The 57,671-nt window shown below is 41.0% G+C and carries 52 protein-coding genes (2 of these 52 only partly in view); 30 read left to right on the top strand and 22 right to left on the bottom strand.

Annotation, left to right across the window (positions count from 1 at the left end; translation table 11 throughout):
- Positions 1 to 84: the start of an ABC-F family ATP-binding cassette domain-containing protein gene (locus KTO63_RS03185; protein ID WP_217789671.1), read on the bottom strand. Its footprint begins 1,884 nt before the window's first position; only the first 84 of its 1,968 coding nucleotides appear in the window; it begins with the start codon at positions 82 to 84; the stop codon falls past the left edge of the window.
- A 264-nt stretch (positions 85 to 348) separates the two neighbouring features.
- Here KTO63_RS03185 and KTO63_RS03180 point away from each other — a divergent pair, with 264 nt between their 5' ends.
- Positions 349 to 969 carry a DUF3347 domain-containing protein gene (locus KTO63_RS03180; protein ID WP_217789670.1) on the top strand — a complete coding sequence of 207 codons (621 nt, stop codon included), beginning with the start codon at positions 349 to 351 and terminating at the stop codon, positions 967 to 969.
- A 95-nt stretch (positions 970 to 1,064) separates the two neighbouring features.
- Here the strand turns inward: KTO63_RS03180 and ytxJ are convergent, their stop codons facing one another.
- The gene (gene ytxJ, locus KTO63_RS03175; RefSeq protein ID WP_217789669.1) at positions 1,065 to 1,391 is read right to left on the bottom strand and encodes a bacillithiol system redox-active protein YtxJ; all 327 of its coding nucleotides are present in this window, start codon (positions 1,389 to 1,391) and stop codon (positions 1,065 to 1,067) included.
- Between the two features lie 573 nt (positions 1,392 to 1,964).
- Between ytxJ and KTO63_RS03170 the strand changes: the two genes are divergently transcribed.
- The 9 genes from KTO63_RS03170 (at position 1,965) to KTO63_RS03130 (ending at position 14,549) form a co-directional block, all read left to right on the top strand.
- The gene (locus KTO63_RS03170) at positions 1,965 to 3,317 is read left to right on the top strand and encodes a UDP-N-acetylmuramate--L-alanine ligase (RefSeq protein ID WP_217789668.1); all 1,353 of its coding nucleotides are present in this window, start codon (positions 1,965 to 1,967) and stop codon (positions 3,315 to 3,317) included.
- 35 nt (positions 3,318 to 3,352) lie between these two features.
- A complete protein-coding gene (locus KTO63_RS03165) occupies positions 3,353 to 4,123 on the top strand; it encodes a 3'-5' exonuclease (protein ID WP_217789667.1) in 771 nt (256 codons plus the stop codon).
- A 74-nt stretch (positions 4,124 to 4,197) separates the two neighbouring features.
- A complete protein-coding gene (locus KTO63_RS03160) occupies positions 4,198 to 4,992 on the top strand; it encodes a polyprenol monophosphomannose synthase (protein WP_217789666.1) in 795 nt (264 codons plus the stop codon).
- A gap of 234 nt (positions 4,993 to 5,226) precedes the next feature.
- On the top strand, positions 5,227 to 6,108 hold the full coding sequence (locus tag KTO63_RS03155) for a DMT family transporter (protein WP_217789665.1): 882 nt from the start codon (positions 5,227 to 5,229) through the stop codon (positions 6,106 to 6,108).
- A gap of 303 nt (positions 6,109 to 6,411) precedes the next feature.
- The gene (locus tag KTO63_RS03150) at positions 6,412 to 7,734 is read left to right on the top strand and encodes a TolC family protein (protein WP_217789664.1); all 1,323 of its coding nucleotides are present in this window, start codon (positions 6,412 to 6,414) and stop codon (positions 7,732 to 7,734) included.
- Positions 7,735 to 7,766: 32 nt separating this feature from the next.
- The gene (locus KTO63_RS03145; RefSeq protein ID WP_217789663.1) at positions 7,767 to 8,906 is read left to right on the top strand and encodes an efflux RND transporter periplasmic adaptor subunit; all 1,140 of its coding nucleotides are present in this window, start codon (positions 7,767 to 7,769) and stop codon (positions 8,904 to 8,906) included.
- A 109-nt stretch (positions 8,907 to 9,015) separates the two neighbouring features.
- Complete coding sequence (locus tag KTO63_RS03140; RefSeq protein ID WP_217789662.1) at positions 9,016 to 12,204, top strand: efflux RND transporter permease subunit; 3,189 nt, start codon at positions 9,016 to 9,018, stop codon at positions 12,202 to 12,204.
- Positions 12,205 to 12,441: 237 nt separating this feature from the next.
- Positions 12,442 to 13,650, top strand: a complete 1,209-nt coding sequence (locus KTO63_RS03135) for an MFS transporter (RefSeq protein WP_217789661.1) — start codon at positions 12,442 to 12,444, stop codon at positions 13,648 to 13,650.
- Between the two features lie 209 nt (positions 13,651 to 13,859).
- Positions 13,860 to 14,549, top strand: a complete 690-nt coding sequence (locus KTO63_RS03130; RefSeq protein ID WP_217789660.1) for a DUF2461 domain-containing protein — start codon at positions 13,860 to 13,862, stop codon at positions 14,547 to 14,549.
- A gap of 462 nt (positions 14,550 to 15,011) precedes the next feature.
- Here KTO63_RS03130 and KTO63_RS03125 read toward each other — a convergent pair whose 3' ends face one another.
- Positions 15,012 to 15,635, bottom strand: coding sequence for a metallophosphatase domain-containing protein (locus KTO63_RS03125; RefSeq protein ID WP_217789659.1), 624 nt, complete (start codon positions 15,633 to 15,635; stop codon positions 15,012 to 15,014).
- Positions 15,636 to 15,695: 60 nt separating this feature from the next.
- Here KTO63_RS03125 and KTO63_RS03120 point away from each other — a divergent pair, with 60 nt between their 5' ends.
- Positions 15,696 to 15,923 carry a hypothetical protein gene (locus KTO63_RS03120; RefSeq protein WP_217789658.1) on the top strand — a complete coding sequence of 76 codons (228 nt, stop codon included), beginning with the start codon at positions 15,696 to 15,698 and terminating at the stop codon, positions 15,921 to 15,923.
- A gap of 101 nt (positions 15,924 to 16,024) precedes the next feature.
- Here KTO63_RS03120 and KTO63_RS03115 read toward each other — a convergent pair whose 3' ends face one another.
- A complete protein-coding gene (locus KTO63_RS03115) occupies positions 16,025 to 17,341 on the bottom strand; it encodes a (Fe-S)-binding protein (RefSeq protein ID WP_217789657.1) in 1,317 nt (438 codons plus the stop codon).
- 212 nt (positions 17,342 to 17,553) lie between these two features.
- On the opposite strand from KTO63_RS03115, the gene KTO63_RS03110 reads away from it, so the two are divergent.
- Complete coding sequence (locus KTO63_RS03110; RefSeq protein ID WP_217789656.1) at positions 17,554 to 18,054, top strand: phosphoribosyltransferase family protein; 501 nt, start codon at positions 17,554 to 17,556, stop codon at positions 18,052 to 18,054.
- A 136-nt stretch (positions 18,055 to 18,190) separates the two neighbouring features.
- Here KTO63_RS03110 and ychF read toward each other — a convergent pair whose 3' ends face one another.
- Positions 18,191 to 19,291 (bottom strand): redox-regulated ATPase YchF, encoded by a 1,101-nt coding sequence (ychF, locus tag KTO63_RS03105; protein ID WP_217789655.1) that lies wholly within the window; start codon positions 19,289 to 19,291, stop codon positions 18,191 to 18,193.
- Between the two features lie 249 nt (positions 19,292 to 19,540).
- On the opposite strand from ychF, the gene KTO63_RS03100 reads away from it, so the two are divergent.
- The 4 genes from KTO63_RS03100 (at position 19,541) to KTO63_RS03085 (ending at position 22,618) form a co-directional block, all read left to right on the top strand.
- A complete protein-coding gene (locus KTO63_RS03100) occupies positions 19,541 to 21,034 on the top strand; it encodes a nucleoside recognition domain-containing protein (RefSeq protein ID WP_232373003.1) in 1,494 nt (497 codons plus the stop codon).
- Positions 21,035 to 21,095: 61 nt separating this feature from the next.
- A complete protein-coding gene (locus KTO63_RS03095; protein WP_217789654.1) occupies positions 21,096 to 21,551 on the top strand; it encodes a hypothetical protein in 456 nt (151 codons plus the stop codon).
- 9 nt (positions 21,552 to 21,560) lie between these two features.
- Positions 21,561 to 21,803 (top strand): DUF2188 domain-containing protein, encoded by a 243-nt coding sequence (locus KTO63_RS03090; RefSeq protein WP_217789653.1) that lies wholly within the window; start codon positions 21,561 to 21,563, stop codon positions 21,801 to 21,803.
- Between the two features lie 128 nt (positions 21,804 to 21,931).
- Complete coding sequence (locus KTO63_RS03085; RefSeq protein WP_217789652.1) at positions 21,932 to 22,618, top strand: cell division ATP-binding protein FtsE; 687 nt, start codon at positions 21,932 to 21,934, stop codon at positions 22,616 to 22,618.
- Between the two features lie 45 nt (positions 22,619 to 22,663).
- Here the strand turns inward: KTO63_RS03085 and KTO63_RS03080 are convergent, their stop codons facing one another.
- The 3 genes from KTO63_RS03080 to KTO63_RS03070 form a co-directional block, all read right to left on the bottom strand.
- On the bottom strand, positions 22,664 to 23,785 hold the full coding sequence (locus tag KTO63_RS03080) for a glycosyltransferase (protein WP_217789651.1): 1,122 nt from the start codon (positions 23,783 to 23,785) through the stop codon (positions 22,664 to 22,666).
- A gap of 181 nt (positions 23,786 to 23,966) precedes the next feature.
- On the bottom strand, positions 23,967 to 24,818 hold the full coding sequence (locus tag KTO63_RS03075) for a glycosyltransferase family 2 protein (protein WP_217789650.1): 852 nt from the start codon (positions 24,816 to 24,818) through the stop codon (positions 23,967 to 23,969).
- Positions 24,819 to 24,899: 81 nt separating this feature from the next.
- Positions 24,900 to 25,904: a Gfo/Idh/MocA family protein gene (locus tag KTO63_RS03070; RefSeq protein WP_217789649.1), complete on the bottom strand. Its 1,005-nt coding sequence runs from the start codon at positions 25,902 to 25,904 to the stop codon at positions 24,900 to 24,902.
- Between the two features lie 237 nt (positions 25,905 to 26,141).
- Here KTO63_RS03070 and rpsO point away from each other — a divergent pair, with 237 nt between their 5' ends.
- The 6 genes from rpsO to KTO63_RS03040 all read left to right on the top strand — a co-directional run bounded on the left by rpsO (position 26,142) and on the right by KTO63_RS03040 (position 32,263).
- On the top strand, positions 26,142 to 26,414 hold the full coding sequence (gene rpsO / locus KTO63_RS03065) for a 30S ribosomal protein S15 (protein ID WP_217789648.1): 273 nt from the start codon (positions 26,142 to 26,144) through the stop codon (positions 26,412 to 26,414).
- Positions 26,415 to 26,566: 152 nt separating this feature from the next.
- Complete coding sequence (gene pnp / locus KTO63_RS03060) at positions 26,567 to 28,738, top strand: polyribonucleotide nucleotidyltransferase (RefSeq protein ID WP_217789647.1); 2,172 nt, start codon at positions 26,567 to 26,569, stop codon at positions 28,736 to 28,738.
- 194 nt (positions 28,739 to 28,932) lie between these two features.
- The gene (prmA, locus tag KTO63_RS03055; RefSeq protein WP_217789646.1) at positions 28,933 to 29,745 is read left to right on the top strand and encodes a 50S ribosomal protein L11 methyltransferase; all 813 of its coding nucleotides are present in this window, start codon (positions 28,933 to 28,935) and stop codon (positions 29,743 to 29,745) included.
- 72 nt (positions 29,746 to 29,817) lie between these two features.
- Complete coding sequence (plsY, locus tag KTO63_RS03050; protein ID WP_217789645.1) at positions 29,818 to 30,477, top strand: glycerol-3-phosphate 1-O-acyltransferase PlsY; 660 nt, start codon at positions 29,818 to 29,820, stop codon at positions 30,475 to 30,477.
- 103 nt (positions 30,478 to 30,580) lie between these two features.
- Positions 30,581 to 31,411 carry a M48 family metallopeptidase gene (locus tag KTO63_RS03045; protein WP_217789644.1) on the top strand — a complete coding sequence of 277 codons (831 nt, stop codon included), beginning with the start codon at positions 30,581 to 30,583 and terminating at the stop codon, positions 31,409 to 31,411.
- 168 nt (positions 31,412 to 31,579) lie between these two features.
- The gene (locus KTO63_RS03040) at positions 31,580 to 32,263 is read left to right on the top strand and encodes a YdeI/OmpD-associated family protein (protein ID WP_217789643.1); all 684 of its coding nucleotides are present in this window, start codon (positions 31,580 to 31,582) and stop codon (positions 32,261 to 32,263) included.
- A gap of 266 nt (positions 32,264 to 32,529) precedes the next feature.
- Here KTO63_RS03040 and dnaG read toward each other — a convergent pair whose 3' ends face one another.
- Positions 32,530 to 34,533 (bottom strand): DNA primase, encoded by a 2,004-nt coding sequence (gene dnaG / locus KTO63_RS03035; RefSeq protein WP_217789642.1) that lies wholly within the window; start codon positions 34,531 to 34,533, stop codon positions 32,530 to 32,532.
- Between the two features lie 201 nt (positions 34,534 to 34,734).
- On the opposite strand from dnaG, the gene KTO63_RS03030 reads away from it, so the two are divergent.
- From KTO63_RS03030 to KTO63_RS03015, 4 genes are all read left to right on the top strand, one after another.
- Positions 34,735 to 35,454, top strand: coding sequence for a tRNA threonylcarbamoyladenosine dehydratase (locus tag KTO63_RS03030; protein ID WP_217789641.1), 720 nt, complete (start codon positions 34,735 to 34,737; stop codon positions 35,452 to 35,454).
- A 149-nt stretch (positions 35,455 to 35,603) separates the two neighbouring features.
- Positions 35,604 to 36,113, top strand: a complete 510-nt coding sequence (purE, locus tag KTO63_RS03025; protein ID WP_217789640.1) for a 5-(carboxyamino)imidazole ribonucleotide mutase — start codon at positions 35,604 to 35,606, stop codon at positions 36,111 to 36,113.
- 190 nt (positions 36,114 to 36,303) lie between these two features.
- Positions 36,304 to 36,699, top strand: coding sequence for a response regulator (locus KTO63_RS03020; RefSeq protein ID WP_217789639.1), 396 nt, complete (start codon positions 36,304 to 36,306; stop codon positions 36,697 to 36,699).
- A 13-nt stretch (positions 36,700 to 36,712) separates the two neighbouring features.
- Positions 36,713 to 39,775: an ATP-binding protein gene (locus tag KTO63_RS03015; RefSeq protein WP_217789638.1), complete on the top strand. Its 3,063-nt coding sequence runs from the start codon at positions 36,713 to 36,715 to the stop codon at positions 39,773 to 39,775.
- Between the two features lie 108 nt (positions 39,776 to 39,883).
- On the opposite strand, the gene KTO63_RS03010 is transcribed toward KTO63_RS03015, so the two are convergent.
- From KTO63_RS03010 to KTO63_RS02965, 10 genes are all read right to left on the bottom strand, one after another.
- Entirely contained in the window at positions 39,884 to 40,930 is a 1,047-nt protein-coding gene (locus KTO63_RS03010; protein ID WP_217789637.1) for a glycosyltransferase family 9 protein, read from the bottom strand.
- Between the two features lie 182 nt (positions 40,931 to 41,112).
- Positions 41,113 to 42,129, bottom strand: coding sequence for a glycosyltransferase (locus KTO63_RS03005; protein WP_217789636.1), 1,017 nt, complete (start codon positions 42,127 to 42,129; stop codon positions 41,113 to 41,115).
- A gap of 273 nt (positions 42,130 to 42,402) precedes the next feature.
- Entirely contained in the window at positions 42,403 to 43,521 is a 1,119-nt protein-coding gene (locus KTO63_RS03000) for an ABC transporter permease (protein WP_217789635.1), read from the bottom strand.
- Positions 43,518 to 44,624 (bottom strand): ABC transporter permease, encoded by a 1,107-nt coding sequence (locus tag KTO63_RS02995; RefSeq protein WP_217789634.1) that lies wholly within the window; start codon positions 44,622 to 44,624, stop codon positions 43,518 to 43,520. Before KTO63_RS02995 ends, KTO63_RS03000 begins: the two co-directional genes overlap by 4 nt.
- A gap of 51 nt (positions 44,625 to 44,675) precedes the next feature.
- Complete coding sequence (locus tag KTO63_RS02990; protein WP_232373001.1) at positions 44,676 to 45,056, bottom strand: four helix bundle protein; 381 nt, start codon at positions 45,054 to 45,056, stop codon at positions 44,676 to 44,678.
- Between the two features lie 90 nt (positions 45,057 to 45,146).
- Entirely contained in the window at positions 45,147 to 45,890 is a 744-nt protein-coding gene (locus KTO63_RS02985; protein WP_217789633.1) for an ABC transporter ATP-binding protein, read from the bottom strand.
- 53 nt (positions 45,891 to 45,943) lie between these two features.
- On the bottom strand, positions 45,944 to 46,873 hold the full coding sequence (locus KTO63_RS02980; protein ID WP_217789632.1) for an ABC transporter ATP-binding protein: 930 nt from the start codon (positions 46,871 to 46,873) through the stop codon (positions 45,944 to 45,946).
- Positions 46,874 to 46,915: 42 nt separating this feature from the next.
- Entirely contained in the window at positions 46,916 to 47,851 is a 936-nt protein-coding gene (locus tag KTO63_RS02975) for an HlyD family secretion protein (protein WP_217789631.1), read from the bottom strand.
- Between the two features lie 51 nt (positions 47,852 to 47,902).
- Entirely contained in the window at positions 47,903 to 49,165 is a 1,263-nt protein-coding gene (locus tag KTO63_RS02970; RefSeq protein ID WP_232373000.1) for a TolC family protein, read from the bottom strand.
- Between the two features lie 54 nt (positions 49,166 to 49,219).
- On the bottom strand, positions 49,220 to 49,831 hold the full coding sequence (locus KTO63_RS02965; protein ID WP_217789630.1) for a TetR/AcrR family transcriptional regulator: 612 nt from the start codon (positions 49,829 to 49,831) through the stop codon (positions 49,220 to 49,222).
- Between the two features lie 276 nt (positions 49,832 to 50,107).
- Here KTO63_RS02965 and KTO63_RS02960 point away from each other — a divergent pair, with 276 nt between their 5' ends.
- The gene (locus KTO63_RS02960) at positions 50,108 to 50,419 is read left to right on the top strand and encodes a ferritin family protein (RefSeq protein WP_217789629.1); all 312 of its coding nucleotides are present in this window, start codon (positions 50,108 to 50,110) and stop codon (positions 50,417 to 50,419) included.
- A gap of 213 nt (positions 50,420 to 50,632) precedes the next feature.
- A complete protein-coding gene (locus KTO63_RS02955) occupies positions 50,633 to 51,682 on the top strand; it encodes an ABC transporter permease (protein ID WP_217789628.1) in 1,050 nt (349 codons plus the stop codon).
- A 148-nt stretch (positions 51,683 to 51,830) separates the two neighbouring features.
- On the opposite strand, the gene KTO63_RS02950 is transcribed toward KTO63_RS02955, so the two are convergent.
- The 3 genes from KTO63_RS02950 to recF form a co-directional block, all read right to left on the bottom strand.
- On the bottom strand, positions 51,831 to 53,402 hold the full coding sequence (locus KTO63_RS02950) for a hypothetical protein (protein WP_217789627.1): 1,572 nt from the start codon (positions 53,400 to 53,402) through the stop codon (positions 51,831 to 51,833).
- 391 nt (positions 53,403 to 53,793) lie between these two features.
- Entirely contained in the window at positions 53,794 to 54,075 is a 282-nt protein-coding gene (locus KTO63_RS02945; RefSeq protein ID WP_217789626.1) for a DUF721 domain-containing protein, read from the bottom strand.
- An 817-nt stretch (positions 54,076 to 54,892) separates the two neighbouring features.
- Positions 54,893 to 55,975, bottom strand: coding sequence for a DNA replication/repair protein RecF (gene recF / locus KTO63_RS02940; protein ID WP_217789625.1), 1,083 nt, complete (start codon positions 55,973 to 55,975; stop codon positions 54,893 to 54,895).
- A 237-nt stretch (positions 55,976 to 56,212) separates the two neighbouring features.
- Between recF and pdhA the strand changes: the two genes are divergently transcribed.
- Together pdhA and KTO63_RS02930 are read left to right on the top strand one after the other, a co-directional pair.
- Entirely contained in the window at positions 56,213 to 57,208 is a 996-nt protein-coding gene (gene pdhA / locus KTO63_RS02935) for a pyruvate dehydrogenase (acetyl-transferring) E1 component subunit alpha (RefSeq protein WP_217789624.1), read from the top strand.
- A 46-nt stretch (positions 57,209 to 57,254) separates the two neighbouring features.
- On the top strand, positions 57,255 to 57,671 hold the 5' portion of the coding sequence (locus tag KTO63_RS02930; protein ID WP_232372999.1) for a tetratricopeptide repeat protein. The gene runs 264 nt beyond the window's last position; 417 of the gene's 681 nt are visible here — the first part of the coding sequence; the start codon lies at positions 57,255 to 57,257; its stop codon lies off the right edge, out of view.

Genomic DNA, 57,671 nt, shown 5'->3' with positions numbered 1-57,671 from the left:
ATTCGGCTGAATGTGCCAGGTAGCATCTTCCACTATTGTTCTTGCACCAAATTCAAACGTAACGTTCTGTAAACCTATTAACATAATTTTTGCGACGATTCTTTTTCTAATTGATTATCAATAGTGAAAAAGACGATTGATTTTATTAGTATTTAATAAATTGCCAAAAGAAAAAATTTTCCCGGCAATGGGATGCAAAAATAATTCATTCAGAGGAGTAAATCCTTTAGGTATCTTTGAAAAGTGGAACAATTTGAAAATTTGAAAATTTGGTAATTTGAAAATGGGTTTTTAGAGGCGATTTCCCACTCAAAACTCAAAACTTAAAACTCAAAACTTACAAAAAAGATGAAAAAGTTGTTAATAGCAACAGTAATCGGTTCGGCATTCATTATTTCCTGCGGTGGCGGCGGCAACAAGAAAGCAGAAGAGCAAAAAGAGGAAGTGGCGGCACCAGCGCCAGTAGTCAGTAAAAATTCAAACGAGTTTAACCAGTCTTTTGAGAAATTGCTCGGCAATTATTTCGAATTGAAAGATGCTTTGGTAGCAACGGATTCGGCAAAGGCCAATGCCGCAGCGAAAAAGTTGGCAGTTGACGCGGATAGTTTAAATGTGAAAGCCTTGACAGATTCAACGGGTGCACTGCAGTCAACCGCACAATCGTATACTGGTACCATCAGTGGTTCAGCGAAAGGTTTGGTAGGAGAAAAAGATATTGAAGCAAAAAGAAAAGAGTTCCAGATGATCTCTGACGCTATGTACGACCTTGTAAGAACTGTTCGTTACGACAAACAAAAGATCTATCATCAGTTTTGCCCAATGGCGTTTAACAACGCAGGTGCAGCATGGTTGAGCCAGCTGGAAGAAATTAAAAACCCATACTTCGGAAGTAAAATGTTGAATTGCGGCGAGACGCAGGATGTGCTTGACTTCGGAGCTGCGGGCGAGCCAGCGAAAGCCAGTGAATAACTGAGTAACTCAATAACTGAATAACTGAATGTTCAAATTCATAGTGCATGATAGAATGTAACACTCAGTTATTCAGTTAATCAGTTATTCAGTCATTAAAACTTCTCCTCGATTTCCCCCATATTAATCCCCATGTGGCTTTCGTCGTAAACGCATTCGCCATTTTTAATCAGTAATATCTGTGGGGATTCGTGTCTGATGCTGAACTCTTCAGCAATTTTATTGGAAATATTGCGGTGTGCTATAAGATCAAGATAGTGGAAATCAGCTTTTTCGTTTTCCTGTTCTTTATCAAGCCTGTTCTTAGCCATGCTGCTTACGGAGCAGCGGGTAGAATGTTTGAAAATTACTTGTGGCTTTGTGTTAGAATTCCTCTTTATTTCGTCCAATTGTTGCTCAGAACTCAAAATATTCCATTTCATCTGTCTGGTTTTCATTTTATTTTGGCCATGCTCATGTCATAAGTCCAAATAATTTAAAAAGGTTACCCTTGCGATGTGCAAAAGTAACCTTAAGTCAATTATTTAAAAAGTTAAATAGATTATCTGTAGCCAACCATGCCAGCAGTCATCTTGCAACCACTTCTAGATGAAGCGCATGATGTTAAAGCCAAGGTAGCAACAAGTGCCAACACAATAAATAGTGTAGTTTTCATTTTCTGGTATTTAAAGTTAAAAAAGAAGGTGCTACAGGGTAGCATCATGCAACAATTAAATGGGAATTCAAAGGAAAACGGAGAGAGGTATTGGTGTTGGTACTATAGGACTATTAGGAGTTATTTAAACTATAAGCAAAGATGCGCCATAATATTTAATTACGCAAGAGAAAAAGGAATTTTTTTTAATGCATATTTGCAGCGCAAGTTATGAGTTGTGAGTTTTGAGTTATGAGTAAGCATACGCGAAAAAGCGAGCTATTCAACTTAAAATCAGCCACTCAAAACTCCCGCCTGCAGACTTAGTCGGGCAGGCATTACTCAAAACTCACAAATTCATATGAAAGTTCACTTTATAGCAATAGGAGGTAGTGTAATGCATCAGCTGGCCATTGCACTGAAAAGGAAAGGATATATAGTAACAGGCAGCGATGATGAAATTTTTGAACCTGCAAAATCCAATCTTCAAAGGGAAGGAATTTTGCCTGAAAAAGATGGCTGGTATCCGGAAAAGATCACAGCTGACATTGACGCTGTTATTTTGGGAATGCATGCCCGCGAAGACAATCCTGAGTTGCAAAAGGCTAAATCCCTCAACCTGAGTATTCATTCATTTCCAGAATATATTTACGAAGAAAGCAAGAATAAAAAACGCATTGTTGTAGGAGGAAGCCACGGCAAAACCACTACCACTTCCATGATCATGCACGTGTTAAAAAATTCCGGGAAAGCATTTGATTACCTGGTGGGCGCAAAACTCGAAGGCTTCGATCAGTCTGTTGCCATTACCAATGCCCCGTTGATCGTTTGTGAAGGCGACGAATACCCGGCAAGTGTGATAGAAAAAAGACCAAAGTTTCACTTTTTATTTCCCCATGTGGCCATTATCACGGGCATTGCCTGGGATCACATCAATGTGTTTCCGACCTTCGATTTTTATTTGGAACAATTCAACATATTTATCGACAAAATTGAACCGGGAGGCGTGCTGATTTACAACGAAACCGATGAAGTGTTGAAGAAATTGGTTGCTGAACATCCTTCTACCGTTCGCAAAATTGCCTACGCAATTCCGGCCCACACGATCGAGAACGGACAAACAAAAGTGACCATTGATAATCAAACGGCTACTTTAAATGTCTTCGGAAATCACAACCTCCTTAACATGCATGCAGCTTACTATGCATGCAAAGAAGCCGGTATTGACACTGCTAGTTTCCTCAATGCAATAGCGAGTTTTACAGGCGCTTCCAAAAGATTGGAATTGCTTGCAAAGAACGAAGGGACAAATGTTTACCGTGATTTTGCCCATGCTCCTTCAAAAGCAAAAGCAACGATAGATGCGGTAAAGCAACAGTTTCCCAACAGAAAACTAATTGCCGTTTTTGAACTGCATACATTTAGCAGCCTGAATGAAAAATTCATGAGCGAATACAAAGGCGCGATGGACAAAGCAGACGAAGCGGTAGTCTTCTACAGCAACCATGCACTTGAATTGAAAAGGATGCCACCGCTTGATCCGTCGGTGGTTGAGAAGGGTTTTGATAAGAAGGGCCTGGTGGTGATCAACGACAAAAACAAACTGCAGGAGTGGCTGCAAAAGCAAGATTATAAAGACGCCAACCTTCTTTTAATGAGCTCCGGTAATTATGATGGGTTGGATATTCTTACTTTTGCGAAAGAGATCGTTTGAAAATACTAATTTCTAATACCTAATTTCTAATATTCATGTTATCATTAGCACGTCCTTTAGCATTTATTGATCTGGAAACGACAGGCGTTAATTTAAGTACGGACCGTATTGTGGAGATTGCCATTGTAAAAATGCTTACGGATGGTACGAAAACGGTGAAGCGCAAGCTCATCAATCCCGGCATGCCTATTCCAGCGGTAACAACTGCTGTTCATGGCATTACGGATGAAATGGTGAAGGATGCACCGACCTTTAAGTCCGTTGCAAACGAAATCAAACAGTTTCTGGACAATACGGATCTTGCCGGTTACAATTCCAACCGTTTCGACATTCCCATGTTGATGGAGGAATTTCTGCGTTCCGGAATTGAGCTGGACATGAAAAACCGCAAACTGGTGGATGTTCAAAAGGTATTTCACCTCATGGAGCAGCGTACTTTGAGTGCAGCTTACAAGTTTTACTGTGAAAAAGACTTGACAGACGCCCACAGCGCCGAGGCCGACGCAACTGCTACACTGGAAATCCTGGTGGCGCAGGTACAACGTTATCCAAATCTTGGTAGCACAATTGACGAAATCCTTAAATTTACGGGAGATGACATGATCGTCGACTTTGCCCGCCGCTTTATCATGGATGGTAAAGGCGTGGAAATCTTCAACTTCGGTAAATACAAAGGACGTTCCGTAGCAGAAGTTTTAAAAATGGAGCCTCAGTACTATGATTGGATGATGAAAGGCGATTTTCCACTCCATACCAAGCAAAAACTCACTGAAATATTGAATCGTACATTGTTAAAGAAGGGATAAAATGCACATATGTGCGAAATTTGGGAAATGGTTAGCAGCTAAAAGTTCTACATTTGTATTAATATATTTTTGCCTTGGAAAAAATAGTAATTATACCTACCTACAACGAGAAGGAAAACATCTCCAATATCTTACATGCGGTCTTCGGATTGCAGGAAAACTTTCATGTTTTGGTAATCGATGATGGTTCTCCTGATGGGACTGCGGAGATTGTAAAAGAATTACAGTCGAAGTTTCCCGGTCAGCTTTTTCTTGAAGAAAGAAAGGGCAAGCTTGGTTTAGGTACTGCCTACATTCATGGGTTCAAATGGGCCCTGAACAGAAATTATCAGTTCATTTTTGAAATGGACGCCGATTTTTCTCACAATCCCAAAGACCTCGGCCGTTTGTATGACGCCTGCAAATACCAGGGCGCAGATGTGGCAGTTGGTTCCCGCTATGTAAAAGGTGGTGGAAATGTCAACTGGCCATGGGATAGAGTGGTCCTCTCAAAAGGAGGTTCCCTGTATACCCGCATGATCACCTGGATTCCTGTAAAGGACTCTACAGCAGGTTTTGTATGCTACACAAACGATGTGTTGAGAACCATTAATCTCGACAAGATCCTGTTTGTTGGTTACGCATTCCAGATAGAAATGAAATTCGCCGCATGGAAACTTGGTTTTAAAATAAAAGAAGTGCCTATTATTTTCCAGGACAGGAAATATGGTGCCTCTAAAATGAACAAAGGCATTGTAAAAGAAGGCATTTTGGGTGTATTGAACCTTCGCTGGCAAAGCTTATTTAAAAATTATAGCAACAGAGTAAAAAATAACGATGTGGTTGTGATGCCGCGCTTCCAGAAAGAAGTCTTTGCAAAAACCAAATAATCTTTTTTATCAGAATTTATTAAAAGGAAAGGACCTGTAACTATTACGGGTCCTTTTTTTATGCAAAACGCCGATAAGAACTGTACGATGTATTACACCCGAACGACTTTCGTACATCGTACCTCATACTTGTTACATCTTTGATTCCCGCGGGTACTTTTCAAAGAAATCATATCAAATCATGACAATCATGATGATCTGCGTTCTTTTTCCCTGATCTTTGCAAATTCAATTATGAAGGGTGCATTTATAAAACTACACATAGCCGTTTTCCTGGCGGGAATTACTGGTATATTAGGAAAACTCATTACTCTCAATGAATCATTGCTGGTTTGGTACCGAATGCTGATCACTGCGGTTACGTTGTGGGTCATCTATGCTTTCAGGAAAAAGATCGTTCCGGTATCTTTTAAAGATTTATTGGAAATGGTGGGAGTGGGTGCAATTGTAGCCACTCACTGGGTCGCTTTTTATGGGAGCATTAAGTATGCAAACGTTTCGGTATCGTTGGTTTGCCTTTCACTCATGGGATTCTTTTCGGCATTGATGGAACCAATTTTGCTGCGGAAAAGAATAGCTTTCCAGGAAGTGCTGCTTGGTATGGTTTCCGTGGTAGGTATTGCATTGATCTTCCATTTCGATATTCAGTATAAGATCGGGATCATTTTTGGAGTAGTGGCGGCTTTCTTGGCATCGCTGTTCACCATTCTTAATAAAAAATTGCTTTCCAAACATGAATCCGGAACGGTTACCTTGTATGAGTTGAGTGGAGGGTTCATTGTATTATCCTGCATAATGCCCTTTTATTTATCGGCTTCACATATTGGGTTTTCGCTGCCCGCAGGGCTTGATTGGGTGTGGTTGCTCATATTGAGCTGGTTATGTACGGTATTGGCTTTTTACATATCTTTAGATGCTCTAAAAGATATATCACCTTTTACTGTTAACCTTACTTATAACCTCGAACCGGTTTACGGTATATTACTGGCTTTCGTTCTGTTCCATGAAAACAAATACCTGAGCAACGGATTTTATGTAGGTGTCTTCCTGATTTTTGTTGCAGTGATATTACAGATGGTGCGTGTCAGGAACAAAGTACATTCAATTGCTGTTTAAGATATTTCCGGGCTTCCCTTTTTAAATTTTCGCTTGTCATATAAGTTGTTTGTTGGTGGTTGTTAGTTGTTAGGCTTCAGGTTACTTTCCTGCTAACAACTAACAACCAATAACGAACAACTGTGGCCTTTTCCGTATTTTTTAAAGTTTGTACAGTAAAGTTTCTAAAAATCAATAAGTTAATATAAAAGTGATGTATCGATGTTGGTTCTTTGCACACTTATTCCCACAAATCGATATTCGGCAATAACCAGAATTGGTACAGGATTTCATTATTAAAACTTTAATCATTCGATGAGATATATGAAAAAAGAAACAGGGCTTTTATGGGTTTTCCTATTTATCTCAGTTCTTAGAATAAACGCACAAACAGCAGACAGTACACGCTTTGATCTTGATGAATGTATTCAATATGCATTGAAGCATCAACCAGCTTACAAACAGGCAAATATGGATATTGATATTGCCAATGAGCAGGTGAAAGTGGCGTTGGCGGATTGGCTGCCGCAGGTAAATATGAATTACAACCTGCAGCACTATACACAACTTCCTGTGTCTTTGGTCCCAGATGCCAACGGCGTTAAACAGCCGGTTAAATTTGGAGCGCCAAATACCAGCACGCTCGGGTTTTCACTGAACCAAAGCATTTTCAATAGGGACGTTTTACTGGCGTCTCGTACCAAAAATGATATTCGCACGCAGGCAAGACAAAGTGCTACGAGCTACAAGATCGACCTGGTTGCTAATGTGAGCAGGGCTTATTATGATGTATTGCTCTCGCAGAAAAGAATAGAAGTGTTGGTGGCGGATACGGAAAGGCTCGCCAAAAGTTTGAAAGATGCATACAGTCAGTTCAACGCCGGTCTTACGGACAAAACCGACTACAAGCGCGCCATTATTTCCCTTAATAATTCTAAGGCAGAATTGTTCTCCAGCCGGCAGGGCATAAAGGCAAAGTATGAATATCTCAAACAACAAATGGGGTATGACAGCACCGCCGCCATTGCGATTCAAGCCGATAAATCAAGGCTTGAAGAAAAAATACAGGTTGATACCAGTGCCGGGATCAATTATGAAAATAGGATAGAATATCAATTTCTGAAGACGCGACAGCGACTTCAAACCGCCAACCTCAAGTATTACAAATGGGGTTTCCTTCCAAGTGTAGGGGCATTTGGCAATTATAATCTTGTATATCAAAACGATCAGTTTGCAAAACTCTATAGTGCTGATTATCCAAATTCTCTTTTCGGCTTAACGCTTTCGCTGCCTTTGTTCCAGGGAACAAAACGCATTCACCAGGTGCGACAGGCCGAGCTTGAACTGAAGCGAATGGATTGGGATTTTCTAGCGTTGAAAACATCTATCAATACAGAATATTCAACGGCACTTGCAGTATACAGAGCAAACATGAATAATTACCTGGTGCTGAAGGAAAACATGGATCTGGCAAATGATGTGTACAACATTATTGATCTGCAATACAAAGAAGGTATTAAAACATACCTTGAAGTAATTGTGGCGCAGTCAGATTTGCGTACAGCACAACTTAATTATTTCAACGCATTGTTTGAGGTGCTTTCAAGTAAAATAGATGTAGACAAGGCATTGGGTCTTATACAATAATCAAAGTTTTTAAAAGATAAACATTCGGATATATGATAAAGCAAACCATTCACTGTTTGTATGTTTTGGTATTTGGAATAATAATGTTCACCGCTTGTAAACCCAAGCAACAACAGGCTGCGCCGCCACAGGCTGTTCCTGTTGTAGTTGACAATGTAAAAGAAGGCAACGCAACATACTTTGATGAATATCCTGGTGTGGTTAGTTCACTTAATGAAGTGGAAGTAAGGGCACAGGTAACGGGTTACATTACCGGCATCTTTTTTCAGGATGGACAAAAAGTAAAGAAAGGGCAGAAACTTTATACCATTGATCAGCAGCAGTACCAGGCAGGTTACGACCAGGCGGTTGCAAACCTGAACTCAGCAAAAGCGGCTTTAGATAAAGCGCAAAAAGATGCTGACAGGTATAACCAATTGTTGAAGCAAGACGCGATCGCAAAACAAAAAGTAGATTATGCAGAAGCTGATCTGCAGGCTGCGAAAATGCAAGTAGCAGCGGCCCAGGCGAATGTCACCAGCTTGAGCGCGAACCTTCGTTATTCAGTGATCACATCTCCAATGGATGGAACGATCGGTTTTTCACAAGTAAAAAAAGGTGCGTTGGTTTCTCCGGGTAGCACAATACTGAATACGATTTCCACCAGCAATCCGATCGCTGTGGACTTTAACATAGACGAAAAACAGGTTCCTTTCTTTGTTGGATTGATCGGTAAAAATCCAGCTGATTCAACCTTCACTATCGCCAGCGCCAACGGCTTGCGTTATAAATATCCAGGTAAGATCAGTGTGCTGGACAGAGCCGTTAATCCTCAAACCGCTACATTGAAAGTAAGGTTGGAATTTGAGAATCCACTGGACGTTCTTAAAGTTGGTATGAGTTGCATTGTGCGTGTTAAAAACGGCAGCGAAGGCCAGCGCATTGTTATCCCTTACAAATCGGTGGTTGAGCAAATGGGTGAATATTTTGTGTATGTAGTGGGAGATAGCAGCAAAGTGGAACAACGCAAAGTATCGCTTGGCAAAAATATTGGCGATAAAGTGATTATCAACAAAGGTCTTAACCTGGATGAAAAGATAGTAGTGGAAGGTGTGCAGAAGCTGAGACCGGGCGCAGCAGTTAAGCCTGCAAACGTTGGCGATTCCACTGCAGCTAAATCTCAGGCTCATTAATGTTTCAAGTAAAAAGTAAAAAATCAAAATTCAAAAGTGGTGGGATGTCGGTTCGTTTTTTTGCCTTTTAACTTTTGAATTTTGACTTTCAAGAATCAACAGACATAATATGATTGCAGATACTTTTATAAAAAGACCGGTAACAGCGATTGTAATTTCCATTGTAATCGTGTTGGTGGGAGTGATTGCGTTAATCACTTTACCGATAGGGCAGTACCCGAATATCACGCCGCCTGTGGTACAGGTGACGGGTAGCTATACAGGTGCTGACGCTCAAACGGTGGAGCAGACAACGACAACACCTGTAGAGGTACAGATCAACGGTACGCCGGGTATGTCATACCTGCAAAGCAACAGTACCAGTGACGGCCGTACTACGATCAACGTAAACTTTGAACTGGGTACCAATATTGACATTGCTGCATTGGACGTGCAAAACCGCGTAGGTATCGCTACACCACAATTGCCGGACGATGTAAAACGTTTGGGCCTTACTGTTAGAAAACGTAACCCAAGCATTTTGATGCTGGTAGCGATGTACTCACCGAAAGGAACACACAACGTTTCTTTTATTGATAACTATACCAACATCTTCATTAAAGATGCCTTGCTACGTTCAAAAGGCGTGGGTGATATCTTTACCCGTGCCGATGACTTCAGTATGCGTGTTTGGCTGGCGCCGGATAAAATGGCGAATCTTGGACTTACAGCAAATGAAGTCATTGCAGCTTTGCAAGAGCAAAACCTGCAGGTGGCTGCAGGTTCAATCGGTGGTGCTCCACAACATTCTGTTCAGGCATTTGAATACACTGTGTTCAGCAACAGCCGCATCAGCAAGACATCGGAGTTTGAAAATATTATCATCCGCACAAATCCTACTGACGGATCGATCGTTTACCTAAGAGACGTTGCACGTGTTGAGTTGGGTAAATTCAGCTATACAAGCAACTCCTTCGTTGATGGTAAAAGAGCATCATATTTGCTTGTGTACCAGGCTCCGGGAAGTAACGCTCTTGAGACTGCAGACGGCGTTGTGAAGACAATGGATAACCTTAAGAAATCATTTCCTGCAGATGTTGACTATGTAGTTCCCTTCGAATCAGTAACTGTTGTAAAAGTATCAATTGATGAGGTAATAGAAACGTTGCTGATTGCTCTTGCACTAGTAATATTGGTAGTGTATTTGTTCCTGCAGAACTGGAGAGCCACACTGATTCCGATATTGGCAATTCCTGTAGCGATCATAGGTACGTTTATATTTTTCATACCGCTGGGCTTTACCATTAATACGTTAACGCTTTTCGGATTTGTGTTGGCAATCGGTATCGTGGTGGATGACGCCATTGTGGTGGTGGAAGCGGTGCAACACTATATCGACGAGCAGGGTCTCGACGCAAAAGAAGCAACGCATCGTGCCATGAAGGATATCTCAGGCCCGGTAATTGCCATCGCATTGATCCTTGCAGCGGTATTCGTTCCGGTAGGATTTATTCCGGGAATCGTAGGTCGTTTGTATCAGCAATTTGCGATCACAATTGCAATTTCTGTTGTGATCTCAGCATTCGTGGCGCTTACACTTACACCGGCATTGTGTTCAATCATGTTGAAACCACAGCACCTTGATAAGAACTCAAAAGGCCTGGATAAATTCTTCTTCAAATTCAACGAATGGTTCAGAAGAACAAGTTTGAACTATACATTAGGCGTAAGAAAAGCAATCAAGGGTGCTAGATACGTGGTGATGCTGTTGTTGTGTCTTTTCGTAGGCGCTTTCTTATTGTTCAAAAACAAACCGACAGGTTTCATTCCAACAGAGGATGAGGGGCGTTTGTACATAACTTTCGAATTGGCAGAATCCGCTTCAACAACGCGAAGCCTTGCAGTGCTTGATAGTGTGATGAATATTTTGAAAGATGTTCCAGAAGTAAAACACTATGCGGCATTGGGTGGTTTGAATGCTATTACGTTTGCTTCCAAATCCAACAGTGGTACGGTGTTTACACAGTTAAAAGAGTGGGACCAGCGGAAGGATAAATCACAGCAATTGTATGCACTCGTTGCAAAGCTTCAGCAAAAATTTGCATCGATACAAGGTGCAAACATCATTGTGATTCCGCCACCAGCCATTCCGGGCTTAGGTAATACCGGCGGTTTCAGTTTCATCTTACAACAACGAGAAAGTAATGACGATATCAAGGCATTTGAAAAAGTGCTTCAGAACTTTTTGATGGAAGCAAATAAGCGCCCAGAGATTGCAAGAGCGTTTTCTTTCTTTACAGCACGTACACCGGGTTACCAGGTGGATGTGGATAGAGAGAAAGCGAAGCGCATGGGTGTTTCTATTAGTGATGTTTACTCAACCATGCAAACATTCCTCGGAAGCCGTTATGTAAATGACTTTACCGCATATGGTCGTAGTTTCCGTGTATTGGCGCAAGCTGATACCGTGTATCGTGGCGATATTCAAAACCTGCAACAATATTATGTTCGCAATCAGGTGGGTGCAATGGTGCCGCTAAGCGCCGTTACTACTTACAGGGTTGTTGAAAGTGCGCCGATGATCAGCCACTATAATCTTTTCCGTTCAGCAGAGATTAACGGTGATTCAAAAGCCGGTTATAGTAGCGGAGATGCCCTGCAAGCGCTGCGTGAAGTGGCAGCAAAAGTATTGCCGAATGGTTACGGTTACGAGTTCTCCGGTTTGAGCCGTGAGGAAATCAATGCAGGATCGAGTACTGTGATCATTTTTTCGATGTCTGTAATCTTCGTGTTCCTGTTCCTTGCTGCATTGTACGAAAGCTGGTCAGTGCCGTTCTCTGTATTGTTAGCGGTTCCATTGGGCGCGTTTGGTGCGATCCTTACTTTGACCTTTACAAAATCTTTAAGCAATAACGTATATGCGCAAATTGGTTTGATCACGCTGATTGGTCTCGCCGCTAAAAACGCCATCCTGATCGTTGAGTTTGCCAAGGAAAGGGTAGATGCGGGCATACCTATTGTGTCAGCCACATTGGATGCGGTGCGGATTCGTCTGCGTCCGATCCTGATGACGTCATTGGCCTTCATCCTTGGTGTATTGCCACTTGTGTTCTCCAACGGAGCCGGTGCGGTTGCAAGGCAAACAATTGGTTACACAGTACTCGGCGGTATGTTGGCAGCCACCTTATTTGCCATCTTCACCGTTCCTGTTCTGTTCGTATTGATCAGTCGCATTGCTTATCCTGAAAAACGTTTGCAGGATATTAAGAGTGGCAGAGAGAAACGGCAGAGCAATGATGGCTACAAGGAAGAAATGTGATTTTAATTTGAAAATGGGAGAAGAGGAACGCAGATTTTCACGATTATCATGATTTTTTAAGATTAATAATAAAGCCTCCGGAGAGTTTTCTTCGGAGGCTTTTATTTTGGGGAATTCACTAGGAAAGAATAAAAAAGTAATAGAAAAATCATAACAGATCATGACAATCATGAAAATCTGCGTTCTTGCTCATTCTCAAATTCTCAAATTAGCAAATTTTCAAATTAACTTGCAGCTATGCTAGCAACCGCTGTTCAGACTTATCGTGATGCTTATAAGGGCCTTTCCAGATCTACATGGTGTCTTTCGCTTGTAATGCTGATAAACAGGAGTGGAACAATGGTTGTTCCCTTCATGACGATTTATGCTACACAAAAATTACACTTTACACTAACGCAGGCCGGGATTATAATGGGGCTGTTTGGACTGGGTGCGATTGCAGGTGCATTTATTGGCGGCAAGCTAACTGACAAGCTGGGCTTTTATCCGGTGCAGATCACAGCCTTATTTAGCGGCGGTTTATTGTTTATGGTGATTGGATTTCTGACAACATTTCTCTCGTTATGTATAGGTGTTTTCATTCTTAGTTTTTGCAATGAATCTTTCCGGCCAGCAAATTCTACAGCCATTGTATTTTATAGTTCTCCGGAAAATAGAACACGTTCTTATTCCTTGAATCGTTTTGCCATCAATCTTGGTTGGTCAGTTGGCGGCGCATTGGGAGGATTTCTTGCTGGGCACAATTATCATTTACTGTTTTGGGTAGATGGCTGCACCAATATTTTCGCGGCTTTGCTGATGTTAAAGATATTGCCGAGAGTGGATTACAAAAAACATGAAACATCTCACGAACAGCAATCTGCAACGTCATCCCCTTATCGTGATAAGATCTACATTACATTTATTATTTTGACAATAGTTTTTGCCACTTGCTTTTTGCAGTTGTTCGGTATGCAGCCTGTTTATTTGAAATCAGAATGGAAAATTACAGAGCAACAGATCGGTTTATTAATGGCAGAAAACGGATTGATCATTGCGTTTATCGAAATGATATTGGTGCACAAAATAGAAGGGAAGCGACACAACCTGTTTTACATTACCAGTGGTATTCTTTGCATTGGCCTTGCGTATGTTTTGCTGAATGTGTTGCCCTCGCTTTTCATAGTCGCGGTTTTTACTACAGCTTTGATAACGTTAGGGGAGATACAGTGTCTTCCTTTTATGAACAGCTACTGGATAGGAAGAACACAGGCATACAACCGCGGCAGTTACGCTGCACTTTACACCATCGCCTGGTCAAGTGCACAGATTGCTGCACCCGCGTTGGGCTCCCAGGTGGCGCAATATGCGGGCTTTCACACACTTTGGTGGGTTATCAGCATTATTTGTGGCGCAGTTGCGTTGGGGATGTTTTTGTTGAAGAGGTTTGAGGGGAAGATGGCGTAAATATTGCTCTGCAAGGCTTGTAGCCTTGCAGCAGGATTCTGTTGCCTCTGGCAACAAATAATCGACACAGGCGATAGAATATTCATCCGAAGCTGGAAGCTTCGCAGAGCATTCGTAGAGTGAGGATGTATAACAGGCCTTAAAACCTGACAATTTTTAGAAAACAGCCAGCGATTATTTACCACCTTTGTAGCATTTCAAGAATGAGTATGAAAACTGTTATTATACAACCATCAACCTTAGAATTTTTACAGCAACTTTCAAAGCACAACAACCGTGAATGGTTTGCGAACCACAAAACACTCTATACCGCAGCATACGATAATATGACTTTGTTTGCAGATGCGTTACTTATGAAAATGATCATGCATGATAACATAGAAACATTGTCGGGCAAGAAAAGTCTGTTTCGCATTTATAAAGATGTTCGCTTTTCAAAGGAAAAAACGCCGTATAATATACATTGGACCGGCAGTTTTAAAAGGGCCACCAAATTACTTCGCGGTGGGTATTACTATAACATTGAACCCGGCAATAGCTTCCTCGCGGGTGGTTTCTGGGGACCTGTACCAAGTGATATGAAACGTATCCGCGATGATATTGCATATAACACAGAAGGATGGGACGAGTTGTTGGCCGATAAAACATTTAAAAAAACATTCGGTAAAATGCACGGAGAACAGTTGGCTACGGCTCCGCGTGGTTACGATAAAAATCATCCTGCAATAGAATTACTGCGTTACAAACAATTTCTGCTCAAGCATCCTTTTACTGATTCAGAAGTTACCGGCAACGATTTTGTACAAAAGGCAAACGATGTTTTCAAAAAGATGCGTCCTTTCCTGAATTTGATGAGCGAAATTTTAACGACAGATGCAAACGGAGAAGTGAACGTTTAAACCCGGTTCATATGCCGGGGATAATTTTACAGCTCCAAAAAATGGCAGGCGTATCTTCTCTGAAAATTGCTTTAACCGAAGTCCATTTTGATATTCCGAGCAGATAGGTTGAATCCGGAATTATCCTTCGTTCGGGCAAGTCAATATTTCTAACCATAATAGCAATTACTTCATTCTTATGAAGAGTTGTTTTTAGTGAATCGATTATTCTGAAACGGATTTTTTCCGCACATACACAATCGCATTCAAATTCAAAACGGTCGCAATAACTACCGAAGGAGTCTATGGCTGTTACTTTAATAAAAATTGTATCAATCGGAGGCTTGCTGATTGTGTCGTGATTTACATTCCCGCAATTTGGCACCCTCTTGGAAATATAAAATGTACTAAATGCTCCGATGAGGAGCAACGGTAGAATTAGAAGACGCATGGTCTAATCAAAATAATAATTTTTTAGACATTTTAAAATTCAAATACAATCGGGTCGTTTACCAACTCGTATTTTTCATTTACAAGACTCGCGTTGATAAACTGGATATTGCCTTTATGAAAAGTGCCATAGGCTTCATGGATGTGCCCGCAAACGTGAACACGCGGCTTAACCTCCTGAACACGTTGAAATAATTCTTTGCATCCGGCATGAATACCCATTCTTGTTTTGTCAAGGGTTCTGAAAAGTGGCCCGTGTGTTATTAATACATCGGTGCTTACAGGAATTAATTCCCAGTGTTTTTTGATTGCATCTCTATGCCGGTTAAATGCCCAGTTATTGAACCATGGTGTAATAGGCGAGCCCCAGATGTTGACTCCATTTAAGGAAAAACCACTGTCATTCAGATATACAACCTCTTTGGGAATCATCTCCCTGACCCTTTTAGCAGATTCTCTTTCAAAATAAAAATCGTGATTGCCCGCGATGAGAATCCTGTATTCGAAATCTTGTCTTTTGAACCAATCGAAGAACTCTGCTATTTCAGCTTCATTGCCACGCGTTGAAATATCGCCAGCATGAATTAGCGCATCGCCTTTTGGTAGGGTTACTCGTTCATGTTGACCATGTGTATCGGAGATTGCAACGAATTTCAAAATGATAGGTTTGATTCAAATGTAAGAATAAGATAGCGCTCAAAACTTACTTTTGCAGGTATGAGAGATAAATTGGTAATTAAAAACGACGACACGTACGATGTAGCAATGCATGAAATTGATGCATTGATGAAAAAAGGAGAAGATAATTTAACTCAAACGGAAGTGGAAAGGTTGCGTGAAATGGCAGAGGCTGCTGAAAGTTTCGAGGATAAATGCCTTTGGGGAGATCCTTCCGCTCGATCTTATTCAACAGGTGAAGTGAGCGACGCAACAAAAGCAAAATAGGATTACCAATGCTCGCTTCATAACATTGATAATCCTATCTACATATCTCAGATATACCGGAGACCTCTAATTCCTAACTCCTAATTTCTAATTCCTGACTTCTAGCTCTCCACTGCCCAATGATCTCTGTCATCCGGTGAGAACTTCCATGGTGCAAAGTTATTTTCTACGTTGCTGAACATGCCGTTCCATTCTTGCGGAGCGTTACTTTCTTCCATGACCAATGAACGACGCAGTTCCATAATAATTTCAAGAGGGCTGATGCTCACTGGGCATTCTTCCACGCAGGCGTTACAGGTAGTGCAGGCTCTTAACTCTTCGACGCTGATGTAATCGTGTAGTAATGTTTTGCCATCTTCCTTAAACTCACCATTGGTGTCGATGTTTTTACCAACCTCTTCAATGCGGTCGCGGGTATCCATCATGATCTTGCGCGGAGAAAGGAGTTTGCCCGTTTGGTTGGCCGGACAAGCCGCTGTGCAACGTCCGCATTCCGTGCAGGAGTAAGCATCCAATAAATTGCGCCAGCTAAGATCTGCGACATCTTTGGCGCCAAATTTTGCGGGAGGTGCCGCGTCTGCAGGAGCCAGTTCAGGCTGCATGGCATACAATACTTCATTTTGCACCTCAGGCATATTTTTAATATAGCCTTCAGGTTTTAAACGTGCATAGTAAGCGTTAGGAAATGCCAGCAGAATATGAAGGTGCTTTGAAAAAGGCAGATAGTTCAGGAATGCCAAAATACCAACAATGTGCAGCCACCAGCAAATTCTTTCAAAAGCCATAAGCGTGTTGTCGCTGAAGCCATTTAATAAAGGATGCAGGTATTGAGAGAAAAGGAAATTGCCGGTTGGGTGTTCTATGAAATGTGCAACGCCGCGAATCTGAAGCTCGGTGTCGCATGCATTCATTTTTAAGAACAATATCATTAAAACGATCTCGGTGATCAAAATGTAGTTGGCATCACTGCGGGGCCAGCCATCGAGGTCGTGACTGATAAAGCGTTTTAGTTTAATAATGTTTCTGCGTATGAGGAAAGTTGCGCAGGCAATAATTGTAAGAACCGCCAGAATTTCAAAACCATTGATCAGCACACCGTAAAAACTGCCGAGGAAGCCGGCGAAAAGACGGTGCGTTCCAAAAATGCCGTCCAGCAATATTTCCAGGACCTCGGTATTGATGATGATAAAACCCGCATATACGAAGAAGTGAAGAACTGCCACAGTCGGGTTGCGGAACATCTTTTTTTGTCCGAAAGCCAGCAGGAACACATTTTTCCAGCGATCGGAAGGATGGTCTTTGTAGGATTCATCTTTGCCCAACAATATATTTCTTCGGATTGCAGCTATTCTTTTGCTGAACATCCAAATGGCAACAGCTAAAATGACTACAAAAGCAATTTGCTGAAAAATGTGCATAGCAAGTTTTTGATTACGTGCCCGAAATTAGTTTAGATAATTGAAAATGGAAAATTGAAAGTTGAAAATGGGTGGAAGAACGCAGATCGTCATGATTTTGATGATTTGTTATGATTTTTTGATTTTATATTCCCGGACATATTCACGACTCACGATTCACCATTTTCTCCTTAACTTTCAACTTTCAATTTTCCATTTTCAATTAATGAACGATGAGCGAGCAAAAGAACTATATTCTCAATAAACAGATAGCAACAAAAAAGCTGGAAAGAATGGCTTATGAGATAGCGGAGCAAAATGTGGGAGAAAAGCGCCTGATCCTTGCCGGTATTAAGGATAATGGGGTTGCGATGGCATATTTTCTTAAAAAACTATTGCAGTCTATTTTTTCCGGTGTCATAGATGTTATAGAATTGAATCTCGACAAAAGAAACCCCGGCGAAATTGAGATTAGCAGTGCTGAGAATTTTGACGATGCAGTCATTATCGTTGTAGATGATGTGGCTAATAGCGGCAAAACCATGTTGTACGCGCTGAAACCTTTCTTGCAGTTTCATCCTAAAAAGATTCAAACCCTTGCCTTGGTTGAAAGAACACATAAAGTGTATCCGGTAAACACAGATTACGTTGGTGTTTCACTCGCTACTACTTTGCAGGAGCACATTTTTGTGGAAGTGGAAGAAGGGGAGGTTACGGGAGCATATTTGGTGTAGTTGAGAGTTGAGAAGGGAGAGTTGAGAGTGATTGGGCCAATTTCAAATCTTTTCTAAATAAAAACGGGTTGAACAGAATATCTGCTCAACCCGTTTTTTAATTTTTTTGGTTGAAAAATTAACTCTCAACTCTCCATTACACGTTAAAGCGGAAGTGCATCACATCGCCATCCTTCACAATATATTCCTTGCCCTCGATTCTTAGTTTACCGGCTTCGCGGCAAGCTGCTTCTGAACCAAGTGTTACGAAGTCGTTGAAAGCAATAACCTCAGCCTTAATAAAGCCTTTTTCAAAGTCAGTGTGGATCACGCTTGCGGCTTGCGGCGCTTTCCAACCTTCATGAATTGTCCATGCGCGAACTTCCTGTACACCGGCAGTGAAGTAAGTTTGCAGTTGCAACAGGCTATACGTAGAACGGATCAGTTTGTTCAAAGCCGGCTCCTCCATGTGGTACTCACCCATGAACAATTCGCGATCATCAGCATTTTCCATTTCTGCAATTTGCGCTTCAATGGAGTTGTTCATTACAATCACCTTTGCATCTTCTTCAGCAACGGCAGCCTGCAACGCCTGGGAATATTTATTTCCAGTGTGCATAGAAGGCTCGTCAACGTTGGCAACATACAATACAGGTTTCTCTGTCAAAAGAAACAGATCTGCGATGGCAGCTTTATCTTCTTTGCTCAGGTCAAGCGAACGAATGCTTTTCCCTTGCTCCAAATGTGCCTTGCAGCGTTTCAATACTTCGAATTCTGCTTTTATTTTTGCATCGCCTGTCTTAGCAAGCTTTTCAGAACGCTGGTATTTTTTATCAACACTTTCAAGGTCCTTCAATTGCAATTCTGTATCGATGATTTCTTTATCACTAACAGGATTGATCGCTCCTTCATCGCGAAGAACGTTTTCATCTTCAAAACAGCGGATCACGTGAACAATCGCGTCTACTTCACGAATGTTTGCAAGGAATTTGTTTCCTAAACCTTCGCCTTTGCTGGCACCACGAACAAGACCTGCGATGTCAACGATTTCAATTTGCGTAGGCACAGTGCGGTTTGGTTTAACCAGTTCTGCCAGTTTATCTATTCTCTGATCCGGCACATCTACCAAACCAACGTTTGGCTCGATGGTACAGAAACGGTAGTTGCTGGCCTGAGCTTTTGCACTGTTACTAACTGCGTTAAACAAGGTAGATTTTCCAACGTTTGGTAATCCTACAATCCCTGCTTTCAATCCCATGATTATATATGTTTATTAATTTAAATGTATTGAGTCCGTTATCCGGGGCGCAAAGATAACGGCTAATTTGAAAATTTGAGAATTTGAAAATTTGAAAATGAAACAGCCAGTTCGCGAGTGAATTGATTTTTGCTTTTAGGCAATAAAATCAAAATAACTCGTTTTATATCAGGTAATTCAGTCGTATATTGGCATTTTGCACAGAAAGCATTTTCAAATTAACATATTTTCAAATTTTCAAATTGTCTCATGGCATTAAGCAGGATATGGTCGGCATTTATAATTGTTGCGGTTCTGGTGGGAGCGTTCAAGTATTTTGCGCTGCAGGATAAAGATATTTTCAGCAGGATGGTGGTGGGGAAATCGAGCGATGCCTATGAAACAGTTTACTATGCGACAGTAGGCGAACCTGCGATAATGGAGGCCGCTTCGCGAAAAAAGTTTTCTGAAAATATTGCCAACTATGGATATGTTGCCGCCGATTCTGTCCATGCGCCAAACGTGATCATATCAAACCAATTGCAGTCGGATTCTGTTAACCAATTGCAAGCATTATATCCACATGCAAAACTGGTTACCTATAAAGAAGTTGGGAAAAAGCTGGTGCGCAAAACGGATGGCATTATTCAAACCTGTCTCAACTCCGTGAATATTTGTTTGAATCTTATCGGGATAATGGCGCTGTTTATGGGATTTTTGGCCATCGCGGAAAAGGCGGGTGGGATAAGATTTTTGTCGAAACTGATTGGCCCGTTTTTCTCGAAATTATTTCCAGAATTGCCCAAAGATCATCCGGCAATGGGTCACATGATCATGAATTTTTCGGCCAACTTATTGAACCTTGACAATGCTGCGACACCTTTTGGCATCAAGGCAATGGAAAGCTTGCAAGAGCTAAATCCCAACAAGGAAAGGGCTTCCAATGCACAGATCATGTTCCTTTGTCTCCATGCATCAGGCTTAACATTGATTCCCGTGAGCATCATCGCGGCACGATCCGCACTGAAAGCCGCCAACCCAACCGATATTTTTGTGCCTTGCATGATCGCCACTTTTGCAGCTACATTGGCGGCAATGATCATTGTTTCCATTAAGCAAAAAATAAATCTGCTGCAGCCTGTAATACTGGCGTGGGTTGGAGGCTTGTCTGCATTGATCGCCGTGCTGGTGATTTATTTGCGGACGCTGGATTTTAAAGGCGTTCAATCATTCTCAAGTGTGATTAGTAATGGCCTTATCCTTACTATTTTTCTTTTAATTGTTATAGGCGGCGTTTATAAAAAGATCAATGTTTTTGATGCATTTATCGATGGTGCAAAAGGTGGGTTTGAAACGGCCATTAGAATCATTCCCTATCTGGTAGGAATGTTGGTAGCAATCAGTTTACTCACGACCAGCGGCACTTTTGATGCTATCATCAATGCCATGAAAAGTTTGTTTACCGCTATGCATGTCGACACAAGATTTGTGGATGGTTTGCCAACGGCGCTTATAAAGCCACTTAGTGGTAGCGGAGCCCGCGGCATGATGATCGCCACAATGACCAACCACGGACCGGATTCCTTTGCGGGCCGTTTGTCTTGCGTGTTGCAAGGGTCTTCCGATACTACGTTTTATGTAATTGCGGTTTACTTCGGCGCAGTCGCCGTAAAAGATACACGCTATTCCATCTCTGCAATGTTGCTTGCCGATTTGGTGGGGATTATCACGTCGATAGTGCTGGCATATGTGTTCTTTAACTAACAAATATTGTCCCAATACTAAAACGGATATCTGTTGCCGTTAATTAGTTTTGCGTTCTGTTATGATTGGTTTGCAAACGCTTAAGTACCTCGCCACACAAAAACTAAAGGACGCTGAAATATTGATGCAAAATCAACGATACAATGGTGCTGTATACATAATGGGATATGCGCTGGAATTTAGTTTCAAGAGAAAATTGAGCATAAATCTTGGGTTTGCGAGTGGTTTTCCAGAGACAGCTGGTGAAATGCAGCAGTTTCCTAATCAACTAGCTGCCTTCAACACTATTAATGGGGGAATACCGCTTAGTCAAATAAGGCAAATTAGAAATCATAAATTAACTGATTTGATTAAATATAGTGGTGCTGAGACTCGAATTAAAGCATCATATAACAACGAATGGCAATTAGTGTGTTGCTGGAATCCTGAAAAAAGATATGTTCGACAAAATTGGACTGCAAAAAGGGCCAAGGATTTTATAGCTGCTGCTAATATTGTTCTAAAACAAATAGTTTAGCTTTGCAATATGAAAACGACTCGTTCAAATAAAAGCGTGGATGATATTCAACTGGTGATTCCGTTAGGAGGTACTGGCTGGATGGTTAAAGCTCTGAATGCGAAAACGTTTACTGTTATTACAGATTCAAAGGCTGAAGCTATCACTATTGCGCGAAATATCGCTCAGAATAAGCATTCCCAGATGATTGTTCATGGAAGATGCGGTGCTATTGAAAAAACAGAAAATTATACAATGGCTGGCACTAAATAACTTATTTTATTGTTTGAAGTAAAAAGATACCCTGCGAGGTATCTTTTTTGTATTTAGTAACGAAGTGGTTTTAAATCTTAGAATTAATTAGTTTTGTTAGCAAACAGGTTAAAATAGAATAAAGCATTATGTCTGATAAAATTGTAGAAATTACCAACGCGAATATTTACCAGGGCGATAACCTGGTTTTGGAAGATGTGAATGTGACAGTAAACAAAGGTGAGTTTGTATACCTGGTGGGTAAAACCGGTACCGGTAAATCGAGTTTGCTTAAAACATTGTATGGTGATCTCCAATTGAAACAGGGAACGGGAACTGTTGTGGGTTTTAACCTGAAAGAAATGGATTGGAAAAAAGTGCCCTTCCTGCGTCGTAACCTGGGCGTGGTGTTCCAGGATTTTCAACTGCTGACAGACAGAAATGTAAACGACAACCTGAAATTCGTGTTACGCGCAACCGGTTGGAAAGATGAAAAACTGATGGACGAAAAGATAGCCGACGTTTTGGATAAAGTAGGTTTGAAAAGCAAAGGCTTTAAAATGCCTTTTGAAATGAGCGGCGGTGAGCAGCAAAGAGTAGACATTGCACGTGCTTTGTTGAATTCTCCAAAACTGATCCTTGCAGACGAGCCAACAGGAAACCTCGATCCGGAAACCTCTGATGAGATCATGCAGCTCTTGTTCCACATCTGCCGCGATTATGGTACAGCCATCATAATGGCTACACACGATTATATTGTTATTTCAAAATATCCTGCACGTACCTTAAAAACAGAAAGAGGAAGGGTAGAAGATAACGCCACTATATCAATTTAGTGACAGTGCATAGCAAACGAGCGTTTTGCATTAAGCGTTCAGCCATCACACCCATATCAATCTAACAAGCGCTTCCGCATTTTTATTATTGTTGAAGGCTACCAATAATTTTTTTCGCAGTTGTATTTCAGATTCAGAAAATGGTTTGTAGTACAGCTGCGAAATTATTTTACGGAAACTGTTTTCATCTGTTGCAATGTGACAGGTTTCTTCAATACCTGTATCTTGCACCGCCGGAATGTTTACCACGCAGTGTCGCCCATTAAAAAGCGCATTTAGAAGTTTTAATTCGAAGCCCGTTCCATTAAATGACGGCAGGATATTTATCTGCGCTTTTGCAATCAGGTCCTGCATTTCAGCCTCATCGGGGTTTTCTACCAAATGAACGTGCGGGTTTACCTGAACGAGCCGTCTCAATCTTGCAGTCGGGTTTTTTCCCGCGATAATAAAGGGCTTTTCAATTTTGTTGAAAACATTTTTTATTAGCCATCTTGCTGCTTTATCATTTTCAGCACGACTTAAATTGCCATGATAAAGACAAAATGTACCAAGCCCTTCTTCGCTTTTAACATCTGTAAAAGGAATAAATGGAGGCACGTAATTGATATCTTTTGCATGAAAATTTTCCTTGTAAATAGCCGCATCTTTTAGCGCCAATGCAATGATGGGAACCTGCTGCGCTACTTTCCTTTCATAATTTTTCAGCAACTTACTTTCCAGATAGTAATATAATTTTCTTGGGAGAAATCTTTCATGCTTGTACAAATGATAATAGTAATCAGATTCTACATTGTGAAGTCGTAGCAAAATTTTTCTATCCCTCATCAGATTATTGAATATATGATGGGTGCAATGAACACCTTCCAGCAAAATAGGATAGTCATCCTTGAGCAGGTTGGCAAGCAGTTTTTCGCAACGCCTTGATGCAACGATGTATGGAATATTAACGGAAAAGCCTTTGTGGCCATTGGCCCGCTTGTAATACAAAACCTCTTCGCAATATTTGTTTAGTTCAGATTGTTCGCCGCGGCCATATTCAAAGCAATGCAGATGAACCTTAATACCAATATCATGAAGTGCTCTTATCTTGCAAAATAAGTCGAACATGCCGCCGTTATCCATTGGGTAGGGGACATCAAGGCAAACCATATGTAAGTGTTTCTCCACGAGGTGCCAATAACGTTTAGTAAAAGGAAATTATTTTCTCTTCACTTCCATTCGTAGTTGACTGAGCCGTTCCAGTTATTACTAATAAAGCCTCTTATATTAACAGAGTCAAAAACAAAAGGTTTAACACAAGTTGTGAAAGCCTAGATTTAACATAGCTTTCAGCTTATTCAAAAAATATTTAAACATTCTTTCTCAAGCTGGAAATGAATAATCTTCTCAGAAATTTTAAAGTAGAAAACAGTTTCAGAAAATTATATTCAACAACTCCTATCGCTTTGTTTTCGTAAACATGTCGAAGATTATACAGTTCACCTTTCTCCATTGCAGGAAGATTTGAAGACAAACCGGCGTGACCAAAAGGAGGTTTGCCATTGCCAGCTATTACGAGATTTTCATTCAGGAAGGCGCACGAAAATCCGGCGAGACATATTCTCATCCAGTAGTTTTGATCTTCCATAAATTTCATGCCTTCGTTAAAGAAAATATCCTTTTCCACAATCGCCCTTCTATAAATTATGGTAGGCGTTGCAAAGAAATTCTTATACAGTAACTGTTTCAATGTTACCAGATGCAATTTTTTTGTTTTTGCATAACCCGAAAAGAAAATGACGCCATTATTAAAGTTGGTACCAATAAGATCAATTTGGGGATCGTTTTGTAAAACGGCAAGTTGCTTTTCTGTTTTTTCGGGAAGCCATTCATCATCCGCATCAAGCAATGCAACAAACGCACCGGTTGCACTACGCAAACCAAAATTTCTAGCAACAGAAACTCCCTTGTTTACCTGGTGAAGAAGTTGATAAGAAATACCCGAAGAATTTGTCCGGGCGTTGATATAGCGTGTGATGATTTCACAGCTATCATCAGTAGAACCATCATTTACCAGTATTACTTCAAAATTTTTGTAAGTCTGATTTTCGATCGATTCAAGCGTACGCTCAATGGTTTGTGAAGCATTGAAGACAGGAATGATCACACTGATCAGCGGACCGGCGTAGAGATTTCCAGTATTGTTGGTTTTGGTTTGCACGCTTGTTACATCATTTTTTGTGCAACTAAATGTGTTGTTGCGCAAAAGATAATTCTTTATCTGTAATTATATATTGACAAATCAGACCAAAGGCGCATTTTGGTAGATCATCCGGATCAATTCAATTGTTTTTAGTCCATCATTTCCATTTACAAAAGGATGTGCCGGATCTTTTAGCGCCATTATTAGATTATCATACACTTTGTCATGATTACTCATGGAACCGCGGTAAAATCCATAATCGTTCGCAGGGTTATCAACACCCCTAACTTCAAGCGAGTAATTTTCAATTGATTGATATTCAATTGTATTCATGTATTCTCCGCCCAGTTTCACGATCCCTTTTTCGCCGATAATTGTCAGCGATACCTCCATGTTTTTCCTGAAAGTATTAATGGACCAATTGATGCCGCCAATGCTACCGCTTTTCATTTCCAGTACAACGCTACCGGTATCTTCAAAGGCAATGCTTTCTCCATGGGTGAAATTTTTTCTTATGCCGGAAGCATTTTTGCAATCGCCCAGCATCCAGCAAAGAACATCGAGATAATGGCTGAACTGTGTAAACAATGTTCCTCCATCAAGGTCGGCCGAGCCTTTCCAGCTGTTTTCGTAATAAGCGGGAGGGCGGTTCCAGAAGCAATTCAGCTGGAAGCTGCAAATTCTGCCTAATGCGTTGTTCTCCAGCGCATTTTTAAGGGAAATAATGGCCGGATTATACCGGGAAGATTTTACGACGAATAGCTTTTTTTCGGTTTCATCTGCGGTGGCGATCATCGAAAATCCGTCGGCAACAGAAATAGCCATCGGTTTTTCACAAAGCACATGAAAGCCCATTTTTAGTGCGGCAATTGAGTGTTCTGCATGCAGGCCATTGGGGGTACACACAGACACAACATCCAGGTGCTTTTCACTCTTGAACATTTCTTTCACCGAAGAGTAGGCTTTGCAATTAAATTTATCTGCCAGTTTCTGTGCTTTTTCCGGAACGATGTCGCAGACTGCCTGTAACTTGCCCACGCGTGCTATTTGCTCTGCGTGCCTGGAACTGATGTTCCCGCAACCAATTAAACCGAATTTTACCATGTGTAAACCTGTTAACTCATTGTAACTAAACGTGTAAATGTAGTGTGATTATTGAAAAACGGGGCTAAAAAAGTGATTATTAGCGAAATATGGTCCTTTCGAGACGGTTTTTGATCTTAATATGCAATTATAGGTAAAAATTGGGTATTAATATGGCCGTTTAATTTAATTGTTATACATTTGCAGCCAAATTAATTAAGAATTTTTAATCGGATGTTTTTTTAAAAAGAAATTGAGATGCCGTATTTAACAAAAGAAAAGACAGCAAAAATTTTCGCAGATTTTGGTGGAAACGCTACCAATTCAGGTTCTATCGAGGGCCAAATTGCTCTTTTAACAGAGCGCATTAGCCAAATTTCAAAGCACTTGCAAGCTAACAAAAAAGATTTCTCTACTCACCGTGGATTGATGCAACTGGTTGGTAAAAGAAAACGTTTGTTAACTTACTTAAGCAAGCACAACCTGCAAGCTTACCGCGCGCTGATCGAAAAACTAGGAATCAGAAAATAATCTATGATGTATATATAAACTATTCCCAACTGTGTATTATGGTTGGGAATAGTTTTTTTGCATGTTAGCGAATTACAATTAACATTAAAAGATCATAGCAACCCCGTTATTCCCACCTAGCTTGATTGTGTTGCTATGAAAAAACACAACTTATGCTATTACAGCCAATAAGTAAAACATTTGATATAGGTGGCGGCCGCACGGTTACCATTGAAACCGGTAAACTTGCCCGTCAGGCAGATGGCGCAGTTACAGTACGCCAGGGCAACTGTATCATCCTCGCTACAGCAGTAGCAAACAAAGAGCCTAAAGAAGGACAAAGTTTTTTCCCATTAACGGTAGACTACCAGGAAAAATTTGCTTCAGCAGGCCGCATCCCCGGTTCATTTTTTAAGAGAGAAGGAAGATTGAGCGACTACGAAGTATTGATTTCCCGCCTTATTGACCGCGCCTTGCGTCCATTGTTCCCTGAAGATTATTTTTGCGATGTTCAGGTACTTGTAACATTAGTTTCAAGCGATCCGGAAGTTATGCCGGATGCTCTGGCTTGTCTTGCAGCTTCTGCAGCACTTGCTGTTTCTGACATTCCTGTACAGGAAATTATTTCTGAAGTTCGTGTTGCAAGAATCAACGGCGAGTATGTGGTTAACCCATACCGCAGCCAACTTGCAACTGCTGATATGGATTTCATCATCGCTGCCACTGATAAGAACATCATGATGGTGGAAGGTGAATCTAAAGAATGTAGCGAAGAAGACCTGATCAAAGCGATCGAAATTGCTCACGATGCAATCCGCATACAGGTAAAAGCGCAGGAAGAACTGCGTGCAGCGAAAGGAATCACTACAAAAAGAGAATACACTAAACCTGCTCAGGACGAAGAATTGCGTGGCAAAGTAAATGAGTTCGCTACTTCTAAAGTTTATGAAGTGGCTAAGTCAAAAAGCAGCAAACATGAGCGTGGTGATAAATTTGACGAAATTCAGGAAGAACTTCTTGCTCATCTGAAAACTGCATACAATGTAGCAGAGGGCGAAGATCTTGATGATAAGGTTAAGAAACTTGCGAAAAATTATTATCACGATCTGCAATACCATGTAGTGCGTGACATGATTTTGAACGACCGCGTACGTCTTGATGGACGTGGATTAGAAGATGTTCGTCCTCTTGCAATGGAGACAGACCTTCTTCCAACTCCGCACGGTTCTGCATTGTTCACACGTGGTGAAACGCAATCATTGACAACTGTTACTTTGGGTACACCATTGGACGAGTTGCTTGTTGAAAGCGCTGCAAATTCTGAGTATTCAAAATTCATTTTACACTATAATTTCCCTCCGTTCTCAACAGGAGAAATTAAACCAATGAGAGGTCCCGGCCGTCGTGAAGTTGGTCACGGTAACCTTGCAATGCGTTCATTGAAACAAATGATGCCGGGTAGCGACTACGCTTACACGGTGCGTGTTGTAAGTGATATCCTGGAATCAAACGGTTCTTCTTCTATGGCTACTGTTTGCGCTGGTTCACTGGCGTTAATGGACGCGGGTGTTCCTGTTCCTAAACACGTTTCTGGCGTGGCAATGGGCTTGATCACTAAAGAAGGAAAATTTGCGGTATTGACAGACATCCTTGGTGATGAAGATCACCTTGGTGACATGGACTTTAAAGTAACCGGTACCCGCGATGGTATTTGCGGTGTGCAAATGGATATTAAAGTAGATGGCTTAAGCATGGACATCATGCGCCAGGCACTTGCTCAGGCAAACCGTGGCCGTATGCACATCCTGAAAGCTATGTACGAAGCTGTTCCTGCTGCAAGAGCAGATGTGAAGCCTCACGCTCCACGTATGGTGAAATTGTTCATCGATAAAGAATTCATCGGTGCAGTTATCGGACCAGGTGGTAAAGTGATCCAGGAAATTCAACGCGAAACAGGTTCAACCATCAACCTTGAAGAGAAAAACAACATGGGTGAGGTTAGCATCTTCGGTACCAAGAAAGAATCAGTTGACAAAGCTGTTTCATGGATCAAAGGTATCGTTGCTGTTCCTGAAGTAGGAGAAGTTTATGAATCTACTGTAAAATCCATCATGCCTTATGGAGCCTTTGTTGAGTTCCTTCCTGGCAAACAAGGATTGTTGCACATTTCTGAAGTAAGCTGGAAACGTCTTGAAACACTCGAAGGTGTGTTGAAAGAAGGTGATGTTGTGAAAGTGAAACTTACAGGTACAGATCCTAAAACAGGTAAATTCAAATTATCACGCAAGATCTTGTTGCCAAAACCTGAGGGCATGCCAAAACCTCAAGGCGATCAGCAAGCTTAATTGCGAACACATAATTTTTATTCAAAGTGAGCTGCAAAACGGCTCACTTTTTTTATAAAGGAGAACGCAGATTTTCATGATTTTTAAGATTTATTGATTTGAGATTTGAGATTGAACGATGCTTGTGCGCTGTCAATTTCAAATCCTACAAATCATGACAATCATGAAAGTCTGCGTTCTAAAAAAAATCAAAAATGGCATATCTCGAATTTGCATTCATTTCTCCTCTTGAAGAAGAACAAAAGGATATTCTCATTGCTGTACTATCAGGCATGGGATTTACAGGGTTTGAAGAAGACAGGAAAAAGCTGAAAGCCTTTGTGCCGGTAGAAGATTTTGATGAAGACGCATTTACGAATTATTGCACCATAAATGATTTGCATTTTGTAAAAAGCGAACTGGAAGACAAGAACTGGAACGAAGAGTGGGAGAAGAATTTTGAGCCGGTTGTGGTTGGAGATTATTGCGCGATCAGGGCCGATTTTCATGCTCCGGTCCCGAATGTAAAACACGAGATAATCATTACTCCGAAAATGAGTTTTGGCACGGGCCATCACGCCACAACCTACATGATGATCCAGGCAATGCAGGAATTGGATTTTTCAGGGAAATCGGTTTTTGATTTTGGAACAGGCACAGGAGTGTTGGCAATTCTAGCAGAAAAAGAAAATGCTGCATCTGTAACTGCCATTGACAATGATCAATGGAGCATTGAAAATGCTGACGAAAATCTGGAAAGAAATCATTGCAATAAAATACATTTGTATCGCGCCGATGAGCTAAACGAGGGAAAACAATTCGATATTATACTTGCTAACATAAACCGTAATGTAATCCTTCAATTTTTATCGTCGATGAAACAACATCTTGCAAAAGATGGCGTTTTGTTACTAAGCGGTTTACTGCATACCGATAGAGAAATTATACTTGAAGAAGCTTTAAAGAATAACCTGAAAAACGTAGAAACGATTGAGAGGAATAGTTGGATTTGTCTTAAAATGCAGTAAATGAAAGGCGGAAGACGAATTTTTTAAGGTAGTTTTCCCTATTTTTGATTTCCAACTACACCCGATATTCAAATGAAAGAAGCTTTGATTATAGTACTGGCTTATTTGCTTGGATCAATACCTACCTCCGTTTGGGTAAGCCGTTACTTTTTTGATATTGATATTCGCGAATATGGCAGCGGCAATGCCGGTGCAACAAATACCTTCCGCGTATTGGGTTCAAAATGGGGCACATTTGTGATGATTGTGGATATGCTGAAAGGCTTGCTTGCTGTAAAACTTGTTTATCTTCTTCCTTACATAATTGAAAATGATTTTGCCAGAACCAATTTGCAAATAGGCCTGGGACTGGCGGCTGTGTTGGGACATATTTTCCCAATTTGGGCAGATTTCAGAGGTGGAAAAGGTGTAGCAACCTTGTTTGGTCTGGTGTTGGGTGTTTCGCCCTGGAGTTCTCTTTGTTGTGTTGGTGTTTTTTTATTGGTATTATACCTTACCCGCTTTGTATCGTTAAGCTCTATTCTTGCGAGCATTGCATTTCCCATATTTATCCTTGTAATCTTTAATGTTGATAATCATGCTTACCGTATTTTTGCGGTGGCCGTAGCTTTGATGGTGATTCTTACGCACCAGAAAAATATCAGCAGGATCCTAAAAGGATCAGAAAGTAAAGTGCCTATCCTGAAATACCGCGACCGCAGAAAACAGCGTCGTCGCGAAATCAAAGATTAACCTTCGTTCAGATACAACCGAGCACATTTTATTACCGGGTTTTAGTGATCTACTACCGGGTGGTACGATGATTGTTTAAGAATACTGTATAATCAGCATCGTTATGAAAAGAATAATTTCAACCTTTCTATTACCATTGTCCGTTGCGGCAATGATGTCATCTTGTACCCGGAATTCATTCACCGGGAGAAGCCAGCTAAGCCTTGTCCCTGAATCCCAGGTGCAGGCAATGGCACTGACCGAATACACACAGTTCCTCGATTCGGCTAAAGTAGTTTCAACTGCCGATAAGAATGCACAGATGGTTGCACGTGTGGGCCAGCGTATCGCAAATGCAGTAACACAATATGCTGCAGCAAACAATATGTCCGATCAATTGCAAGGTTATAAATGGGAATACCACCTTGTTCAATCCAATGAAGTTAACGCATGGTGTATGCCCGGTGGCAAGATCGTTGTGTATACAGGATTGTTGCCTATCACACAAAACGAAAATGCACTGGCAGTTGTAATGGGACACGAAGTAATGCACGCAGTTGCAAGACACGGTAGCGAGCGCATGAGCCAGGGGCTTGTGCAACAGTATGGTGGAGAAGCACTGAGTGTTATGCTGGCAAGCAAACCAGCTGCTACACAGCAATTATTCATGACCGCTTATGGCGTGGGTTCACAAGTGGGAGTGATGTTGCCGTTCTCACGTAAAGACGAGTTGGAAGCAGATAAATTCGGTCTGTATTTCTGCGCAATGGCGGGTTATGATCCACGCGAGGCAATTCCTTTATGGCAAAGAATGGAAAAAGCAAGCGAAGGTAGCAGCCGTCCGCCTGAAATGTTGAGCACTCACCCTGTAGAATCTACCAGGATTGCTCAACTGCAACAGATCATGCCAGAAGCTTTAAAGTATTACAAACCGGCTGCAAACGCCTCTAAATAAGGTTATTGTCAGTAGAGACAAGGCATTGCCTTGTCTCTAACAAGTAAAAAATCCCCTTTTTATAGACAAAAGGGGATTTTTATGCGATCTATATTTCATAAAACGCACAATTAGTCTACCTTTGCACTTCTGCAACTTTTTTAACCTAATAGATTAAACGTTTGAAATATGTCGCAAAATGTGATTGAGAAACTTCAGTTAAAAGAGGAAAAGAACTTGCTCATTCAGGGTTTACCATCTACAATCGAAAAACAATTCAGTAAATTATTCTTTGCAAAAAATGTAACGCCGTTGTTGAAATCGCGCGGAATTGACTTTGCGCTTGTATTTGCCATCAACGAGTGTCAGCTGAATGGTATACTTGCAGATGTTTTACCTGCATTGAACAACGAAGGGAAATTTTGGGTAGCCTATCCAAAATCTACTTCCAAGATCGCCTCTAATCTAAACAGATCATGCAGTTGGCAAATGCTTACTGATGCAGGGTTTGAGAATGTGAGTGAGGTAACACTTGATCATGTATGGACGGCCATCAGGTTCCACAAAAATGAACAAGCCGTTGTTGTAATTGAAGAAGAAGTAGAAGTTTTTGAAGAGGAAGAAGAAGGTGATGATGATGTTGCTGTTGCTGTTCCTACAAAAAAGAAAACAGTAGCAACGCCTCCTGATTTTGCAAAAGCATTAAGACGGAGTAAAGTGGCAACAACATTTTTTGAAAAACTTTCTGCTGCTAATCAAACAGAGTACGTGAACTGGATCACCGGTGCAAGAAAAGAAGAAACACGTTTGAAAAGAATTGAGACAGCAATTGAAAGGCTGGGAGAGGGAAGAAAAACACCTTCGGATAAGTAGTTGAGAATTGAGAATGGAGAGTTGAGAGTTAATTGAAAATTATTTCCGCGTAACAGTTAAAGTAAATATTTAGAGTCCCGCATTTGCGGGACTTTTTATTTTAGCAGGTGGAGGTTTTGAAGTTAGACTTTCTACAGATCATAAGAATTACAACTGCCGAACGGAGCGTCGCAAGCAAAGTTTAATCAGGGCTATTAGCTAAGTTCAAAAAAAATGTATTGAGCTTGAGTACCTATAACTCTCCACTCTCCACTTTCAATTCTCCATTACTTCAATATCACCGTTCCTACCTTCTTCAAAATATCTTTCTCCAATTGTTTCAGGTGCATGTGGGTCTGTAGGAGCATCATTTGCTCGTCGCTGGTGTGGGGCTGTTCGAGGTCCTTTTGGTTTTGCTCGATAAGGCGCTTTATTTTTCGAAGCTTTAAATAGTTAAGTGTGGAAATTACTTCCTGTACGTATACATCTTCCCGTGAGGCTACCGGCATGTCATATTCCTCTTTCCATTTCGGACTAAGCTCGTAGGGGAAGTCCATGATGGAAACAACTATGGAGCTAACCGACGGATCTTCGTGGTAAAGAAAATTTTTGGATGTTGGTTCCAAACCTGCATCGTACCAGGCTTTGTATGTTTGAATGATGTGCAATAATTGTTTGTTGTCAAACAGATCATCGTCTACCATTTCTTCAAAAAAATAATCGGCTACGCGTTTCTTTCCTTCCCATTCTTTCAAACCGAATTCCAGCAATGCCCGTACCACGGAACGTTCCTGCAACTCATCTTTTAAAATAAGATTGATGGTGTCATCCTGCTGTTGGAACTGTTGCGGCGGACCCTGAATTTCAAACCCATCTTCATCGTACATGGGTTCCGGAAAGAAAGGAAAATCACCATCAGGTGCGGGACCAGAATTTTGAGCAGGGCCCTGTTGTTGTTGTTTTGTTTCCTGCTTGCTTACTCTTTCCCGGATGAATTTATTTACCAGCGTTGTGAAACCATGTTCTTCAATCCTAAGGATTTCTGAACACTGGCGAATATAGTCCTGCTGTTTTGTAAAATCTTCGGCCTTGTTGATTTTGGAAATACTTTCCGCAACCTGGTTTACAACCGCGGCTTTCTTGGTAGTGTCACCTGATGCGTCTTTCAAAGCAATTTCCAGCTGAAAAAGAATGAAGTCTTTTTTATTGGCTGCAATAAATTCACGGAAGGCAGTGGTACCAACTTTATTTACGTAGCTATCTGGATCTTCTTTGTCTGGAATCAGTACCAGCTTTACGTTCAGGCCCTCTTCGAGCGCCATGTCAAGTCCGCGCAATGCAGCCTTCACGCCAGCGGCATCACCATCGTAAATAATGGTTAAGTTGTTCGTGTATTTTTTTACAAGGCGTAATTGGTCCTGCGTAAGTGAGGTACCACCGCTAGCCACTACGTTTTCAATGCCGGCCTGGTGCAGGGAAATAACGTCTGTATAGCCTTCCACCAGCAAGCACTCATCCTGCTTGTCAATGGCCTGGCGTGCGAAATAAGTGCCGTAAAGAATTTTACTTTTTAGGTACAGCTCGTTTTCCGGTGTATTGATGTATTTAGGTGCCTTATCATTTTTCTTAATGATGCGGGCACCAAAACCAATGATCTTCCCTGTGTTGTTATGAACAGGAAAAATGATACGACCGCGATAGTTGTCTAATAGTTCGTCGTTGCGGAGTACGACCAAACCGGATTTCTGCAAATACTCTGGGTTGTATTGATTGGCGATGGCCGTTTTTGCGAAAGCATTTCCTCTTTCGAGGCAGTAACCCAGTTGAAATTTTTGAATGACCTCTTCACGGAAACCGCGTTGTTTCAGGTAGCTCAGGCCTATGTCCTGACCTTCCTCGTTGTTCATCAAAATATCTGCGAAATATTTCTGCGCAAATGCGTTGATCACGTGCAGGCTGTCGGCCACCTGAAGGTGTGCCTTATACTCCGGGCTGGTTTCGGTTTCCTCTACTTCCACATTGTAGCGGTTGGCCAGCCAGCGAAGCGCCTCCACATAGGTGTACTTTTCGTGCTCCATGATGAAGCCGATACCGTTGCCGCTTTTACCGCATCCGAAACACTTATAAATTTCCTTTGAGGGACTTACCGAAAAGGAAGGGGATTTTTCATTGTGAAATGGGCATAGGCCAATATAGTTGGAACCTCGCTTTTTCAATTTTACGAATGAACCAACTATATCAATAATATCAATTCTGCTTAATATCTGCTGTATCGTTTCCTGCGAAATCATCGGGGGCAAGTTAGTGAAAGTTTGGTTGAGAATGGAGAGTTGAGAGTTGAGAGTTGAGAGTTGAGAGTTGAGAGTTGAAAAAGGATAACTGCCTAAGATACAAAACGATGTTTAGATATTGTATTGAATTTCAAATCGCACTTAACTCTCAACTCTCCATTCTCAACTCTCAACTATATTTGCATCCTAACGCAACCAATTATGATCCCTTACTGGATGAGTAGAACCCAGCTGTTGTTGGGAGATGAAAAAGTAGAAAGATTACAATCGAAAAATGTATTGGTGGTAGGCCTGGGTGGAGTGGGAGGAATTTGCGCGGAAATGATCGCTCGTGCCGGCATTGGAAAAATGACGATTGTGGATGCGGATGTGGTGGACCTCAGCAATGCCAATCGCCAAATACCGGCCCTTCATTCTACCGAGAAAAGATTAAAAGCGGAAGTGATGGCCGAACGCATCCGTGATATCAATCCTGCAATAGAATTAACCGTTATTCCCGAATTTATTGAAGGTGAAAGAACTCGCGAGATTGTGAAGAATGGGCAATTTGATTATGCGGTGGATTGTATTGATACGCTTTCGGCGAAGGTTAATTTTATTAAGATTTGCATCGAACTGAGAATACCAATGGTAAGCTCTTTGGGTGCAGGCGGGAAAGTAGATCCTTCGCAGGTTGAGACGAGTTTTTTGTCAGAAACATATAGTTGTAAACTTGCCCGCTATGTTAGAAAGCACCTAAACAAGGTGGATATTTCCAACGTAAAAGCTGTTTTCTCGCCGGAAGATATCGACGAAGATCGTGTGATAGTAACGGAAAAAGCGTTGCCCAAAAAATCCATCATCGGAACGATTTCTTACATGCCAGCGATTTTTGGTTGCACGTGTGCCAGTGTGGTCATCAGGGATCTGATGACAATTTGAAAATGTGCTGATTTGAAAATTTGAAAATTCATTGTGTGTAGCATTAAGCGCATTCAGGAGAAAGTCGGAAATGCAGCAGGGAAAGAATTTTCAAATTAGCACATTTTCAAATTTTCAAATTACCTTGCTCTCAAAATCTACAAGAATCTATGCATGTTGGAATAATTATGGGCAGTGATAGTGACCTGAGCATAATGCAGGCTGCTGCTGATGTTTTAAAAGAATTTGGCATTTCGTATGAGCTTACTGTGGTATCAGCACATCGCACACCGTTGCGTATGGTGGAATATGCACAGAAAGCAAAAGAAAGAGGTTTAAAAGTGATTATAGCTGGTGCCGGTGGTGCAGCGCATTTGCCAGGCATGGTTGCTTCGATTACCTCTTTGCCGGTGATTGGTGTTCCTATTAAGTCTTCCAATTCGATTGACGGTTGGGATTCAGTTTTATCTATTCTGCAAATGCCAAACGGTATTCCTGTGGCAACGGTCGCATTGAATGCTGCAAAGAACGCGGGTATACTTGCGGCAACAATTCTCGGTGCATTTGACGAAAACCTCGGAAACAAAGTGGCTACCTATAAACAAAACCTCGAAAAAGAAGTTTTGAAAAAAGTGGACAAGCTAAAGGAAGGCGGCCAGCCGAATGGTTTTGATGCATAAGAATAACTGATTAACTGAATAACTGAAGGCTTATGTTTAGTCAAGCTCTTCGACTTTAAACATTCAGTTATTCAGTTAATTAGTTATTCAGTTACTAAAATCTCCCCCTCTCTTTACTCATTTCACATTAAATATTATTTTTAGGGAGTAAACGCTAAACCTCGCAGTTATTCGCAACCGTTTCAATGTTATGAACCAAGCTCCGACAATTCTGCTTATCGACGACGACCTGGATGACCAGGAGATTTTTGAATTGGCTGTCAGGGAAACAAACAGAGCCATGCAATGCGTTTATGCAAGCAGTGGTTTCGACGCGCTTAAACTGCTGGAAAACGATCCCTCTTTCTTACCAGAATATATCTTCATTGATCTGAACATGCCAAAAATGGATGGGAGAAAATGCCTTGTCGAAATAAGGAAAATGCCCCGCCTGAATAATGTTCCCATCATTATCTACTCTACTGCCGATGACGAAAGGTCGCACGCGGAGACAAAAGAGATGGGCGCCTCAAAATATATTGTAAAGCCTACCAGCTTGTCGGCTCTCGTAGATACGTTGGCCGAATTATTTAAAGTATCCATCTAAAAAAGATAACCTGATGACCGGAGCCAAACTAGAATCTGCTTCGTTACTGCTTTTTGAAGGTGGTGGCGAAACGGGTGAGCTGATGAAGTCGATGGATTGGGGAAATACAGCGCTCGGAAGTGTGGAAGAATGGCCCCAAAGTTTAAAGACCTGTGTGCGTATCATTTTGACATCGCGTCAGCCCATGTTTGTGTGGTGGGGAAAAGAGCTGATCAATCTTTATAACGATCCCTACAAGGCGATTGTGGGCGGAAAGCATCCGTGGGCGCTGGGCAAACCAGCTTCTGAGGTGTGGTCGGACATTTGGGACGAAGCTGGACCGAGAGCGCAAATATGCCTGCAGGAAAATACCGGCACCTACGATGAAGCTTTGTTGCTCATCATGGAGCGCAACGGCTATCCCGAGGAAACCTACTACACTTTTTCATATAGCCCCGTGCCGGGTGAAGATGGACGACCGGCGGGAATTATTTGCGCAAATACAGACGATACAGACCGTATAATCGGTGAACGCCAATTGAGAACTTTGAAAGATCTGGGCAAATACATTCTTGATTGTGCAAGCAATGAAGAAGCTTATCAGAAGACCATACATATTTTAAAACAGAATCCGCACGATTTTCCCTTCGCTGCTATTTATGAAATTAAAGATGAAAAGATCGCAAAGTTGCAAGATGCAACAGAGAACCGTTTGAAGCCCCTTTTACCGGATGAAATAGATATTCATTCACAACAAGGTATTGCTTCCCTTTTTCGGCAGGTGATTGACGAAGGCAAATTGAATGTATTTAAGAATGCGCAAGAAGTTATCGGGCAGGTTACCGGAAGTGCATGGACAAAAGCGCCCAGTAATTGTCTCGTAATTCCTCTGATGCAATCCGGTCATTCATTTCCCTTTGCCTTAATGGTAATTGGTTTAAATCCTTTTCGCCAGCCTGATGAAAAATATCTTGATTTCTTCAGACTGGTTGCAGACCAGGTGGCGACTTGCATAAGCACATTATACGCGTATGACCAGGAGCGTAAACGTGCGGAGGCGCTTGCGGAAATTGACAAGGCGAAAACACTTTTTTTCAGCAATATCAGTCATGAATTTCGTACACCACTTACTTTGATGCTCGGTCCTTTGGAGAGCATGCTTGGAAATGCCGCAGATCTGCATGATGATCATATTGCCAATATAGAATCTACGCATCGCAATGCCATGCGGTTATTGCGACTGGTGAATACTTTGCTTGATTTCAGCCGCATTGAAGCAGACAGGGTTCAGGCACGTTTTTCGCCCGTAAATTTATCTCAACTCACTACAGACATTTCCAGTGCATTCAGAAGTGTTATAGAAAATGTGGGACTTGAATATAAAGTGAGCGTAAGGGACCTGAGCAGCAACGTGTATGTGGACAGGGAAATGTGGGAGAAAATTGTGCTGAATCTTTTATCTAACGCTTTCAAGTATACGCTGTCGGGCAAAATTGAAATACAGCTGGAAGAGAAAAATGGTAATGTGCTGCTGAGTGTCAGCGATACCGGTATTGGCATTCCTGAAAAAGAATTGCCGCAATTGTTTAACAGGTTCTACCGTGTGAAGAACGCCGGTGGCCGCACTTATGAAGGAACGGGCATTGGACTTTCGCTTGTAAAAGAGTTGGTAGAGTTGCACAACGGTACTATTGACGTAGAAAGTAAAGAAGGCGTTGGATCTGTCTTCAGTGTGTGCATTGCAGCGGGAAAAGATCACTTGCCGGCAGATCAGATCCAGGAAAGAAACGATGAAGTTTTTACCGCCTCTCTTTCCAACATTTATGTAAATGAAGCCATAAGCCTCACGGGAGATAAACAAGGGAAAGACGCTGTAGCGACGGAAAAAATAAATGGGAAAAAATATCGTGTTCTTGTAGTGGATGACAATAGTGATATGCGTGATTATGTGGGTCGTTTGCTCAACAAAGAGTATGAAGTAGTGACAGCAGAAAACGGAAAAGATGCATTGGGCAAAATTTATCATCAGAGGCCGGATCTTATTCTAAGCGACATCATGATGCCAGTGATGGATGGTATTGAATTGCTGCATGCTGTTAAGGGCAGTCCTTCAACTGATACCATCCCGGTTATTTTTATTTCTGCAAGAGCAGGGGAGGAAGCAAGAATAGAAGGCTATAATATTGGTGCAGATGACTATCTCGTAAAACCTTTTTCTTCCAAAGAATTATTAGCCAGGGTACGTTCGCAATTGAAAATTGCCAACATGCACAAAGAAGTAAATGACGCACTGGAAAATAAAGTAAACGAAAGAACAAAGGAATTACAGAAGGCTTCTGAAAAACTTGAACAGATAAACACAGAACTCAGAAGAACCAACAAAGAGCTGGAACAGTTTGCCTTTGTTTCGAGCCACGACCTGCAAGAGCCGCTTAGAAAAATACAAACCTTTGCGGACCTCATTAACAGGAATATTGAACAACCTGCATTTGATGTAAAACGCTATCTCGAAAAGATAAACGCTTCTGCAGAAAGAATGTCGATTTTGATAAAGGACCTTCTTAACTTTTCTAAACTATCTAAAATAAATGAAGAGTTTGTGCAGACGGACTTAAACAAAATCCTGCAGGATGTTATCAGCGATTTTGAAGTGTTGATCAAACAAAAGAATGCGGAGATTAAATTCACATCCCTGCCCATAATCAAAGCCATTCCATTGCAGATGAACCAATTGTTTTATAATCTTATCAGCAATGGATTAAAGTTTAGCAACCGAGAGAGACCCGTGATTGAAATAAAATGTGCCGTTGAAGAAGGGAAAAATATTGTCAATGGCAAATGTGATCTGGCAAAAGATCAAAGCTACTTGCACCTGTCATTTAAAGATAACGGAATTGGATTTGATCAATCGTATGCGGACCAGATCTTTACTATATTTCAGCGTTTGAATAACGATAAACAACGATTCAGCGGAACAGGCATTGGCCTTGCGATCTGCAAAAAAATAGTGGAAAATCATCGTGGGTGCATTGCAGCGCACGGCGCGGAGAATGCAGGTGCCACTTTTGATATTTATTTGCCCGTGGCAAATGACTGAATAACTGAATGACTGAATAACTGAATAATTGAATAACTGAATGTTTAAAGTCAAAGAGTTTGACTAAATATAAGCCTTCAGTTATTCCGTTAATCAGTTATTCAGTTATTATTCCTGAAACTTTATCGGCACTAACTTATCCTGCTCGTGCGAACTAGACTTTTTGCTTTTTAGTTTGTTGAGCATGAGTACAACCTGCATGAAAACTTTATCTACCTGGGGATGTTTTTGCCAGTCAAAGAATACATGTTTTTTTTTGTTCAGTTTCACCAGCTCATCGCAGGAGCCATCGACATTAACGACTACGCTCGGTGTTTCGCAAGCAATCGCCATTTGCGCCATGGCTGTGCAACTGCTCACCACCATCAGTGCATTTTTAACCAGTACGCCCCATGCGCCAAGAGTGGTTTTGCCTGTAAGATCAATAACGGGATAGCGAATGTATTTAATCACTTCATTGTTAATATCCACGTCCTCTTTGGAACCGGTGATCAACAATGTGTATCCCTGTTCGACGAAATAATTTGCTATCAGGGCAAAATAGCGTGGTGGCCACTGGCGCCAAACACCCCGTGCCCCAGCGTGAATGCAAATAAATTTTCCGGAATAAAGAGGAAGAAGTAAGTGCTCAAACTCTTTGTAATCTTTTTCGGTAAGTGGAAATTCGAGCTTGTTATTGTTCGTGTCAATACCCAGGTGATTGAGCAATTGCAGCAAACGGTCAGTGGTTGTTATGCTTTCATCATATGCAATGAAGAGATCAGCATTGGAGGGATGTTCCTTTGGATAAAAACCAGCAACATGAGCAGCGCCAAACAACAAAATCATTTCGTTAATGCCGGTGCCGTCATTGTGCATTTGCAAAACCAGATCAAACTTTTCGTGACGCATCATTTGCACAAAATGCAAAAAAGTATGTGCATCTGTTTTCGGTTCTTTTAATACTTCGTAACCGGGAAATTCAATGAAACGATTGATGTATTTCGAAAAACGAGAGACAAAAGCAGCCGCAGAAGGTTTGCTGATCAAAGCTATTTCAGCATCAGGAAATGCTGTTCGTAAAGCTCTGAAAGCAGGCACGGCTGATAACAGATCTCCAAGAGGTAAAGCGCGGAAAATGGCAATTTTGCGAATGTTGCCCTTGTCTAAAATCATGAACGAAAATTTTAATCACAATGGTTTTTCAGTCTCACAGTTACAGGATAGATGTGATTAAGATTTCACGGGCCGGATTGTAAATGGAAAATCAGTGGTAAGTTAGGTAAATAATGTCGCTTAATCTGGTAAGAACTATATAAGACTGACAGCCATAAGAGCTTTTTACTTTTGACTTAACACTAGGCAGACGCGGGAATACCATCGCTGCTATTGAAATAGGATTCGTACTTCTTCTTGTTTTTGGAAGAATGCAATATTCTGGCTTTATATGTGCCGCGCAATGACCAATAGATAGAAAGAAATGGCAGAAACATAGAGGTGGCCATCATTTCGACAATATTCGTAAAAGACGGAATGATGTTTTCCATTCGCTTGATGGTAAGCAAAATAACCATCAGGAACCATGTGGCTAAAGCAATCAATGCAAAAGGATTAAGGTCCCAGGCCCAGCCCACAAACGTAAATACGAAAAGGATTGTCATGATAAAGTAATTTGCCCACGGTATGCTCTCGCTGCTGCTGCTGTTGCTGAATAATTTTGACTTGTAAATATGTTGCTTCGATTGCAGGATGCTGATACCCCAGTTAACATCTCTCACTGCATTGAAACTGGACGCACCATCAACGTGTATAAAAGGAACATTGGTGGTGAGCATTTTAAAATGCAGCGCATTTTGATCGCCCCAACTTCTTGCAAAATCTTCGTCGAAACCTTTTATTTTATTCAGCGTTGTTTTAGCGCTTGCACAGTTTGCAGCTGATAGTGGCTGCTGTTCATTCTTTGATGTGTCAAGAAGAGAAATCCTGCTCGTGTTCACGTTGCCAATGAACACGATACTTTCATGTTGGTGTTTCTTATATTCCGTCCAAAAGCTTTCTGCCCAGTCTGCCGTGGCAATGTGGTCGTCGTCAATAAAAGCCACTAGTTGCCCTTTTGCCATTTGCCATCCTAAATTTCTTGCTGCATCTCTTCCTTTTTTATAAGGCATATAACAAAATGTGATAATGGTGGTTTCCGGGATTGATTTGATGAGATCAAACACAATCTGATGAGTTGCCATGTCGGGACCGTCGGAAACAACAATGATCTCGTATTTGTGTTTATCGAAACTTTGAGAAAGTAATGCTTTAAGGCATTGCAGCAATGCGGCTGGGTGCTGATAAGTGGGGACTACGATTGACAGGCAGATGTTCATAATTTGGAGGTAGAGGATGAAATAAAATGTTTGAGTTCAACCCAATAGGGGAAACAATCAAATTATATACCTGCCCGGATTCGAGTATTCAAAGAGCACACGGAAATAGTAGGGTAGAAAATTCTACAATTTGAAGGGGCACACAGATGACGCCGATTGGACTGATTTACGCGGATTTTGGTTGAATAGTTCGACCACTAATAAACATTGACCGGCCCTTCAATCAAAAAAATCAGTGCAGATCAGCCAAATCTGCGTCATCTGCGTGCTCTCTCAGCTCGTCTTTCGGTAATTCCAGATCGCCCAGCTATTCAGCACTACGGCAAAAATGATCTCGATGAAAAATTGTTTTTTGATATCGGCAAATGTGCTGCCTTTTAAAACGATCATGCGCATCACTTCAACAAAGTGAGTGACAGGTGTAAGGTTGGAAATCGCTTTTGCCCACTGCGGCATATTTTCCACCGGACTAAATAATCCGCTCATTAAAATAAAGATCATCATAAAGAAAAATGCAACAAACATTGCCTGTAATTGATTACTGCTGTAAGTTGATACGAGCAGTCCGAAACCAAGCAATGCGATCATATAAACGCTTACAAACAAATACAGTGTTGCAATGCTGCCCACAGGTATGATGCCATAAACAAACCTTGCAATCAATAGCCCCAACGTAAAATCAAAGATGCCAATGAGCCAGAAGGGAATCATTTTACCTAAAATAAATTCCCATTTTTTAATAGGCGTAACGTTGATCTGTTCTATGGTTCCGATCTCTTTTTCACGAACAATATTTAATGCAGCAACGAATCCACCAACCATAGTAACCAACAACGCCAGGATAGCCGGTACCATAAACTTGTGATAGTCCATCAAAGGATTAAACCAGTTGGAATAATCTATGCCTATGGTACTGACAGCGCTGAGCCGTTGCGGCTGCACCCATTTTAATCGGACGTCGCTGTTGAAATCTGAGAGTACATTGGTGAGGTAGGCGCTGCCAATGGAGCCTTTGACACCGTTGATGGCATCTGCGGCAAGGAAGACTTTTTGATTGTTTTCACGAATAAGATTGCGTTCAAAGTTTTGCGGTATCTCAAGAATGATGTCTGCCCTTTCATGCTCCACAAGATGCAGGGCTTCCTTATACGAATCGCTGTAACTCGCTATGCGAAAATATCCGGACGCGCCGATCTTATTAACCAGTTGTTGCGTGTAAGTTGAGTGATCGTGATCTACGATTGCAACGTTCACATTTTTGACATCGAAATTTGCGGCCAGCGGCATTATCAGCAGCTGTATCATTGGCATGATGAAGATCAGTGGCAACAAGCCTTTGTCGCGAAATATCTGTTTAAATTCTTTACGCAATAAAAATTTTAATGTTCTCATGCGAGTCGAATTTTAAAGTTTCTAAAACTAACGGTTAACAGGAAAACGCACATGCCCAAAAGGATGAGCGTTTGTTTCCACACCGCCTGCAATCCAAGTCCTTTCAGCATCACAGCCTTCACAATATAATAATACCAACGAGATGGAACCACGTGGGAGATTACTTGCAACGGTACCGGCATATTTTCCAGTGGAAAAAGAAAGCCTGTGAAAAGTATGGTAGGTAACATCATACCCATCATGGAAATGAGCATGGCTGTCTGTTGAGAATTCGTAACGGTGGAAATCAGCAAACCCAGCGAAAGACAAGTGATAATAAACAATGTGCTTTCCATCAACAATAGAAAAATATTTCCCCTTATTGGCACACCCAGCACATAATTACTCAACAGCAGGATAACTATAAGATCAATGAATGACAAGGCAAGAAAAGGGATCACTTTTGAAAGGATAACATAGAGTGGTTTGAACGGCGAAACCAGCAGGATTTCCATTGTGCCCAGTTCTTTTTCTTTTACAATAGAAACAGAAGTCAGGGTAGTGCAAATGATCATCAACACCAATGCTATAACGCCGGGAATAAAATTCATAGAGCCGTTTAACTCAGGATTATAAAGCATTCTCAGCTCTGGTTGTATTTGATAAGGAATTTGAACGTTTGTATTGATCTCCGTTTGATAATTGCTGATGATAGCGATCAAATAGTTTGTCAGCGTTCTTGCAGTGTTCGGGTCACTTGCATCAGCTATGATTTGTATACTGGCGTTGTTCGTATGTTTTAAGTCATCATTAAACGAAGAAGGAAATATGATCGCGCATTTTATTTTGCCTTGCTTAAATGCCTTGTCCATATCGTCGTACGACAAAATATTTCGCTCAATGGTAAAATAGCTGCTGGCAGCGATCTTCGTAATGATCTTTTGTGTCGATGCATCCTTCGAATAATCGACTACCACAATCTTTGCGTTCTTGATTTCGCTGGTAAGGGCAAAACCAAAAAGTAAGATTTGCATTATCGGCAAACCAAAAAGAATCAACAGTGTTCGCTTGTCACGAAACACGTGGTAAAACTCCTTTCTTACGAATACTAAAAATTGCTTCATTAATTGAAAATTGAAAGTTGAAAATTGAAAATGTTTTTTTGCTAAACGCTATTAGGTTTTCATTTTCACACTTGTTTTTGTTGTTTTAACAATACTTGCTAATAATCTCAAGATCTCTTCGCAATTCTTTTTGATAGATTCATATTCGTTTGCTTGTAAATAACCACCTTCTTTTAAAAGTAATAGCCAGTAATTAGTTTCGTTTGCTTCTTTCAGGCCGATACTCATTTTGTGTAAAAAATCGAGCTTAGATTGCGCGTGCTCCGCTTCTTTTATCATGGCTCCAACAGCTGTTCCACTTCTTAATATTTGTTTGGATAGTACATACTCTTTATGTTCAGCACAAAGGAATTTGTATAAGTTGACAATTCTTATTGCAAATCCTATCGATTTCTGCGCAATTATGTTTTCATTCATCTTTAATACGTTCATTAAATAATTTAAATCAGGAAATTTATTAAGTTCGTATTGTTGAGGTCTACTAAAGGGAAACAAACATTTTCAATTTTCAACTTTCAATTTTCAATTATCTGACCGCTTTGCACCACGGGCCAATTCATAGAACACTTCATTCATTGTTTCGGCCGAGAATTGTTTCTTCAAATTGGTTGGAGAGTCCAGCGCATCAATTCTACCGTCTACCATGATTGAGATTCTGTTGCAATATTCCGCTTCGTCCATATAGTGTGTCGTTACAAACACCGTGATGCCATCATCTGCTGCTTTGTAAATCAAATCCCAAAACTGTCTGCGGGTGATCGGGTCAACGCCACCTGTTGGTTCATCCAGAAATACAATTTTGGGTTTGTGAATGATCGCAACGGAGAACGCCAGTTTTTGTTTCCAGCCCAAAGGCAATTCGCCCACCATTTTCTTCGCTTCTTTTTGCAGTCCTAAAGTATTGACCAATTCTTCGCCCTTCTCCTTCAGTTGTTTGTCTGATAAACCATAGATGCCGCCAAAGAATTCAATGTTTTCCAGAATCGAAAGATTTTCATACAGCGAAAATTTCTGACTCATGTAGCCGATATGCCGTTTGATCTTTTCCTGTTGCTTGTACACATTGAAGCCCGCTACGGTAGCCTCTCCCGAACTTGGAAAGGAAAGTCCGCAAAGCATGCGCATGGCAGTGGTTTTGCCGGCACCGTTTGCGCCCAGAAAGCCAAATATTTCACCTGTATTCACTTCAAATGAAATCTTGTTGACAGCAACAAAATCGCCGAACTGCTTGGTTAGGTCCTTGCATATGATGGCTTTTTCTTCCATGACTCTATGTTTGTTAATCAATGTTGTTTTGTCAGCGAGAGCCTTTGACGGGCTCAGCTCGTCGAAGCCTCTGTCATCAACCGGATAAAACTATCTTCGATTGTCGGCTCGATCTTTCTGATCTCAATACCTGAATTGTTCTTTTGTTGCAGGTACGCAATTAGTTTTGGCTCGCTCTGCGCTTCATCAGTTTTGAAAGTAGTGTGCAAGTATTCGCCAAATGCGTACACGCTTTGCAAGTTTTCATAATCCCGCACATCATTCAATATTTTGTGCATATTGTCCGCTTTCACGGCATAAAGTTGCTGAGGGTAGGAGGCAACTATTTTTTCAGGCGTATCAACAGAAAGCAATTCGCCGTTTTGAATGAGCGCAATGCGCTCGCATAAATTTGCTTCGTCCATATAAGGCGTAGAAACCATAATTGTGATCTGTTGCTCCTTCAATCGTTTCAACATCTCCCAGAACTCTTTGCGGGAAACAGCATCGACGCCGGTTGTTGGTTCGTCCAGGAACAAAACCGTGGGTTTGTGAATAAGTGCGCAGCACAGGGCCAGCTTTTGTTTCATACCTCCGGATAATTTCCCAGCACGCCTTTTTTTGAATGGTTCTATTTGAACGTAGATGTCTTTTATAAGATCATAATTTTCAGAAATGGTAGTGCCGAAAAGCGACGCAAAAAAGGTAAGGTTCTCTTCAACAGTCAGATCCTGGTAAAGCGAAAATTTGCCGGGCATATAACCAACACAACCTCTTATTTGTTTATAATCTTTCACAACGTCAAAGCCGTCAACTGTTGCCGTTCCTTTGTCTGCGATCAGTAGTGTTGTGAGTATGCGAAACAACGATGACTTCCCCGCGCCGTCCGGTCCAATCAGCCCAAACAGTTCGCCCTTCGCCACTTCCAGCGAAATATCATTCAGTGCAGTAACACTACCTTTGTCGTATGTCTTCGTTATATGCTCAATTTTTATGGCACTCATACACTCTCCATTTTCAAATTTTCAAATCGTCAAACTTTCAAATTATAATATCACTTCACCGTACATTCCTATCTTTAAAAAACCATCATTTTTCACCCTCACTTTCATTGCGTAAACAAGATTCGCTCTTTCATCCTTCGTTTGAATTGTCTTGGGTGTAAACTCAGACTTATCGGATATCCAGCTAATATTACCCTGGTAGGTTTTGTAGTTTTTTTTGCCATCGTCAATGCGCACTGAAACTTTTTGCCCCTGCCTGATTTGTGACAGTTGTGTTCCTGAAATATAGGCTCTCAGGTAAATAGTGTCGATGTTGGCAATTTTGTACAGCGCTTTGCCCACAGTTGCCATTTCACCTTGCAGTGCATACCTGGTCAGCACCACGCCGGTTAGTGGATTGATGATATTTCCTTTCCGGATCTGATCATTATACGTATCGACCGATTTTTGCAAAGGAGATTTTTCACTCATAATACTCCTGTTTTGTGTAGCAATATTTGTCTCCTGCACAACGATCTGTTGTTTGGTAGCGTTGATCTGTTTTTGCAATTGATCAATCAGTGCATTGATATCATCGAGTTGTTTTCGGGTCGCGGCATCGGCCTTTACCAGGTTTTCTGTCCTTGCTTTTTCCCGTTGTTGTTGTTCCAGTTGGGATTGCTGAACAGCCAATTGCTTTTTAGTCAGTTCCAGTTGTGGACGCGGATCCGTTGTTTTTTCTTTTAATGATTGAATAGTGGCTTGCACTTGTTCCCGCTGAAATTCCACGCCGGCAACATCTATCTTTCCAACGACCACATCCTTCTGCAATGTATCTCCCTCGGTGACTGTAAAGGAAAGCAGCTCTCCATTTTGTTGCGCAGATACAATGACTTCGTCAGCCTCAAAATTTCCCGATGCATCATAATCTTTTTTGTCAGCATTGCACGCCGCAAAAAGGGTAGCGATCAGTAAAGCAAAAGTGATTTTATGTTTCATGAAATATTCTTTGAAGAGTTATTATTCGGTGGTTCTGTTCATTTTCAATTTTCAATTTCCCGCGGTGTTCTTATGATTATATTCCGCCTGCAGCATCTGGATCTCATGTAGTGCTGCATTTAATTTTGCCTGGCTCTCATCGTTAACCTTTACGATGAAGTCATGGGTTGTGATTACGCCATTGTCTAACTGGGCATTGGCAGCGGTTTTGATCGCGCCTCGCAGATCGATCACTTCCTGGTCCTGCTGCAAAAGCTGCTTGTATTTTGATACGTCCTCGCTTTGTTGAGACAGAGAAAGTTGTGTGTTGAACAAGAATGTTTCCCTTTGTACATCAACATTGGAACGGTTGATGTTGATCAACTGCTTGTCATTTTTATTGGTATAAAATCCTGTTATCGGCCAGTTGAATCGCACGCCAACCATACCGTACCAGCCGAAATCGTTGCTAATGAAATTGTATGTGGGCCTTCCGTAATAGCCTTGTGCAAAGGCACTGACTTTTGGAAGATGTGCAATTTCAGCTTGTCTTTCCTGGATGTCGAATAGTTTCTTTTGGTAATCGTATTGCTGTAGTTCCGGTCTGTTAATGTTTGAAGACAATGTTTGATCGCCCGGTTTTACAAGCTGCACGTCGTCCGTAATGGCTAAATTGATCAGGATGGAAAGCATGTTTGCATAGGCTTTTCTGTTCGCTTGCAATTCAATTTTGCTCTGATCAGCATTGATCAGTTCTGCCTTTAATTCATCCACGCTGCTTTTGAAGGCGGTTCCATTGTTGTAAGCTCCTTGTGTTTTGTTCAGTGCACTTTGTATGTCATTTTTCTTCAGCTCCGTTAATTCAATTTGTCTGCCAATCAACAAAATACCAAAGAACAATTGGTTCACCCTTTCTCTTACCGCATATAAATTTACTTCGAGCGTTTGCTGTTGGAGAGCTGCATTGGCCTCTTGTGTTTCCTTTGAATATTTTATGGCGCCACCATCGTAAATGGTTTGCGTTAGCTCTGCACCCACTTTATAAAGGTCCTTACTAAAGGTTGGATAGATTGTTCCCTGCAGTGCCTTTGGAAATTCAACAACATCAGACTGATACGTGGCCTGGCCTACAATGTTGATCTGCGGCAGATAGCCTTTTGCGGCATTGTCAACCGAGTAATCCCTTGTTTTAGAAATCAGGTCGCGCTGTTTTATAAGCGGATAGTTTTGCTTTGCCCGCTCGTAGCATTCTTCAAGTGTAAGCTGCTTTGACTGGCCCATGACGGCGAGACAATGTAAAGCAACTAGTAAAGAAGTGGTGATTGATTTATACATCCTGCTCGAATTTTTGAAATGGTATATTCATTTTCCTAACTGATTGTTATATAACTATGACCTCAGTATTGTTTTTATCCAAATGGGTATCAGTTTCCTTCTTTCATTCATCAGCTCAATAAACTCTGCATCCTTGCTTAAGGCTACTTCCATCAAAAGTGGTTTGGCAACAAACGGAAAGATGATCATGCTGAAAGTGTTGATAACGAAATGCAAAGGCTTGATTGTCTTCTTATTTTTCTTCAATTCTGCCTGAAGCTGCTGCATGAAATGCGACTTCAGCATTATGTTCTTGTTTAGTTTTCCCTTCAGAAATTTAGAGTTGCTTTTCAACGCATTTAAGATGAATAGTGGAAGATCAGGGTACTCAATTATTTGATCAATGTAATAGTTGGTGAGACGGTCTATCTTTTCTTCGATAGAAGTTGTAGTATCATAGAGGAGGGTTTGGATACCACTGATAAAGTGAAGCAGGTTTTCAATCATCACTATTTCGAAAAGCTTTTCCTTGCTTCTGAAATAATAGTTCAGCAATGCCAGGTTCATGCCTGCTTCTTCTGCGATGTCCCTTGTTCTGGCTGCGGCAAATCCCTTGCTGGTAAATACTTTTCGTGCGGCCTCTTTGATCTTTTCTTCTGTTGACAAATCCTTTTTTTGCTTCGCCATGGCAAGTTGTTTGCACAAAATTAAAAATGAATTTCATATTTAAAAATATTTTTTAATCATTTGATTAAATTTTACTTCATCGAAAAAAGGAGAATCTTTGTTGTTGGTTATTAGTTATTAGTTGTTAGTGATTTAGCGCAAAGCATTGCTTATAGATTAAAGGTGTGCTACACCTGTCTAATTCCTAATTCCTAATTTCTAATTGCTCTCCCAGGCGTGGAACAATATTTGCCATTCATCAGCATTCACATATACTTAAACCAAAAAAATTATTCTATGGGATTTGATCAATACCACGAACCTCCTGAGGAGCTATCAGAAGAAACCAGGACATTTGCCCGCATGATAACTTCATTATCAGAAGAAGCAGAGGCGATAAATTGGTATGAACAGCGTATATCCGTGGAGAAAAACAAAGATGCTGTTGCCATCATGAAAAATGCGCAAAAAGAGGAGTTTAAACATTTTGGAATGGACCTTGAGTTTTTATTGAGACAGAATAAAGAATGGCGCGAAATATTAAAAGGCATACTTTTCCAGAAGGGCGATATTGTGAAGCGGGGAGAAGACGCTGAAGAAGCGAATTGAGGGAAGTTATGAGTTGTGAGTTATGAGTAGTTGCTTTGCGAGATACATTGATTTCGCAGGGCAACTTTTTTTATGCAGGTGCCATTGCTAGGACTTTCGTACACCGTGCACCCTACATCGTACATCTCACATTCTCGCTGAACATTTCTCTGGTTCATCATTTTGCACTAATTTACTTTGCTAAGAATAACTGTTTCATTTAAATCTGCTGTTTTGCTACAATACATTGTCCGCAAATTATTTTATGGAATATTGGTGATGCTTGGCGTTGTAGTATTTGTGTTTTTCCTTTTCCAGGGTTTCGGCGATCCGTCGAGACTAGTAATGGGCCAACGTGCGGATGCTGCGACGCAGGAAAATATCAGGAAGGAACTTTATCTTGACCAGCCAAAGTGGAAACAATTTCTGTGGTACCTCAACGATGTTTCTCCCGTTGCGGTTCATTCCTCGGAAGATATTAGCAACAAGCAATTGCACGGTTTATTTGTTGGAACAGATCAAACCAAAATAGGCATTAAAGTTCCTTATTTACGAAGGTCATATCAAAGTAAACGTGAGGTTTGGCAGCTGATAATGGAGGTCTTGCCCGGCACGTTGTTGCTGGCCGTTGCCGCCATGATCATCGCGACTGTCATCGGTATTTTTTTGGGAGTAACAGCTGCTGTTAAGAAAGATACGTGGATGGACACGTCTTCTATTTTTTTAAGTATAGTAGGAATTTCTGCGCCTTCTTTTTTTATGGGAATCATCATTGCTTATTTGTTTGGTTTTGTATTCAGCAAATACACCGGCCTTCACATGACAGGCAGTTGGTTCGACATAGATGAAGTAACTGGTGAAAAATATTTAACGCTGAAAAACCTTTGGTTGCCTGCGATAACACTTGGCATACGTCCGCTGGCAATCATTGCGCAGCTTACAAGAAGCTCGATGCTGGATGTACTCAACCAGGATTATATTCGAACTGCATACGCAAAAGGGTTAAGCAAAAATGTGATAGTATGGAAACATGCCTTGCGAAATGCATTGAATCCCGTAATAACGGCAATTACAGGCTGGTTCGCAGAGCTCCTGGCCGGCGCCTTTTTCGTTGAATATATTTTCGGATGGAAGGGTATAGGCAAGCTTACCGTCGATGCACTCGAGAAACTCGATTTTCCCGTCGTAATGGGCTCTGTGCTTGTTTGCGCCTCCTTATTTATTCTTGTAAATCTGCTCGCAGATATCCTTTACGGTGTGATTGACCCGAGGGTGAAAATTTGAAAATGTGCTAATTTGAAAATTTGAAAATGCTTTAAGTTGACCATTTCTCATTTCATGGTTCTCGGTTTTAGTGCTGCCAATAGTCAATACCGAATACTGCACTAAAAGAATTTTCAAATTTTCAAATCCTCAAATTTTCAAATTAGCCTCAAGCGCGTTCCTCCTCAGAGTACCTCCTCACCTTATGGTCAAGGTATTTTTGCTTGATGATCTCACTCATTGTTTTGTTGTACACTTTGCTTTCTACCCATGAAATGATGTCGAGATAAGCAAAGGCGCGAGTTTCAAAGCGGTTCTTTTCAAGTTGCTTTGTTTTTTGCAGGAATTTTTCCAGCTCCGCTCTCAACTCCCTGCGGGATACGTGGAATGAGTTACGTAAAAACTTAAACATCTCTTGTTCAACCACAGTAAGGTTTTCACGCTTTGACATATATCGGTAAACTGATTTGGTGAGATATTCCACTAAATCAAAATTGCCCAACTCGTAGTGTGCCATCAAATGCAAAAGACGTGCGTAGCTTTGCAGATCGCTTCGCATGTCAAGATTGTCATTAATAATGCGCAATAAGTAGTCAATACAAGTACTGTAATCCTCACTACCAAAGAAAAGCATTGCCATCTTATAATTGATCACCAATACGCGGTGCTGATCGAGGAACAGCGCATATTCAGCAAGTTTTTCTTCAATGAATGGAACCAATGCAAGCCCTTCTTTGAATGCACCTGTAATGACGTGCTGGTTGATCTTTGCACTATAAATGTAAACGAACGATTGTACCTTAAAGTTGTCGTGGTCCTTCACGCGGTCCGTTTGTGCAAACTCTTCAAAACGTTTAAGATCAATTTCAAATTTCTCGTAGTTGCGCAGGTCGAAATGTGCATTGAGCAAATTGTGTAAGCCCTTAATGTAGTTGCCCGTTTCCACACGTATCATTGAAGGCTGATCAGTAAAGAGGTCAACCCATTTCTGCGTGTAACGATAGTACATCAAAAAGTCCTGGCGGATAAATGCATACCAGCAATAGCTTTGATACAGGTAAAGCAGTTCATAAAAACCTGTTTCCTTATAAGCATCCCGAGGAAGGTTTTCTTTAAAAAATGTCTTTACGCCCATCTCATCCCTTTCATTGCGGGAATGTCCATTTTTTATGTAAAAGCTGTAAAGCTGCATGGCAAGATTGGAAAGCCTCGCAACCATATCAATCCTTCTGCTCGATTCATTTGCTTCCTTGGCAAGTTGCTCCGCTCGGCTCTGCATCGTGTGCGTAATGTGAAGCGTCTCGATGCGTTTTTCCAATGCGATGATCTGGGGAAGAAAAAAGAACTTTTCGTTGCTCTTCGCCATTTCCTTCGTTCGGGCCAGGAGGCGAAGGCTTTGAAGAAACAAGCCCTTTTTATATAGAATATGTGCGTAGTCAAATTGCTCGTTCAACTGAAGGTCGATGCTATCAGCACTTTTAAGCAACCTGAGACTCGCAAGGATTTCTTTGTATAAATGCGTTTTTAAGTTGGAAAGTTGAGGCTTTTGAATGCCTGGTAATTTCTTTAATAATAATTTTTCATCATATTCACTAAGCTTGTCCATAGCATCAAATAATTGCACAATTTTCAGGTCCTCTTTAGCAGAACTTCGCTTGATGTACAATTTAAAATGCCTTTTTTCCGCTTTTTCAAGGGAATGGATCAGCTGGAATAATATATCTGAATATTTGTTGGACATAATCTAAAAAAAAGCCTGAAGAGCTTAATCATCAGGAATTTAAATAAAGATATAACCTTTTTGCCATGATTAAATCCTTATCAAAGTGGTTATGAATCTTATAATTCGTAAAGTATTTTTGATATATCAAATGAAACGAAAAAGGGTAAGCAGGTCGTAGAGTATTGAAAATCATTTGATAAAGCTGTAACCAGCACAAAAATTACCAGAACTTTTTTTCATATGGCAAGCAATCGTTAAAGCCTTCTGTTTCTACAGAGGGCTTATTTTTTTGCAAGATACGATGGTGTAATTAATAATTAATAATTAAGAATTAATATCGGTGTCTCTCAAAATGATCGTTGAACAGTTTGCCTTTAAGAACTCTCAACTCTCCATTCTCCACTCTCAATTACTTAATCACCACCTCTTTAATCACTTTTTCGCCCAGCGCCTCGTTTACCTGCTTGATAATGTTTTCTTTTTGAAACAGCAATTCGTTTCTAAGGGGAGCAACGGTAGTGGTTATATAAAGTTTATTCCCATGAATTTTAATGTCTTCCGTGTATTTAGCAATGGTCTTGCCCATAATTTGTTCCCAAACCTGTTCTATCTGGATAGCTTGCATATAGCCATTTAACCTGCTGTTTTTCAGGAACTGTTTCAGTGCGTCGCCTATTGAATATTCTCCCATAACGATAAGTTGCGGTAAAGGTAGGAATCAATTAGGAATTAGGAATTAGGAGTTAGGAATTAGAAGGAGGACACAGGGATTTAAGGTAATTGGCTTTAAATTATTAACAGCGAGGAAATTTGCTTTTGCTTAAATAATTGATTTTAAGCAACTAATACTTTATTAAATCTTCTACAGTTGAACGAAAACCTGTATCGGCTATGGGGTGTTGCAACTTTTTTTTTTCAACTGCCCTCTTATATGTGTTAATCCAATAATGAAAGAAAAAAACTAAATCCAATATCAATCGAGTTCCTTCTTTAACCCTTTCATTATATATAAAATAATTGGTGTTCCGGCGCGTGAGCGTTCCCTACGTAATAACATGAGAAAGCATACTTAATCCGTACTCTTTCGAAAACCGCCGGAATACTTTTATTTCACCCTCCGTACAGACAAGGCAATGCCTTGTCTCTAGCAAAACACAATTTCGTCGTAAAGCCCGTTTTTATATCCATTCTATCAGAAAAACAAAAGCAATCCGTACACTATTTGAAAACAATAGAACAAATAATTATATCCAATATGTCCGGAAAAACCATCGTAAGTAAGGCCCGTTTTTATCCATTCTATCAGAAAAACTAAAAAGAGTCCGTACACTATTTGAAAACAACAGATCAATAATTATATCCAACATTTCCAGAAAAACCATCGTTCGTTAGGCCCGTTTTTAATCCAATCTATGCAAGACAGCAATGCGTTAATCCGTACTCTGCCGAAAGCAATTCGAAAGACATTTACTTGATTAAATGTCTTTTTTGTTTTTAGAAATGAAGCGCTATAGTTTTATCAGTTGTTGCGGAATGTTCAATGCAGAAAATGCGTTAGACAAACGATCGCAGTGTGTATCGGTAAGTAAAACCTGTCCGTCATTATGCGAACAAACCCATTGCAGTAAATTGTTGATACGGTTTTCATCCAGTTTCTCGAAAACATCGTCCAGTAGCAGGATAGGAGCGAATCCCTTTTCCTGTTGCAAGGTTTCAAACTCCGCAAGTTTCAAAGCAAAAAGCAAACTTTTTCGTTGCCCCTGCGAAGCAATTTGTTTGAACGGTTTTTCAAATAGTTTCAACTCAATATCGTCCTTGTGTATACCTACGTTTGTGCGTTGCAGATATAGATCTCTTTCTCTTGACAAATGCAGGCAATTGATAAATGAGTTGGCCGTCAGCTGGCTGTCGTACATTATGTCTACAGCGTAAGTTTCGCCCGAGATCTGCTGGTAAAATTGCTTTACCAATTCAATAAACTTTTGCAGTCGCAGTTTTCGTTGCTCAAATACATAATTACCCGCTGCGATCAGCTGGTGGTCGAGCACTTCGAGTAAATGTTCATCCACTCTTCTTTGATCTGCAAATTGTTTCAGAACGCTGTTTCTTTGGAGCAGTATTTTATTGTATTGAATGAGTTGAAGCAGGTATTGATGGTCGACCTGGCAAAATAAAGCATCGATAAAATGCCGGCGCTCCTCGCTGCCGCCGGTTATGATCTGCACATCGTCCGGAGCGATCATGACCGCAGGGAATTTGCCGATATGTTCAGATAGTTTTCCATACAATTTGTCATTGTCCGAAAACTCCTTTTTTCCTGTTTCCCGTAAAATGCTGGTGAGCTTGTGCGATTCACCGTTCAGGGTAAAATTTCCCTCCAGTCGAAAACCGTTTAATCCCTGCTGCACGTTTTGCGCATCACTTTTGGTGAAATAACTCCTGGTAAAGCACAAATAATACACCGCATCCAGCAAATTCGTTTTCCCGATGCCATTTTTCCCACAAATTCCCGTGACCTTTTCGGTGAAGCTGAAAGATTGCGCCAAATAATTCTTAAACTGAACGATTGTTATTTCCTGGATTTGAAGCATGAAGAGTGCAAATTAATTTGAAAATGTGGGAATTTGAAAATTTGAAAATGGGAGGTGCGGCCTGCATTCGGAAAATGTAAACAATTAGATATATGAGGAAATTGTGTCATCTGTCAGGAATGATAACCCCTTCATTTTCAAATTTTCAAATCTTCAAATGAGCACATTCCATTATTTTCAAATTTTCAAATTTTCAAATTGTTATTCCCTTATCTTTGCCCGTCAAATTTGAATACTGTGGCAACAAAATTTTCCAAAGAAACTTATTTGTATTGGTACGAACTCATGAAGCTTATACGCGAGTTCGAGTTAATGGCAGAAGAGAAATATAAAATGGAAGGCAAAATTCGTGGTTTCTTTCATGCTTACATTGGGCAGGAAGCGATTGCAGCAGGTTGTATGACCGCTACAAAACCAGAAGATGCGTTCATTACTGGATATCGCGATCACGGTTTGGCAATTGCCAAGGGTGTAAGTGCGAAAAGTTGTATGGCCGAGTTGTATGGTAAAGCCACGGGCTGTGCGAAAGGAAAAGGTGGCAGTATGCACTTTTTTGGTAAAGATGTTAATTTCTTCGGTGGTCACGGTATCGTAGGTGCGCAAATTGGAACTGGCGCCGGTATCGCTTTTGCTGAAAAATATAAAGGAACAGATCACGTTTGCCTGACCTTCTTCGGCGATGGTGCTGCAAGACAAGGTATGGTGAACGAAGTGTTCAACATGGCAATGACCTGGAAATTGCCGGTAATTTTCATTTGTGAGAACAATCACTACGCAATGGGAACTTCTGTAGAAAGAACCTCTAACGTGGTGGATATCTATAAAATGGCTGATGCGTTTGAAATGCCTGCCGACAGCATCGACGGGATGAGCGCAGAAGCAGTTCACGAAGGCATGGCAAGAGCCGTGAAAAGAGCTCGTGAAGGCGGTGGACCTACTTTGTTGGAAATCAAGACCTACCGCTACAAAGGTCACTCTATTTCTGATCCTCAGAAATACCGCACCAAAGAAGAAGTGGAAGAGTACAAACAAAAGGATCCAATTGAAATGGTGCTGAAAACAATCCTCGACAACAAATTTGCAACCCAGGAAGAGATCGACGCGATCAACAAACGCGTTGCTGATCAGGTTACAGAAGCTGTTACCTTTGCAGAGGAATCCCCATTACCATCAGACGATGAAGTGTTGAAGGATGTATATGTTGATCAGAATTATCCATTCATTGTTGACTAATCTTAAGCATATCTAAAAACTAAAATAAACCGTAATTAGAACTAAAATGGCAGACGTTAATCAGGTTCAGCAAACCGAAGAAAGAAATGAAGTGGTTGATCGCATGACCGGTTTCTGGAGTAAAAATAACAAAGCGATTGTAATGGCTTTTGCTGCTTTAATCATCGTTGTAGGTGGTTACTTCGGCTATAAGTATCTTGTAAAAGAACCAAATGAGAAAAAAGCCAGCGATGCAATTTTCAGAGCGGAAAGCTATTACCGCCAGGATTCATTGAGCCTTGCTCTTAATGGTGACAATGTTAATCCGGGTTTTGTAAAAGTAGCTTCTAAGTTCAGCGGCACAAAAGCTGGTAACATTGCTAATTTCTATGCAGGTGACTGCTATTTGAAATTGGGTGATTATGCTAATGCAATTAAGTACCTGAAAGCATTCTCTACAAGTTCTAAACAATTCGAAGCAAGA

The organism is Pinibacter aurantiacus (assembly GCF_019130065.1).
GTDB classification, from domain to species: Bacteria; Bacteroidota; Bacteroidia; order Chitinophagales; family Chitinophagaceae; genus Pinibacter; species Pinibacter aurantiacus.
The sequence above is the reverse complement of the archived record's forward strand: the minus strand, read 5'-3'. Positions and strand labels throughout refer to the sequence as shown.

Coding starts and splice junctions, on each gene's coding strand:
- KTO63_RS03180 (WP_217789670.1), top strand. CDS start 349: ATGAAAAAGTTGTTAATAGCAACAGTAATCGGTTCGGCATTCATTATT.
- ytxJ (WP_217789669.1), bottom strand. CDS start 1,391: ATGAAATGGAATATTTTGAGTTCTGAGCAACAATTGGACGAAATAAAG.
- KTO63_RS03170 (WP_217789668.1), top strand. CDS start 1,965: ATGAAAGTTCACTTTATAGCAATAGGAGGTAGTGTAATGCATCAGCTG.
- KTO63_RS03165 (WP_217789667.1), top strand. CDS start 3,353: ATGTTATCATTAGCACGTCCTTTAGCATTTATTGATCTGGAAACGACA.
- KTO63_RS03155 (WP_217789665.1), top strand. CDS start 5,227: ATGAAGGGTGCATTTATAAAACTACACATAGCCGTTTTCCTGGCGGGA.
- KTO63_RS03150 (WP_217789664.1), top strand. CDS start 6,412: ATGAAAAAAGAAACAGGGCTTTTATGGGTTTTCCTATTTATCTCAGTT.
- KTO63_RS03145 (WP_217789663.1), top strand. CDS start 7,767: ATGATAAAGCAAACCATTCACTGTTTGTATGTTTTGGTATTTGGAATA.
- KTO63_RS03140 (WP_217789662.1), top strand. CDS start 9,016: ATGATTGCAGATACTTTTATAAAAAGACCGGTAACAGCGATTGTAATT.
- KTO63_RS03135 (WP_217789661.1), top strand. CDS start 12,442: ATGCTAGCAACCGCTGTTCAGACTTATCGTGATGCTTATAAGGGCCTT.
- KTO63_RS03130 (WP_217789660.1), top strand. CDS start 13,860: ATGAAAACTGTTATTATACAACCATCAACCTTAGAATTTTTACAGCAA.
- KTO63_RS03120 (WP_217789658.1), top strand. CDS start 15,696: ATGAGAGATAAATTGGTAATTAAAAACGACGACACGTACGATGTAGCA.
- KTO63_RS03115 (WP_217789657.1), bottom strand. CDS start 17,341: ATGCACATTTTTCAGCAAATTGCTTTTGTAGTCATTTTAGCTGTTGCC.
- KTO63_RS03110 (WP_217789656.1), top strand. CDS start 17,554: ATGAGCGAGCAAAAGAACTATATTCTCAATAAACAGATAGCAACAAAA.
- ychF (WP_217789655.1), bottom strand. CDS start 19,291: ATGGGATTGAAAGCAGGGATTGTAGGATTACCAAACGTTGGAAAATCT.
- KTO63_RS03100 (WP_232373003.1), top strand. CDS start 19,541: ATGGCATTAAGCAGGATATGGTCGGCATTTATAATTGTTGCGGTTCTG.
- KTO63_RS03095 (WP_217789654.1), top strand. CDS start 21,096: ATGATTGGTTTGCAAACGCTTAAGTACCTCGCCACACAAAAACTAAAG.
- KTO63_RS03090 (WP_217789653.1), top strand. CDS start 21,561: ATGAAAACGACTCGTTCAAATAAAAGCGTGGATGATATTCAACTGGTG.
- KTO63_RS03085 (WP_217789652.1), top strand. CDS start 21,932: ATGTCTGATAAAATTGTAGAAATTACCAACGCGAATATTTACCAGGGC.
- KTO63_RS03070 (WP_217789649.1), bottom strand. CDS start 25,904: ATGGTAAAATTCGGTTTAATTGGTTGCGGGAACATCAGTTCCAGGCAC.
- rpsO (WP_217789648.1), top strand. CDS start 26,142: ATGCCGTATTTAACAAAAGAAAAGACAGCAAAAATTTTCGCAGATTTT.
- pnp (WP_217789647.1), top strand. CDS start 26,567: ATGCTATTACAGCCAATAAGTAAAACATTTGATATAGGTGGCGGCCGC.
- prmA (WP_217789646.1), top strand. CDS start 28,933: ATGGCATATCTCGAATTTGCATTCATTTCTCCTCTTGAAGAAGAACAA.
- plsY (WP_217789645.1), top strand. CDS start 29,818: ATGAAAGAAGCTTTGATTATAGTACTGGCTTATTTGCTTGGATCAATA.
- KTO63_RS03045 (WP_217789644.1), top strand. CDS start 30,581: ATGAAAAGAATAATTTCAACCTTTCTATTACCATTGTCCGTTGCGGCA.
- KTO63_RS03040 (WP_217789643.1), top strand. CDS start 31,580: ATGTCGCAAAATGTGATTGAGAAACTTCAGTTAAAAGAGGAAAAGAAC.
- dnaG (WP_217789642.1), bottom strand. CDS start 34,533: ATGATTTCGCAGGAAACGATACAGCAGATATTAAGCAGAATTGATATT.
- KTO63_RS03030 (WP_217789641.1), top strand. CDS start 34,735: ATGATCCCTTACTGGATGAGTAGAACCCAGCTGTTGTTGGGAGATGAA.
- purE (WP_217789640.1), top strand. CDS start 35,604: ATGCATGTTGGAATAATTATGGGCAGTGATAGTGACCTGAGCATAATG.
- KTO63_RS03020 (WP_217789639.1), top strand. CDS start 36,304: ATGAACCAAGCTCCGACAATTCTGCTTATCGACGACGACCTGGATGAC.
- KTO63_RS03015 (WP_217789638.1), top strand. CDS start 36,713: ATGACCGGAGCCAAACTAGAATCTGCTTCGTTACTGCTTTTTGAAGGT.
- KTO63_RS03010 (WP_217789637.1), bottom strand. CDS start 40,930: ATGATTTTAGACAAGGGCAACATTCGCAAAATTGCCATTTTCCGCGCT.
- KTO63_RS03005 (WP_217789636.1), bottom strand. CDS start 42,129: ATGAACATCTGCCTGTCAATCGTAGTCCCCACTTATCAGCACCCAGCC.
- KTO63_RS03000 (WP_217789635.1), bottom strand. CDS start 43,521: ATGAGAACATTAAAATTTTTATTGCGTAAAGAATTTAAACAGATATTT.
- KTO63_RS02995 (WP_217789634.1), bottom strand. CDS start 44,624: ATGAAGCAATTTTTAGTATTCGTAAGAAAGGAGTTTTACCACGTGTTT.
- KTO63_RS02990 (WP_232373001.1), bottom strand. CDS start 45,056: ATGAACGTATTAAAGATGAATGAAAACATAATTGCGCAGAAATCGATA.
- KTO63_RS02985 (WP_217789633.1), bottom strand. CDS start 45,890: ATGGAAGAAAAAGCCATCATATGCAAGGACCTAACCAAGCAGTTCGGC.
- KTO63_RS02980 (WP_217789632.1), bottom strand. CDS start 46,873: ATGAGTGCCATAAAAATTGAGCATATAACGAAGACATACGACAAAGGT.
- KTO63_RS02975 (WP_217789631.1), bottom strand. CDS start 47,851: ATGAAACATAAAATCACTTTTGCTTTACTGATCGCTACCCTTTTTGCG.
- KTO63_RS02970 (WP_232373000.1), bottom strand. CDS start 49,165: ATGTATAAATCAATCACCACTTCTTTACTAGTTGCTTTACATTGTCTC.
- KTO63_RS02965 (WP_217789630.1), bottom strand. CDS start 49,831: ATGGCGAAGCAAAAAAAGGATTTGTCAACAGAAGAAAAGATCAAAGAG.
- KTO63_RS02960 (WP_217789629.1), top strand. CDS start 50,108: ATGGGATTTGATCAATACCACGAACCTCCTGAGGAGCTATCAGAAGAA.
- KTO63_RS02950 (WP_217789627.1), bottom strand. CDS start 53,402: ATGTCCAACAAATATTCAGATATATTATTCCAGCTGATCCATTCCCTT.
- KTO63_RS02945 (WP_217789626.1), bottom strand. CDS start 54,075: ATGGGAGAATATTCAATAGGCGACGCACTGAAACAGTTCCTGAAAAAC.
- recF (WP_217789625.1), bottom strand. CDS start 55,975: ATGCTTCAAATCCAGGAAATAACAATCGTTCAGTTTAAGAATTATTTG.